This window comes from Lysobacter enzymogenes (assembly GCF_900106525.1).
Lineage (GTDB): Bacteria > Pseudomonadota > Gammaproteobacteria > Xanthomonadales > Xanthomonadaceae > Lysobacter > Lysobacter enzymogenes.
On sequence record NZ_FNOG01000007.1, the window covers coordinates 315,735 to 365,825 of the forward strand.

Below are 50,091 nucleotides of genomic sequence, written 5' to 3' on the forward strand. Positions count from 1 at the left end.
GGGATGCGCCACACAGGCCATCCATGGCCTGGGTGGCGCACGGCGCGCGTCCTGCGCGCCGCCCTCCGGGTCTCTATTTTCCTGTGGCGAGTTCGGGGCGGCGGGGGGAGCGAGGAGCAAGGGCAACAGCAACAGCGGTGCTAGAACGCTATGCGCCTGCCATGCGAGCTGTCGTTGTTGCGTTGTCGTCGCAGGGCGTGCAGGAAACGAACGCCCGAGCGCCTTACTTCAGAGGCGCCAGATCCAACGAAGCGTAGAGCTCGTTCTGCGCCTTCTTCGCCATCGAACGCGGCACCTTGACCAGGAAACCGGCGCCGGACAGGCCGACGTCACCCTGCACCACCACGCCGTTGACGCGCACGTAGCTCTTGAACGACCAGCGGCCGTCGGGGCGGTCGATCTCCAGGAACATCGGCGCGGTCAGGAAACCGTTGCCCTTCTGGTAGACGCGCAGGTCGCCTTCGCTGCGCTTGAGCGCGTAGCCGTTGCGGCCGGCCCAGGCCTGGGCGAGGGCGTAGACGTCCTGGTCGGATGCGAACTCGACGCGGTCGAACGGGTGTTTTCCGTTCTTGGCGATAAGGGCCATGACGGCGAGAACGCCGAGGCCGCACAGGCCGCCGAAAACGGCCATTACGATGATGGAAACCATGTCTGTCCTTAGAGCTGAGGCGAACGCCGGGCGACGGCGTCCATTGCCGTGATGCGCCGGAAACCGGCGTCGGGGGATCGGCGCGCAAGGGGCGGCCGGGCGCGCGATGCTAACAAGGCGTCGACTGCGTCGCAATCTCCGCGTTCGCGGCGACGCTGTCGCGTGCGGCGGAAACCACGCCGCCGATGCGCGCATGCGATCGCCATTGTTGCGCTCGCGATCGGCTTCGTCGCGCGCAACGAATGCGCGGCGAAAGCGCGCGCGACTCGCATCAATAAGTCTTCAACGCATCCGAACTCGCACCGCGGCCACAAGCCATTGTGGAAAAACCTGAAAAATCCGCCGATTCGGTTTTCTCACCTTCTCTCACCCACGCTTGCATCGGCGTAACGATGCGATCCTCAGTTCAGATGAGTTGCGCTTTGCAGTAAGCGAATTCCCTGTGTTTTCGCGGCCGCTTTGCCGTCCCGTGTCACGTTATCCAGGGTTAGGAAACGATACAAAGCGAGAAAATCGCGCGGCCGAGTTCTGCGATGATGACCTCGGCCTCGCGGCTGCGAAGCACGCAGCGAACATCGTCCAGCAGACCTCGTCGCGCAAACACCGTCCCGGAAAAACGTCCCGGAAACATCGTCCGTTAAGCAGGGGGAATCATGGCCGCGTCTTCGCGCCTTCCCGTGGCGCTGCTCGGCAGCGCCGTCTTGATCCTGGCTGTGCTGATCTGGAAACCGTGGAGTTCGCCGCGTCCTTCCGCGCCGGCGGACGCCGCGGGCGAAGCCGCGCTCGGTGCGGCGCCGCAGGCGCAGGGCGCGGAGGCGGCGCAGGTCGGCCAGGCGCCGCAGCTCACCGCGCAACAACAGCAGGCCGCGGTCGCCGAGACCGTGCGCAGCGCCGCGCCCGGCGCGCAGCCGCCGCAAAGCTATAAGGGCCCCGACGGAAAACAGCACGAGATCGTCTACAACCAGGGCCTGGCGCTGTCGCCGGGCGCGCGCGAGGAACTCAAACGCCAGCGCCTGCAGCAGATGCGCGACCAGCCCGAGGCGATATCCAAGATCTACGGCATCGGCAGGGACGAAATCGCCGCCGTCCTCGCCGGCAAACGACCTTTCCCCGACCGGCTGATCGACCAGTAACGCCGGCCGCCCCCGCAGCACCGCAACGCATCCGCGTTGTCCCGGTTCCGGACCCCAGCGAACGCGGGCCGGAGCGTACGCCCATGGGCGCTCGCCCATGGCCTTGATATGGACGAGAGAGGACTCTGCTATGAAAGCCCGTCGTATGTATTGCCTGTTGGCCGCGGCGTTGCTGAGCGGCAATGCGTTGGCGCAAACCGCCGACGGCTACGGCACCATTCTGCGCCTCCCGCTGGTGGTGAACAGCTCCAGCTATTCCTCGACGATCTTCGTGCGCAACGCCGGCACCGCGACCGCGAGCGTCAAGATGACCTACTACGGCGCGCCCGGCACGCCGTTCGCCGGCGAGCGGCCGTGCACCACGCTCAGCATCGCGCCCAACGCAGTGGTGTCGGGCAACCTCGTCGACTTCTGCGCGGTCCCGGTCAGCGCCACCAGCAACTACGGCCAGATCGCCCTGGTCGAACAGAGCGCGGCGAACATCCCGATCTCCGGTTACAGCCGCATCCAGGCCTTCAGCGGCGCCGGCTTCTCGGTGGAGGCGTTCAAGATCGGCTCGTTCGCCAGCGGCGCCAACGAGTCGGTGGTCACCGGCCTGCGCCGGCAGGCGGCAGCGCCGGGCTACCAGAGCAACTGCTTCGTCGCCTCGATCAACGAGCCGGTGCAGGTGACCTGGCAACTGCGCGACACCTCAGGCTCGCAGCTGGGCAACCAGCAGGTCACCAACCTCAGCGCTAACGAGACCGTGCGCATCCTCGATGTGTTCACCGCGGTCGGCGCGCCGGCCGGGGATTACAGCAATGTGCAGGCGACCTTCCGCGGCACCACGCCGACCGCCAACCCGGCGTTCGCGGCCTACTGCACCACGCAGGAGAACGTGACCCTCGGCGGCGACTTCCGCATCGCCAAGACCGCCGATCCGCAGGACGACCGTTCCAAGAAGATCGGCTCCTCCAGCTCGAGCGCGTTGGGCACCTTGCTCGGCCTGCTCAGCGGCCAGGACCGCTTCGGCCTGTACCTGCAGGCGCCCGACTACGTCAGCTGCCGCATCGACGGCACCGGCGCGCCGCAGTTGGAGATGCGCCTGGAAGACCCGCAGGGCAACGTCATCGCCGGCGGCAACAACATCAACTCGTTCCAGAAGGTCTACCTGGGCGAGCGCAGCACCCACAACAACGGGGTGAACGGCTTGTACGTGCTCAAGGTCGAGTCGCGCAACCTGTTGTCGCTGATGATCAACTACGGCGTGACCTGCGAGACCGGCAACGGCGCCAATCCGCCGCTGTTCATCGGCCACGCGATCGCCGAGGAGTTCTGATCGGCGCTGCGAGTCGTTGATTGCGATCCAACCGAAGCCGCGTCCGCATCAGCGGGCGCGGTTTCTTCGTTTCGCATCGCTATCGCCGCAGCGCGCCCAGGACAAAACTCAGCAGCGCGAACGTAGCCTCGCCGGCGGTGATCGCCAGCCGCCACGCCAGCGCCAGCATCGCCGCGTTGCCGGGGCCGACCAGCGGCGCCAGGCACCAGAACAAGCCGGCTTCGCGCACGCCCAGGCCGGCCGGCACCAGGATCGCCACCACCCCGGCCAGGCCGGCCAGGCACAGCGCCGACGCGGCCTGCGCCAACCCGATGCGCAGGCCGAAGCCGGCGAGCAGCGCGGCGAACGCGGCGACCATCGCCGCGTAGGCGAGCCATTGCAGCAGCCACACCCGCGCCAGCACTGCGCGCGACGGCAGGCCTTGGTTCCAGCCGGCCAGCGATGCGGGCAGGCGCGCGGCCAGCGCGGCCGGCAGGCGGCGCCAGATCGCGGCCACGCTGACTGCGACGGCTAGGGCGAGCAGGGCGAGTTGCAACACCGCTCCGAGTCGCGGCGGCAACGCTGCCGGCGCGGCCGCGGCGGCGATCGCCGCGCAGATGCCGAGCGACAGCAGTTGCTCGCGCACGAACAGGACGAAGGTCAGCGTCGGCCGGCGCTCGTCGGCGTACAGCGCGCTGCGCGCCACGCCTTGCCAGATCTTGCCGGGCAGGTACTTGGCCGGCAGGCTCTGGCCCCAGCGCAGCAGGTCGGGATAGAGCTGTTGCGGCGTCCAGCGGCCGCGCGCGAACAAATGCCAGGCCAGGCCGAAGGCGAGCTGCATCGCCAGGCAGGCGGCCAAGGTCAGGGCGAGATCGCCGGCGTCGAGCCGCTGCCACAGCGGCCACCACTGCGCGCGCCGCGTCCACGCCTGCTGCGCCACCAGCGCCAGCGCGGCCAGGCCGAGCAGCCAGCCGGCGGCGCGGCCGCCGCGGCGCAGCGCCTCAGCCCAGCGCATCGAGCCGCTCGGCGTAGCGTTGCGCCATGCCCGGCCAGGAGCAGCGTTCGGCGGCGTAGGCGTGCGCGCCGCGGCCGCGCTCGCGCAGTGCGGCGCGGTCGCTGAGTTCGGCGCCGATCGCCTCGCTCCAGGCGCGCGCATCGGCTTCGGGCAGCAACCGGCCCAGGGCCGGATCGGCGAGCGCGTCGCGCAGGCCTTCCAGGTCGGCGGCCAGGACGTAGCGCCCGCTCATCGCCGCTTCCAGCGCGACCAGGCCGAAGCCTTCGGGATCGCCGTCGACGCGCCGGTTGGGCATCAGCGCCAGATCGCAGGCGGCGAGCCGGCGCGCCTTTTCGGCGTCGTCGACCTCGCCCCACAGCCGCACCCGTGCCTGCAGGCCGGCATCGACGATCGCGCGTTCGAGCGCGGCGCGTTCGGGGCCGTCGCCGACGATGTCCAACATCACCGCGTCGGACAGCATCGGCATCACCGCTTCGACGAACCACAGCGCGCCCTTGCGCCGCACCAGCCGGCCCAGGATCAGCAGCCGCGGCGCATCCGCCAGCGATGGCTCGCAGCACGCCGCCGCGTCCACGCCGGGATGCGCCAGCACGCAGCGCGCCGGGTCGATGCCGCTGCGCACGAGTTCGTCGCGGACGAAGCGGCTGATGCAGAAGTACGTGTCGAAGCGGCCGTGGAAGCACCAGCGCAGATACGCCTGATAGCCGAAGCGGCGATAGCCGATGTCCAGCCCGTGCACGACCACCGCCACCGGCACCCCGGCCCAGCGCGCCGGCAGCGCCAGCACCGACAGCACCGGGTCGCCGAGCAGCAGCACGCGCACGCGGCCGCGCAGCAGGCCTACGCACAGGCGCAGCAGCGCCCAGGCCAGGAACAGCGGCAGGCCCCATTGGCCGCGGCGCCAGCGCACCAGGGTCAGCGGCCGCAGCGCGCCCAGCGCGCCGGCGATGCGCGCGCTGAGCAGCTGCATGCCGCCGCGCGAGGGCGGGAACTTGCGGGTGATGTACCAGATCGACTTCAAGAGCGTGGGCTTCGCACGGCGCGGGTTCGGGCGGTGTCGGTTTGCACGTGCCGGCTTTGCAGGCAGCGGCTTCGGGAGTACCGGCCCCGACGGTACGGCTTCAGGCCGGCGGCCGCCACTCCGCGCGGCGCCGGCTCTGCTGCTGCTCTTCCAGCAGGCGCCGGTTGACCACCAACTGGTTGGCCAGCAACCCCACCGCCGCGCCGACCGTGCCGACCACGATCAGCAGCGCCGACAGGATCAGCGATTGCACGTGGCCGTCGCCGGCGCCGTGGGCGAAGTGGTAGAGAAAGCGCGCGCCGATCAGTGCGCCGGCGGCCATGCACAGCGCCGACGGCACCAGGAAGAACTCCAGCGGCCGGTAGGTGAGGAAAGAGCGCACGATGGTCAGCACCGAGCGGGTCACGTACTGCGGCACGCTGCGGCACGCTGCGGATCAGGCGCGAGGGCCGGGTCGGCGGATTGACCTCCACCGGCAGCGCCTCCACGCGCAGGCCCGACTGGCCGGCCTGGATCAGCGTTTCCAGGGTGTAGGTGTAGTTCGAATACACGTTCAAGCGCATCGCCGCGTCGCGGCTGTAGGCGCGAAAACCGCTGGTAGCGTCGTCCACGCTGACGTGCGCGGCGGCGCGCACGACCGCGCTGCCGAGCCGCTGCAGGCGTTTTTTCCACCACGGAAAATGGGCGATGCGCTCGATCGGGCGGCAGCCGACCACGATGTCGGCGCGGCCGGCGAGCACCCGCGCGACCAGTTCGGGAATGGCGCTGGCGTCGTACTGGTTGTCGCCGTCGACGTTGACGATGACGTCGGCGCCGCGCCGGCAGGCGGCCTCCAGCCCGGCGCAGAACGCGCGCGCCAGGCCGCGGTTGTGCGGCAGGCGCAGTACCGCATGGGCGCCGTGGGCGAGGGCGACGCGCGCGGTGTCGTCGCTGGAACCGTCGTCGACCACCAGCCATTCCACCTCGTCCACGCCGGGCAGGCGCCGCGGCAGCGCGGCCAGGGTCGCCGGCAGCTGTTCGGCTTCGTCGCGGCACGGCAACTGGATCACCACCTTGACCGGCTTGCGCGCGTAGTGGGCGTCCTGCGCGGTCGCGGCGCCGGCGCGCGGCGGCCCGGCGAGGAACAAGGGGCCTTCGGCCCGGGGCGACCTGCGTGCGTTCATCGGGCGATCTCCTGTCGGTCGCGGCGGGGCAGCGCCGCGGGCTGTCGATCGTTCGTTGCGGTGCGGACGGCGTGGAGCGGGGCGGTCATGGCTGTGTTGCGGCGGGTCAGTGCGCGAGCCGGACTACGCGCCACTCGCCGGCATCGACGTAAGTGCCGTGAGCGAGCGGTTGGTAGGCGGTAGAGCGGCGCAGGCGGTGCAGCGGCAAAATCGTTTGCGCCGCGGTGCCGGGAATCGGATCGCCGTTGGGCAGCACGATCCAGCAATCGCCGCGGGCTGGGCAGAAACGTCCGGTATTGCCCCAGTCCGACGGCGGCGGCACCGCTGGCACGCCGAAGCCGCCGAGCAGCGCCGTGGCCAACGGCGTCGAGGCGACCACGTAAACGGGACGGTCGCGCGGCAGTTGCGCGGCGATGGCGCCGACCTGGGCGACGAGGCCCGCGTCTTCGCGCAGCCGCAGCGTGTCGCGTTGCTGCCACAGCAGGTTCGCGCCCAGCGCCAGCGCCACCACCGCGGCCTGCGCCGGCAGCTTGTCGCGCGACAAGCCGCGGCCCAGCCGCGCGGCGGCGTATGCGGCCAGGGCGATACAGGCTGGAAACACCACCGGCAGCCAGCGCCTTGAGGCCCAGATGTGATCGGGCGATACCATCGGCCGCCACAGGTAGGCCACGGTCGGGATCAGCAAGAACACCCAGATCCACGCCCGCGACGGCGACAGGCGACGAGCGAGCAAGGCCTGCGCGGCGAGCGCCGCGCCCACGCCGGCGGCCAGCACGATCGGCCACGACAGATACGCGGCGACGCTGACCAGGCTGGTTTCGCGGTAATCGCGCTGGCCGTTCAACTGCGGCACCAGCTTGGATTCGATCAATGCATACGGCTGCACCTGCGGGCGGATCCACAAGGCATAGACGAACAGCGCCGCCACCGCGACCGCCGCCGGCCACGCCAGCCGGCTCGCCGCCGCCGCACGCAGGCGCAGCGACGGTGCGGTCGCGGCCGCGTGGGCGAGGAACGCGCACGCCGCGGTCGCTACCGCCGCGGCTACCACGACATCGGTCAGGCCGAGCAGATAAGGCTGCACGCAGGCCAGGTAGTAACCCATCGCCAGTGCGGTCACTGCAAAACAGCCGATCGCGGTTTCGCCGAGCACCGCGGTGGCGCGCGCGTTGCGGCCGAGCGCGGCGGCGGCGAGCGCGGCGCCGGCCGCGCCCAGGGCGAACACGATGGCGTCGATGCGCACGAAACAACCCATGCCGATTAAGCCGCCGGCGATCAGGCCCAGCCGGCGCGAACGCCGCCCGACCGCGACGCTGGCGGCGAACAGGCCGACCGCGAGAAACCACGCGCACAAGGGTTCGCTGAGGGTATTGCGCGACACCCACACCTGCGCCGGCTGCAGCGCGAACACCGCCAGCGCCGGCACCGCCCAGGCCCGCGTGCGCGCCGGCAACAGCCGCCGCAGCAAGGCGTAGAAGGCGATGCAGTTGAGCGCGCCGAGCAAGGCGTTGAAGCGGAAGATGCCCTGCGGCCCGAGCGGCGCGGCGAGCATCGCCATCCACGCCGGGGTGGCGGCGGAAAACTGGAAGGTCCAGCGTTCGCCGGTGGGATAGATGCCGGGCAGTTCCGCCGCCTTGCCTGCCGCGATCGCGCGCAGCGACGGCTCTTCGGCGATGCCCAACGCGCGCAGGTCGATGCGCGAGTCGCCGCCGCGCAGCAGATGCAGCGCGTGCTGCGCATAGGTGCCTTCGTCGCGCTCGCCGAGCAGGCTTTCCTTGGGATACATCGCGTAGAAGAACGTGGCCACGGCAATGATCGCCGCCGTCGCGAACGCGGCGAAGCCTTGCCGGCGCAGCAATGCGCGCAGCGCGGCGAACGCATCGCGCCGCCGCGTCCACACCCGTTCGCGCCAGCACCACAGCGCCAGCAACAGCCACGCGGCCGCGCCGATCCAGACCGGCCGCAATGCGCCGATCCACGCCAGCGCCATCAGCAGCAAGGTCGCGACGGCACTGCCGACGCCGAGCGCGAGCAGCGGATGGAAACGAAGGCGATGCGCGGGTTCGCCGCCGCAAGCCAGCACGAAGGCGCCCAGGGGATAGATCGCAGGCCAGATGCCGAGCGCCGCCAGCGCCTTCAAATAATCCATCGACTACCCCTCGCTAGGGTTTCGAGTCTACTGAGTGCACTTTCTATGTACTGCGCAGTGGATCAGTTTTACACCCGATCCGTGTGCGACTGGCGCGTGATTTTCGGTGATTGTCCTGCGCGGAAAATTTTGTTTCGCGCGTTCGAACGCGTGGCGCAAAAACGCGGACGAACGCACACGGCGGCCACGATCCGCCGCGCGCGTGTTCGATCTTGCGACGCAGTTCGCGTCTTGAGCTGCGTCAGTCGCGCGCGAGCGGCAATTCGACCGAGGCCCGCAGGCCGCTGGCGTGCGCCGAGGATTCCAGGGTCAGCGCGCCGCCGTGCAGCGCCGCGATCTCGCGCGCGATCGCCAGCCCCAGGCCGCTGCCTTCGGAGTCGGCCTTGCTGCCGCGGCGGAAGCGTTCGACCACGCGCTCGCGCTCGGCCTCGGGGATGCCGGGGCCGTCGTCGCTGACCGCCAGCCGCAGCGCGTCGCCGCGTCGCTGCGCTTCGACCTCGATGCGGCCGCCGGGCGGGGTGTAGCGGATCGCGTTGTCGATCAGGTTGGCGAGCAATTCGTGCAGCAGTTGGCGGTCGGCGTGCAGGCGCGGCAGGTCGGCGGCGATGGCGACGCGCAGCTCGATGCGCTTGGCCAGCGCCGCCGGCACCAGCGCGGCGACGCAGTCTTCGACCAGTTCGGCCACGTCCAGGTCGGCCAGGCTCAGCGCTTCGGCGCGGCCGAGCTCGGCCCGGCTCAGGCTCAGCAACTGGGTGGCCAGGCGCGACAGGCGCAGGGTCGCCGCGTCCATCTGCGCCAGCAGCGCGCGCAGCGCTTCGCCGTCGTGGGCGCGCTGGGCCAGCTCGGCCTGGGTGCGCAGCACCGCGATCGGCGTGCGCAGTTGATGGGTGGCGTCGGCGACGAAGTTGCGCTGCATCGACAAGGTGTGGGCCAGCCGCGCCATCAATTCGTTGATGACGTGCACCTGCTGTTGCACCTCCGAGGGCAGGCCGCGCTCGTCGAGCGGGCTGAGATCCTCATGGGTGCGGCGGGCGATGGCGTCGCGCACGCGATTGAGCGGGGCGATGCCGCGGCCGACGCCGTACCAGACCAGGAACACGATGCCGGCCAGGAACAGCAGCTGCGAACCGAGCATGTACACCATCATCTCGCGCGCCAGGTTCTTGCGCTTGTGCAGGGTCTCGGCGACGCGCACATAGATCGCCACGCTGCCGTCGCCGCGCATGCGGTACTGGACCAGGCGCAACGGCGTGCCGTCGACGGTGTCGAGATAGAAGCGCACCCGCGGGCCGTCGTCGCCGCGCCCGGGCGGCGAGGGCAGCGATTGGTTGCCGGCGAGCTGGCGGCCTTGCGGGTCGGTGACGCTGAAATAGATCTGGTCGAACTCGTCGAACTCGAGCATGCGCAGCGCCGGCGCCGGCAGGTTGACCGTGGCCGTGCCGCGTTCGACCCGCACCTGCCCGGCCAGGGTGCGCGCAGTGTCTTCCAGCGCCCAGTCGTAGACCCGGCCGACGAAGTGCTGGGCCACGGCGTAGGTGCCGACGATCCAGGCCAGGGTCAGCGCCGCGGTCGAGGGCAGCAGCCACAGCAGCAGGCGCTGGCGCAGCGACAGGCGCTCAAGCATCGGCGTCGGGCTCGCTGCCGGCGGCGTCGGCCGGTTCGAGCAGATAGCCCAGGCCGTGGATGGTGCGGATGTGCACGCCGTGCGGCTGCAGCTTCTTGCGCAGCCGGTGCACGTAGACCTCGATCGCGTTGGGGCTGACTTCCTCGTCCCAGTCGCTGATGCGCTGGGCCAGGCGGTTCTTGATCGCGACCTGGCCGGCGCGCTGCATCAGCGCCTCCAGCAGAGCCAGCTCGCGCACCGACAGGTTCAGGCGCTGGCCGTGGGCGCGCGCGCTGCGGCCGCCCGGGTCCAGGGTCAGCGGGCCGACCGTCAGCTCGGTCAGGCCGCCGGCGGCGCGCCGCATCATCGCCGCGACCCGCGCTTCCAGCTCGCGCAGCGCGAAGGGTTTGACCAGATAGTCGTCGGCGCCGGCGGTGAGGCCGACCACGCGCTCGTCGATGCTGTCGCGCGCGGTCAGCACCAGCACCGGCGTGCGGTCCTGGCGCTGGCGCGCGCGGCGCAGCACGTCCAGGCCGTCCAGTTCGGGCAGGCCCAGGTCGAGCACGACCAGCTCGTAGTCGCCGGCGGCGAGCGCGGCGTCGGCGGCGGCGCCGTCGGCGACCGCGTCGACGCCGTAGCCGGCCTGGCGCAGCGCTTCGAGCAAGGTCGCGCGCAGCGCGTCGTCGTCTTCGACGAGCAGGATCCTCATCGGCGTATCCGTCAGTGGCGCGGTGGCCGCAGTGTACTGCGGCCGCTGGTGGAAACCGTTGCGAAGTGCGGCCGCAACGGCGCCGGCGCCGGCATCGCGGGCGGCGTAAGGACTTCGTAAGCCGCCCGTTCCTACCCTGCGCATCGCGAACTGCCTGCGTGGGCGTTGGAGTGTCGATGCGTTTGCTGAAGAAGCCGAAAGGGCGCGAAAGCGCGCGATGGAGCCTGTCCGCCGCATGCGCGGCGCTGGCGATGGGCGCGGCCTTGTCCGGCTGCGGCGGCGGCCAGGCGCATGCGGACGGCCGCGACAGCGCGGCGCCGGCGCTTGCGGGCAGCGAGTATCTGAAGGTCGAGACCGTCGGCGCCGGCTCCGCCGCCGCGGGCGCGCCGCTGCCCGGGCGGGTGGCGTTCCGGCCGCAGGCGATGACCGCGGTCGGCAGCCCGGTGACCGCGCGCGTGGTCTCGGTGGATGTGCGGCCGGGCGAGAAAGTGGCCGCCGGCGCGGCGCTGCTGACCTTGCAAAGCGCCGATGCCGGCTCGGCCAAGGCCTCGTTGGCGCAGGCGCGCGCGCAGACCGCGTTGGCCGAAGACGCGCTGCGCCGCCAGGACCAGATGGTGGCCAAGGGCGTGGGCCTGGAGGTGGAGCGCTTTCAAGCCCAGGTCGCAGTGCGCGAAGCCCGCGCCGAACTCGAGCGCGCCGAGCGCGCCGCCGATCTGCTCGGCCGCGGCGCCGGCGACCGCTTCGTGCTGCGCGCTCCCGCCGCCGGCGTGGTGCTGTCGCTGCACGCCAACCTCGGCGCGGTGGTCGCCGCCGACGGCGCGGCGCTGGTGGAAATCGGCGATCCCGCGCGCGTGTGGGTGGTGGCGGATGTTCCGGAAAGCGAAGCCGCAGCGATCCGCGCCGGCAGCGGCGCGCGCATCCACGTTCCCGGCGCCGGCGCCGACTACGCCGCCAAGGTCGACGGCCTGGGCCCCTTGGTCGACGGCGACCTGCGCCGCTTGCCGCTGTACCTGACCTTCGCCGACGCGCCCGCGCCCGCGCTGACGCCCGGCGCGATGGTCGAGGTGCGCCTGGACGCGGTCGCCGACGCCGCGCCCAGCGTTCCGGTCGCCGCGGTGCTGATCAAGGGCGGCAGCCAGCGCCTGGTCTACGTGCAGCGCGGCGACGGCCGCTTCGAAGCGCGCGCGGTGCGCACCGGCGCCTCGCGCGGCGGCCGGGTGACCCTGCTCGACGGCGTGCGCGCCGGCGAGAAGGTGGTGGTGGAAGGCGCCTTGCTGCTCGACAGCCAGGCCGAACAGTTGCTCTGAGGGCGCCATGCTCAATCGCATCATCGAAGCGTGCGTGCACCGGCGCGTCGCCATCCTGGTCATGACCGCGATCGTCGCCTTGTTCGGCGTGCGCGCGTACCTGCAAACCCCGATCGAGGCCTATCCCGACGTCACCAACGTCCAGGTCCAGGTCATCACTCAGATGCCGGGCTACGCCGCCGAGGAAATCGAGCGGCAGGTCACGGTGCCGCTGGAGCGCGCGCTCAACGGCACGCCGGGCATGACCCTGTTGCGCAGCGAAAGTCTGTTCGGGCTGTCGCTGGTGACCTTGATCTTCGACGACGACGTGGATGCGTTTTCGACCCGGATGCTGGTGGGGCAGCGCATGGCGCAGGCGGATCTGCCGCAGGGCGTCGTGCCGGACCTGGCGCCGGAAGCGACGCCGCTGGGCAAGATTTACCGCTTTCGCTTGACCAGCGACCGCGCCGATCTCTACCAGCTGCGTTCGGAAATGCAGTGGAACGTCACCCGCGTGCTGCGCCAGGTGCAGGGCGTGGCCGATGTGGTGCCGTTCGGCGGCTATCTGAAGGAGCTGCAGGTCGAGGCCGACCCGGCCAAGCTCTACGGCGCCGGCCTGAGCCTGGGCGACCTGGAAGAGGCGATCAAGAAGGCCAACCTCAACGTCGGCGGCGGCTTCCTGCGCCACGGCGATCAGGAACTGACCATCCGCGGCGTCGGCTTCATCGATTCGGTCGAGGACATCAAGGCCATTCCGCTGAAGAACCGCGCCGGCACCGCGCTTACGGTGGGCGATGTGGCCAGCATCAAGCTCGCCGCGACCCCGCGCCGCGGCTCGGTCGCCTACAACGACCAGGGCGAAGTGGTCGAAGGCCTGGTGCTGATGCGGCGCGGCGAGAATCCCTCGCGCGTGCTCGACGGCATCCACCAGAAGGTCGCCGAGCTCAACGGCAAGATCCTGCCGGCGGGCATGAAGATCGTCGCCTCGCACGACCGCAGCGTGCTGGTCGGCCACACCCTCTCGACCGTGCACGACAACCTGCTGCACGGCTTCATCCTGGTGGTGGCCATCGTCTGGCTGTTCATGCGCTCGATCACCGGCTCGGCCGTGGTTGCGGTGGTGATTCCGCTGTCGCTGCTGGTGGCTTTCATCGGCCTGCATTTCCTTGGCCTGCCGGCCAATCTGATCTCGATGGGCGCGATCGACTTCGGCATCCTGGTCGATGGCGCGGTGGTGTTGGTGGAGAACGTCATCCACGCGATACGCCACGAACGACCGCCCAACCGCAAGGCGCTGATCGCGCTGGTGATCCGCTCGGCCACCGCGGTCGGCCGCCCGACCTTCTTCGCGATGCTGATCATCATCGCCGCGCTGCTGCCGGTGTTCACCCTGCAATCGGTGGAAGGCCGGATCTTCCGCCCGCTGGCGCTCACCTATGCCTTCGCCCTGGTCGGCGCGCTGGTGTTCTCGCTGACCGTGGTGCCGGCGCTGTGCGCGCTGCTGTTCAAGCCCGAGCACGCCAAGCTGGTCGAGCCGGCGTGGATCGCCAAATTGCGCGATGGCTACAAGCGCCTGCTCGGCGCGCTGATGCAGCGCCGCGCGCTGGCGTTGGGGCTCGCGGCGGTGCTGCTGGTGGCCGGCGGCGTCGCCACCGCGCGGCTGGGCTCGGAGTTCCTGCCCGAGCTCGACGAGGGCGACATCTTCGTGTTCGCCGAAATGCCGGCCAGCGTGTCGATGGAGAAAGGCCAGCAACTGCTGATGGACGTGCACAAGCGGGTGCTGGCCTTCCCCGAAGTCTCCGCCGTGCACACCGAGCACGGCCGGCCCGAGGACGGCACCGACAACGAAGGCGTCAACATGCTCAAGACCTTCGTCAGCCTCAAGCCGGACAAACAATGGCGTGCGGGCTGGGACAAGCCGCGACTGATCCAGGCCATGCGCGAATCGCTGGAACATATCCCCGGCGTGCGCTTCAACTTCTCCCAGCCGATCAAGGACAGCGTCGAGGAAGCGGTCAGCGGCGTGCGCGGCAAGGTGGTGTTGAAGGTCTTCGGCCCGGACCTGGAGCGCATGCGCGAAACGCTCAAGCAGGCCAAGACCGTGCTGCAGGACGTGCCCGGCGTGACCGAGCTGGACTTGTACCGCGACGTGTCCAGCCCGCAGCTGCGCATCCGCCTGGAACGGGCCGCGCTGGCGCGCGCCGGCATCCCCATCGAGACCGCCGCAGCCACCATCGAAACCGCGCTGGCCGGCCGCGTGGTCACCGACTACTGGGAAGGCGAGCGGCCGGTGCCGGTGCGCCTGCTGCTGCCCAAGCCCAGCCGCGACGACGAGGACAAGATCGCCGACCTGACCGTGCCGGCGCCCGGCGGCGCGCAGATTCCGCTGCGCCAGCTGGCCAAGATCGAAGTCGGCAATGGCGTGGCCTCGATCGTGCGCGAGGGCAACATCCGTTTCCTGGCGCTGAAGTTCAACGTCGAGGGCCGCGACATGGGCTCCACGGTCAAGGACGCCATCGCCGCGGTCGAGGCCAAGGTCAAGGCGCCGGACGGGCACTACTTCGTCTGGGGCGGCGAGTTCGAGAATCAGGAGCGCGCGGCGCAGCGGCTCAAGCTGGTGGTGCCGGTGGCGATCGTGCTGGTGCTGGTGCTGTTGTACGCGGCGATGAACTCCGGCCGCAGCGCGCTGGCGATCATGGCGACGATGCCGTTCGCGCTGACCGGCGGCGCGTTCGCGTTGCTGCTGGCCGGCATTCCGCTGTCGGTGAGCGCGGCGATCGGCTTCATCGCGCTGCTCGGCCAGGTGTCGCTGATGGGCGTGCTGGTGCTGTCGGCGGCCGAAGACCGGCGCCGCGCCGGCGAAGAACTGCTGCCCGCGCTGCTGGAAGGCGCGGCGGAGCGCCTGCGGCCGGTGCTGATGGCCTCGCTGCTGGCCTTGTTCGGCCTGTTGCCGATGGCGCTGTCCAGCGGCATGGGCAGCGAAACCCAGCGCCCGTTCGCGCTGGTGGTGGTCGGCGGGATGATCACGACCTTGCTGGTGGCGCTGTTCGTGCTGCCGGCGCTGTACAGCCTGATCGCGGCCAAACGCCTGCAAACGCCGGAGGAGGCCGACGCATGAAGTGGGTAGTCGTTCTGAGTGGGATGCTGGCCGCGGCGACGCTGCCGGCGATGGCGGCCGAGCTGCCGCCCGCAGTGCCGCCCGAATCGGTGGACCTGGCGACGGTGCTGACCCTGGCGCGCGGCGCCAGCCCGCGGCTGGAGTTGGAGCGCAAGCAGATCGCGCTGGCGCAGGCCCAGCGCACCACCGCCGGCGCCTATCCCAATCCCAGCGTGAGCTTCGAGCGCGCGCGCCAGCCCGGCGAGCAGAGCAACTTCGGCAGCGCGCTGGCCAAGCAGTGGTCGGTGCAACAGCCGATTCTGTTGCCGGGCCAGCGCTCCTCGCGCGTGCGCGCCGCCGATCTCGGCGTCGACGCCGCACGCAGCCGGTTGAGCGCGACCGCCAACGATCTCACCGCCGATGCCGGCGCGGCCTATGTCGAACTGTTGCAAGCCCAGCACAAGCGCGTGGCGCTGGAGCAGGGCATGGCCGATCTGGACCGTCTGCGCGGCATCGTTGCCGGCCGCCAGTCCGCCGGCATGGCCAGCCGCTACGACCTGCTGCGCGTGGACATCGAACTGGCCGACTGGCGCACTCAGTTGGCCGAGGCCGAAGCCGATCTCACCGATTGCCAGGGCCAGCTCGCCGGGTTGCTGGGTTTCCCCGGCTGGCACCCGCGCGGCGCCGGCGAGTTGCGTGCGTTGCAGATCGCCGAGCCGCCGCCATCGGCCGGCGGCGACAGCCCGGCGGTGATCGCTTCGCGCAAGGAAGAAGCCGCGGCGTTGGCGCGGGTGACCGCCGCGCGCCGCGACCGCTTGCCGAATTTCTCGCTCAGCGGCGGCCAGTTCTGGACCGTGCAGCCTTACGGCAAGACCTATTCGCTCGGCTTCGAGATCGAGGTGCCGTTGTTCGACACCCGCCGCGGCGCGTACCAGCAGGCGCGCGCGGAAGCAGAATCGGCAAGCCTGCAGCGCACCCTGGCCGAAGCGCAGTCCAACGCCGATGTCGAACGCTACCGCGCCCAGGTCCAGCAACGCAGCGCCGCGCTGGCGCAGTTCGAACAACAACTGACCCCGCGCCTGCCGCAGCTGCAGCAGATGGCCGACGACGCCTACCGGCTCGGCCGCAGCACGGTGCTGGAACTGCTCGACGCGACCCGGGTGCGTTACCAGACCTCGCTGAGCCGGGCCGAACTGACCGCGAACCTGATGGAGGCGCAACTGCGCTTGCAGGCCGCGCTGGGCGAATTCGCGCCGGTGCGGCCGTGAGCGGGCGCCGCCGCGCGCGCTCGGCGCAGGCGCAGGCGCTGCGCGACCGCGTCTGCGACGCACTGGCGCTGATGCTGTTCGCGGCGGTGCTGGCCGGCTGCGTATCGGCGCCGCGCGACGGCGCGTTCTCGTCGTGGTGGCGCAAGCCGGTGCTGGCGGTGGCGGCGGCGAACGAACTCGACCCGGGCGTGGACCGGCGCTGCCTGTCCGGCCACGAGCCGGCCGCCGCCGTGGTCGCGTTCCGGGTCGGCCGCGTGCCGGCGTACAAGCAGGCGTTCGCGCTGCCGGCCGATGCGAATCTGCGACCCGGCGACGAGGTATGGGTGCGCCCGCGCAGTTGCGAGCTGGAGCCGGCGAAGGCGGATCGCGCGACACAATGAGTCTCGGCCCGGGCCGGGCTCACGTTCCTGACGCGAGACGCATCGCGCTCGCGAATACTCGGTGCGATCGCCGATGCGCCGAATGCGCCGCACGCAGATGACAGTCTTGCGCGGTCGCAGCGCGCGCCCGGACTCGCGGCTGCGCACTGTGACCGCGCGCATGCGCGCGCCGTCATCGACGCTGCGCGTCGGGCCGCGACCGACACAAATCTTTCGCATGCCGCGGCCCGCGGCGCACGCGTGCCTTGCCGCACAAGGCACGCATCGATGTCATCGCGACAACGCATAGCGGTCGCGCCGTTGGCATCTGCCGCGGTCAGGGTGAAACGGCCGGCGCCGCGCGCCGCGCATCGCATCGACGCACTGATTCGATCGGATCGACCCGCTCATCACAAGGAGACGTCCCGTGCCTCGCATTTCTCTCGCCCTGTGCCTTCTCGCTTTGGCCGCCGTCAGCGGCCGCGCCGTTGCCGTCGACCTGTACGGCGGCGGCGCCGACTCGCCGGCCGCGGCTTATGTCGGCGACCGCTATCTGGCCACGCAGCCGGTCGCGCGCTTGTCGCGCGACCGCAGCATCGTGGTGCCCTACGAGTTTTTCTCCATCGCCGAGTTGGGCAACGTGCAACCCGGCCGCACGCCGGTGTTCGCCGATTTCCGCAACCGCTATCCCGCCGATGCGGTGTCCTATTGCCGCACAGGCAGCGGATTCGGCAAGCACGTATTCAACGGCCAGGGCCCGTACGCCGCCGACGGCGATTGCGCGCCCAACGCGGCGACCGGTTTCAGCGCGTTGTCGGCGCGACCGGATTTCATCGGCAACGACGCGCCTTACTCGCTCGCCGACTACGATGCTTTCCTGCTCAACCTGCAGGCCGAACGCGGCGCCGTGGTGCAGATTCCGGTGCTGGCCCAGGCCGTCGCGATCGTCTACCGCGACGGCAACGGCCTGCCGCCCGGGCTGAACTTCACCACCGAGACCGTTTGCCAGGTGTTCGGCGGGAACATCCGCGACTGGAGCGATCCGCGCCTGGGCCTGAACCTGTCGCCGCCGCGGCCGATCACGGTGGTGTATCCCAGCGCCGGCAGCGGCGCCGGCTTCGCCTTGTCCGGGTTCCTGCAGAACAACTGCAACGGCCGCTTCGACCTGCCTGCTGCGCAATTCCGCCAGAGCGCCGACTTCGTCGTGGCCGTCGGCGATGCGCTGCAGCGCTACTCAGCGGCTTCGCCGCAGCCGGGCGAAGCCGCCGCGGTGGCGACGGTGCGCCAGACCGCGGGCGCATTGAGTTATGCCGGCATCGGCGAAGCCCTGAATCAGGGGGCGATGTACGCGCGAGTGAACTCCTTCGACCCGGCCACGCTGGCTACGCCGAACATCGCCCCGGCCAACGTGCTGGTGGGCAAGGTGCTGAACAACGGTACGATCGGCGACGCGCCCGGGACGCTCAGCAACGCGCAGCGCAACTGCATGCGCCTGATTGCGCCGACCGCGCCGATCAGTTCGGCGTATCCCATCGTCGGGGTGAGCTATCTCAACGCTTACTACGCCGGCAACGCGGACAAGGCGCCGGCGCTGCGCAATCTGCTGCGCCAGTTCCTGCGTCCCATCCAATCGAATCCGGTCGATCCGCGAGTGGCGCTGCCGTCGGGGTATGCCTACCTGGACGGCAATGCGTTGTATCGCGGGATGTTGAACGCGGCGATCAACAGCTGCATCAACTGAGCGCCGCCGGCAGTGGCCGGCCGCCCCGGCGCCGCAGCGCGGCGCCGGGGCGGATCGACGGCCGTCAGCCCTGCAACGCTGGCCGCAAGCCGCCGCCACCCGCGCGCGGCGCGCGCGGAAACGCCAGCGCGATCGCCGCCGCCGCCAATCCCGCCATCATCGAGCCGACATACAGCCAGGTGTAGCTGCCGTAGCGGTCGTACAGCCAGCCGCCGATCACCGGGCCCAGCGCCATGCCCAGGCTCGACAGCAGGCTGGCCGCGCCGAGCACGCCGCCGAGGATGCGCGGGTCGAACGCATCGCGCGCGAGCGAGGCGTACAGCGGCATGGTTCCGCCGTAGGCCATGCCGAACACGATCGCCACCGCGTAGAAACCGTCGAGCTGGTTGACCGCCAGATAGCTCACCGCCGCCAGCGCCTGCACGAACAAGCCGGCGACCAACACGGGTTTGGCGCCGAAGCGGTCGGCCAGCGTGCCGAACAACAGGCGTCCGCCGAGCCCGGCCGCGCCTTCCATGCTGTAGATGGTGACCGCCGCGGTCACCGGCAGGCCGCAGCCGATGGCATAGCTCACCGTGTGGAAGATCGGCCCGGAATGCGCGGCGCAGCAGGCGAAGAACGCTAACCCCAGCACGATGAACGCGCGCGAGCGCAGCGCCTGGGCCATCCTTGCCGGCGCCGTGTCGGCGACGGTTGCCGGTGCGGGCGTCGAAGCGGCCGCGGCTGGTGCGGCGCGCACGAACCACACCGCCGGCAGCGTCAGCGCCCAGGCCAGCGCGCCGACGATCAACAAGGTGGTGCGCCAGTCGTAATGGCTGATGAGCCAGGCCACCAACGGCGACAGCGTCATCGGCGCGACCCCGACCCCGGCGGAGACCAGCGAGATCGCCAGATTGCGGCGGCGTTCGAACGCCGCGGCCGTGGCCGCGATGATCGGCGCGAAGAACGCCGCCGCGGCCGCGCCGAGCAGCACCCCGTATGCGAGCTGGAACTGCAGCAGGCTGCCCGCGCGGCTGGCCAGCACGCAGGCCAGCCCGAGCAGCAGCGCGCCGGCCAGGGCCACCGCGCGCGGGCCGATCCGGTCGCTGAGCAGGCCCCAGCCGAAGCCGGCCACGCCCATGCTGAGGAAGGCCAGCGTCATCGCCGCCGACAGCCCCGCGCGCGACCAGCCGGTGGCCGCGCCCATCGGCCCCAGCAACACCGCCAGCGAGAACACCGCGCCGATGGCGACGCAGCCGAGCACGGCGCCGGCGGCGACCAGGGACCAGTTGCGGTCGAGAGCGGGGGCGGCCGCAGGGCTGTTCATGGGCGCGATTCGGTGGGGGCTTGCTTAGGCGACGAACCGGGAGCGGCGGAATCGACACAGCATCCGCACGGGCCGATAGGCGGCCGGGCGGTCGGATTCGCCCGATTTTGGCGTCGGAAAAACCCTGCGCAATCGGTACGGCACGTTTTCGGCGCGACCCGCCGTTTTTCGCCGCATGCGGAAAATCGCCGTGATCGTGCGCAATGGAACGGGCGTGCGTGAATGAGAGTTTCGCATTGCGCTGTCGGAGCGCGCGGCGCGGATGGAAATTTTCCGCATCGACAGGTGCGCGTCGATGGCGCGACACTGGCGTCCGGCTCGCATCGCTTCGATGGCGGGACATCCGGATGGTGCGATATGGAACTGCTGCGATGAAAACCAGAAACCTGCTTGGCGGCGTAATCGTCGCTGCGGCGATGGCGTTGGGTCTGATCGCGTGTTCCAACGCGGTGAAGGATCCGAAGTACGAGCGCAATCCGAACCCGCGGCAGAAGTATGTGGTGACGGCGAAGGTCGATGGCGCGCCGGGGCCGTTTCGGGTGGCGACGGCGAGCGTGCAGTACAAGATCGGTCCCACGCAGCAATGCATGCCGCCGGCAGAGCCGATTTCGGGGACGTTTCCCACGCCCGATCGCGCGAGCGTGTCGTTGCAGGTCAGGAAGTTGTCGGAGTCGGAGTTTCAGTTCGATTTCTATCTCGATGCGATGGCGGCCAAGGACTACTTCGGCAGGGGTGTCTGCAATTGGCGAGTCGAAGGAGTGAACTTGACGCTGAGGCCGACGGGGGTGCCGGAGGAGCGGAAGTTCAGCGCTTACATGAGCGGCACGGATTTTCCCTGGATCGATCCTCTCGTTCTGTATGCCCGCCGCGAAGCGTATGGGGCGCCCCGAGAGCGCGCTTACGACATCGCCGAGGACGCGCTGAAGAAAGAGTGGGCGGTGACGCGCTATGGAAGCGACGTCACGAAGTTTTTGACGATAACGATGGAAGCCAGGGAGTCGGGCAGTGGCCATTAGCAGCATGCACTACGCAGAGCTCAGCGAATTCGCGTACAACCCTCCATCCAAGAACGAAAATGGCGACTGGAACGCCGAAATCGGCGGCATCAAGTACAACGTCGTCGAAGTCGTGGACAACAAATCGTCCGGTTACCAGGGGGTGCTGTTTCAAAGCACGAAGACGGGCGAATTCGTCGTCGCCCATCGTGGAACCGAGTTCAAGGAAGAGTTCATCGACGACGTCCTGCGCGCCGACGGCGGCATGGTCGCCACGCGAACAAACCAACAGGCCAGGGACGCCCTGGCATTGACTGAGCGGGCGATGGAACTCGCCCGACCTAAAAATGCACCGGTCACGGTAACCGGACACTCCCTCGGCGGCTGCCTCGCCCAGATCGCCGCGGCCAAGTACGGATTGCACGGCGAGACCTTCAACGCCTACGGCGCGGCGAGCCTCGACCAACGCATCCCCGAAGGCGGCCGCGACGTCGTCAACCACGTCATGGCGGCCGATTTCGTCAGCTCCGCCAGCCATCACTACGGCGAGGTCAAGGTGTACGCCAGCCGGCACGACATCGCGACGCTGTCGGGCGCCGGCTACGCCAACAACGAACGCGCGATCGACCGCGGCAATCTGCCGGTCGCCATCGCGCGCGGCGCGACCTCGCACAGCCTGCACAACTTCCGCGACACCGACGGCGTCAATCCGGACCTATCGGTGCTGCGCGATCCCGAAACCAGCGTCAACGCCCACCGCTTCGGCTCGATGATCGAAAAGTTCCGCGACGATGTGTGGGCCATGCGCGAAGGCGCCTCCCTCGGCGGGGCGATCCTGCGCGGCCCGATGGGCATCGCCGAGGAGATCGGCCGCCGGCTCCCGGAAAAACCGCCGGAGAGCCCGTTCAAGGACGCCCACGGCGCGTTGCCGGCGGGCGAGCCGCGGCCGTTCGATCCGCGCCATTCCGATCACCCCGGCCATTCGATGCATGGCGCCGTGCAGGCGGGCGTCGAGCGGGTCTACGCGCAACAGGGGCGGCCCTTCGGCGAAGGCGGCGAACGCACCGCGGCGGCGTTGTTCGTCGATGCCCGGCTGAAAGGGATCGATCAGGTCGATCACGTCGTCGCCGGCCGCAGCGACGGCGCCGGCATCGACGTGTTCGCCGTGCAGGGCGCGCTGGCCGATCCGGCGCACAAGCGCGCCCAGGTCAACAGCGAGGCGGCGGAACGGGTTCCGGTCGAGGCTTCGTTCCGGCAGCTCGCGCAGGCCGAGCAGAAGGCGGCCGCGCTGGAGCTTCCGAGCCAGCAGCAGGTCCACTCCCAGGCCGCGCGCACCGCGTAGCGCCGCCGGCGTCGCCAGCGCTCACGCGATCCGGTTGAGATCCACCCTGCGTTCGAAGCCCGTCCAAAGTCATCCGCGGCGAGTCCGAAACCAGCTCGCAGCCCTTCGCAAACCCGTCCGCACGTACGTGCCACGGCGAACCGCGACGCCCGTCGCCGCAGCGCCTGCTCCACAACGCCGACGCGACATCGCCGCCGCCCGCCACATGAACGCGCTGTAAGTTCTGTGAGCGCGCCGTCGCGAGCGCGCGTGCCAGAATCGGCCTTCCTTTCGCTGCGGCGCACGTATCTCTTATGGAATGGCTTTCCGACCCGACCATCTGGATGGGTCTGGCGACCCTGGTGGTGCTGGAGATCGTCCTCGGCATCGACAACCTGGTCTTCATCGCCATCCTCGCCGACAAGCTGCCGCCGCATCAGCGCGATCGGGCGCGCCTGATCGGCCTGAGCCTGGCCCTGCTGATGCGCCTGGCGCTGCTGGCGACGCTGTCATGGATCATGCGCCTGACCGCGCCGCTGTTCTCGCTGTTCGGCCACGAATTCTCCGGCCGCGACCTGATCCTGCTCGGCGGCGGCCTGTTCCTGCTGTTCAAGGCGACGATGGAGCTGCACGAGCGCCTGGAGCCGCCGGCGGAGACCGGCAGCGGCAAAGTCCACGCCGCGTTCGGGCTGGTGGTGCTGCAGATCGTCGTGCTCGATGCGGTGTTCTCGCTCGACTCGGTGATCACCGCGGTCGGCATGGTCGACGAGCTGGGGGTGATGTTCGCCGCGGTCATCATCGCCATGGCGGTGATGCTGGTGGCGAGCAAGCCGCTGACCGGCTTCGTCGGCCGCCACCCGACCGTGGTGGTGCTGTGCCTGGGCTTCTTGCTGATGATCGGCTTCAGCCTGGTCGCCGAGGGCCTGGGCTTCAAGATTCCCAAGGGCTATCTGTACGCGGCGATCGCGTTCTCGATCCTGATCGAGAGCTTCAACCAATGGTCGCGGGCCAACCGCGAGCGGCACGCGCAGCGCCTGCCGCTGCGCCAGCGCACCGCCGAGGCGGTGACCCGGCTGCTCGGCGCGCGGCCGCTCGGCGAGGACGAGCGCGCCGGCGCCGGTGCGGCCGCGGCCGAGCCGGGGCTGGAAGCGGCCGAGCACGACATGATCCGCAGCGTGCTGACCCTGGCCGAGCGCTCGGTCGCCAGCGTGATGACGGTGCGCGCCGACATCCAATGGATCGACGCGCGGCGCGGGCCGCAGCACGCCGCGCAGCGGCTGATCGCCACGCCGCATACGCGCCTGCTGGTGGGCGACGGCGAACTCGACGACCTGCAGGGTGTGGTCGCCAGCCGCGATCTGCTCGCTGCGGTGTTGTCGGGCCAGCCGCTGGCGCTGGCCGAGCATCTGCGCGAACCGCTGGTCTTGCCCGAATCGAGCACCGCGCTGCACGCGCTGGAGCGCATCCGCGAGCACCCGATCGCGCTGGCGGTGGTGGTGAACGAATACGGCGGCGTGGAAGGCCTGGTCACCGCCAACGACCTGCTCGCGGCCATCGCCGGCGACCTGGTCGACACCCGCGACGCCGACTTCGGCATCGAGCGCGGCGAGGACGGCGCCTGGATCGTCGACGCCTCGATCTCGCTGGAAGACCTGTTCCGCGCCACCGGCATCGCGCTGGAGCGGCAGGCGTCCTACGTCAGCGTGGCCGGGCTGTTCCTGCACCTGCTCGAACGCCTGCCGGCGGCCGGCGACCGGGTGCGCAGCGGCGGCTGGCAGCTGGAGGCGCTGAGCCTGGAGCGGCGCCGGGTCGGACGGGCGCGGCTGACGCCGGTGTAAGCGCAGCGCGGCCGTAGACCAGCGCCCTCGATCGGCGTCCCGATCCGCGCGCTGCGACGCAAATCGCGCCGCGAATCGAAACCGGAACTGCGTCACGCCGGCGCGGCGAACCGCAGCAAACTCCGCTCCGGCCGTCCAGGCGCCCGTTTCGGCACAGGCGTTCGCGGCGGCGCGAATCCGCCGCCGAATCAATCCCTTATCGTCCGCGGCGCGGGCCGGGGCGGTGCCGCCCGTGGATTCATCCGGCACGCATATTGCGCTGCAGCGTGCAGTCGCCGAAATTGCCTGCTTAGTCTAACGGCCGTTTCAATTCCGCTATTCAATCCGCGAGTTGGAGCAAACCCTCGGGTCGCCAGGCGGAGCCGTGCAAGGACACCGGCCGTGAACAGTCCCCGCGCCAATTCGAGCGATACCCGCCGGCGCCTGCTCGAGGCAGCCGAGGCGCTGTTCATCCGCCACGGCTACGAGGGCATGCTGCTGCGCCAGATCACCAGCGAGGCCAAGGTCAACCTGGCCGCGGTGAACTACCACTTCGGCAGCAAGGAAGCGCTGGTGCAGGAGCTGCTGTCCTCGCGCCTGGACCGGCTCAACGAAGAGCGCCTGCAACTGCTGTCGCTGTGCGAGCAGCGCATCGGCGCCCAGCAGCTCGACGCGCCGACGGTGCTGAGCATCCTGTTCGTGCCGGCGGTGCGGCTCAGCCGCGACAGCGCCGGCGGCATCTCCTTCATGCGCCTGCTCGGCCGCGTCTACAGCGACCCGTCGCCGTTCGTGCGCGGCTTCCTGTACGAGCACTACCAGCCGATCTACGAGCGCTTCTTCGAAGCCTTCGCCCGCGCGCTGCCCCACCAGTCGCGCAACGAGCTGGGCACCCGCCTGCATTTCGCGCTCAAGGCGCTGTCGGGCGTGCTGGCCGGCGAAAACATGGACCAATTGATCGCGGCGATCTGCGTCGGCGAGGCGGTCAGCGACTCGCTGATGCTGGGCCGGCTGGTCGCCTTCGTCTCACCGCTGTTGACCACCCCGTTCGACAATCTGGCCCAGGTGCGCCACGTCGAGCAGGTGATGGGCCTGGCGCCGGCCGCGGCGCTGGGCGCCGACGCGGCCTTGCGCGGCGAGCTGGAGGCCGGGCGCAAGCCGCGCGGGATCCTGCCGCTGTGGGCGGAAAAGGTGGTGGGCGCATGAACGGCCGGGCGACGACGATGCGCGCGGCCGAGCAAGCAAGGGCAGGGGGCGTCCCGACGCCGCAGCCCTAGGGCGGCGGCCGCGAGGCGAAGCAAGTGCGCTACCGGAACCGCCGTGCGCGGCTGCGGCCCGGACCCCCGCCAGGGGCGTCCGCCGCGGCCGTCGGCGTCGGCGCCGCCGAAGCGGCCCCCGCGTGGGGCGGGGCCGCGGCATTGGGTGCATTCCATTGGTTAGGAAGGAAAGAGCAATGACCGATCCGGCGTCATGGCCGCATGAGTCCGCATCGCTCGCCGAGTACGGGGAGGACGGCGCCGCCCAGTGGAACAACGTGTCCCTGCGCTACCGCCTGCCCCTGCGCGGCTTCTTTTCCAAGCGGGTCAAGGACGCGGCAGAAGTCGAGGACCTGACCCAGGAGGTGTTCTTGCACCTGATCCGGCGCGCCCGCGGCGGGCCGATCGAGCACGTCGAGCAGTACGTGTTCCAGGTCGCCGCCAACACCCTGCGCGACTGGGGCCGGCGCCGCAAGGCGCGCAACCAGGACGCGCACGAATCTTTCGACGCCCAGGTGCACGATCCGGCTACGGATATTTCGCCCGAGCGCGTCTTACTGGGTAAGGAGCAGGTCGAACTGGTCGCCGCGGTCCTGCGCGGGCTGCCGGAACGCACCCGCGACGTGTTCGTGCTGCGGGTGATGGAGAAGAAGAAATATGCGGAAATCGCGGCGATGATGGCCATCTCCGTGCGTTCGGCCGAGAAGCACATGGCCAAGGCCCTGGCGCAGTTGGGAGGCATCGTCGATGGATTGGGAACGCAGGACTGAGCGGCGCGCCGGCCCCCTCGGGGCGGGCGCAGCCTGTGCGTTCGGACGCGGTCGGCCTGAGCGGGCCGTCACGGATCGGAACATCGGCCGCACGGCGCGTTCCACGCGCATCGGCCGGAGTTGCTGGAGAGGTCACACCCGATGAAATGCAAAATCGCGCTGGTGCGGGACGGGTCGGCGGAACCCGGATCGCGGAGCATCGACGAGGACGCGGCGCGCTGGAGCGAGATCCTGCGCGAGCGCGACGACGCGACGATGCGGGAGGCGTTCCAGGCCTGGCAGGCGCAATCGCCGCAGCACGCGCAGGCGTACGCGCGCGCCGACGCCGCGCGCCGGCTGGCCGAGCTGTTGGCCGGCGAGCCGCAGATGCAGGACCTGCGCCGCGAAACCCTGGGGCGGGTCGCGCGCGACGCCGCCCTGCGCCGCGGCCGCCAACGCAACTGGGCGGTCGCCGCCTCGGTGATGGTGTTCGGCCTGCTCGGCGCGATCGGGCTCAACCTCGGCAATTCCTGGAAGGTGGTCGGCGACGCCCGCGATGCGCTCGCCGGCAACGTCTACCAGACCGGCGTCGGCCAGCGCGAAAGCTTCGTCCTCGCCGACGGCTCCAGCATCACCCTCAACACCGACAGCCGGGTCAGCACCCATTACCGCGACGGTCTGCGCGCGGTCACGCTGGAACGCGGGCAGGCGCTGTTCAAGGTGGCCAAGGACCGCAGCCGGCCGTTCGTGGTCAGCGCCGGCGGCCGCCAGGTCACCGCGCTGGGCACCGAGTTCGATGTGTATCTGTCGTCGCGCGCGTTCGAAGTCACCTTGCTCGAAGGCCGGGTGACGGTGACCCGCGCCGTCAAGGCCGCGGCCGCCGCGGCCAGCGCCAAGCCCGCCGCGGGCGCGGCGGCGTCGCTGGCCGAGCTGCGCCCGGGCGAGCAGTTCGTCGCTCTGGCCAAGGCCGCGCCGCAGGTGCGCGCGGCCGATGTGCGCCGGGTGGTGAGCTGGCGCAACGGCCAGATCGTGTTCGAGAACGAACGCCTGGGCGACGCGGTGGCCGAGATCAACCGCTATTCGCAGCGCAAGATCGTGCTGGCCGACGCGCACCTGGCCTCGCTCAAGATCAGCGGCGCGTTCAACACCGGCGACACCGGCACCTTCGTCGAAGCCTTGACCGATTACTTCCCGATCGAGCGCGACACGCTGGACAACGACGACATCGTGCTCAAGCCGCGCGCGGCCGACACCGCCGACGCGCCGGCCGCACCGATCCGCGGCTGACCTGCGCGGCCGCCGCGCGCGCCGCGCGCAACACCGGCGGCTGCGCATCCGGCGCGGCCGCTTCCCTGCCGATCGTGCTGCGCGCGCCGCTGTGCGCGCGCGGCGCGTTCGCGCGCGCGACGAGCGCGCACGCCGCGACTGCTGCAGCGCAAAACAAAACTCGTCAGTACAACAAGTTGCGCGGCGAAATTAATCGCGATGCGAGGTTCGGGTTTCGTGCGCAGGCGCGTCTGTATCTAGGTAACCAGGCCGCGGGCACACGCGGCCGGCCATCCGAAAGAGGGGAGAACGAATGCAATTGCGAGTTCAGAAACAGTCGTTGCTGAGCGCATCGCGACGGGCCGTGTTGTTCCTCGCGCTGTTGCCGTGCATGGCCGCCTACGCCGGCGAGCGCTCGTCGGCGAACGCGCGCTTCGATATTCCGCAGCAGCGGCTCGACACCGCCCTGTCCGAGTACGCGCGCCAGAGCGGGACGCAATTGCTGTACGCGCCGGAACTGGCCGCCGGCAAGACCGCGCGCGCGGTGCGCGGCGAGAAGAGCAACCGCCAGGCGCTGGAAGAACTGCTCGACGGCACCGGCCTGAGCTACGCCACCAACGCCTCCGGCGCGATCTTGATCAGCAACACCGGCGCCGCCGCTGCGGCCGCCGGCTCCAGCGGCGCCGCGCCCGCCGCGCAGGAGAATCAGGGAAACGTACAAGAGGTCGCCGAGACGCAGCCGGCGGCGGCCTCCCCGCAAGCGCAAGACGACCAACAGGCGCCGGTAGCGACCGCAAACCCCGCTAAGAATCCCAACGCGACCACCCTCGACACCATCGTGGTGACCGCGCAGAAGAAGGTCGAGAACATCCAGAAGGTGCCGATCGCGATCAGCGCCTTCGGCGGCAAGGACCTGGGCGACCGCAAGATCGAAACCGGCGGCGACCTGGTCACCGCCACGCCCAACGTCACCTTCTCCAAGACCAACTTCGCCAGCTACAACTTCCAGATCCGCGGCATCGGCACCCAGGCGCTGTCGGTGACCACCGACCCGGCGGTGGCGGTGAGCTTCAACAGTTCGCCGCTGATCCGCAACCGCCTGTTCGAGCAGGAATACCTCGACGTGGAGCGGGTGGAAGTGCTGCGCGGCCCGCAGGGCACGCTGTACGGACGCAACGCGACCGCCGGCGTGGTCAACATGATTCCCAACCTGGCCAATCCGGACGGTTACGAGGCCAACGTCAAGGGCGAGATCGGCAATTACGATACTCGCCGCGTCACCGGCGTGGTCAACGTGCCGCTGACCGATACCTTCGCCTTTCGCCTGGCCAGCCAGTACACCAAGCGCGACGGTTTCGATCACAACGAAGTGACCGGCCGCGACGTCAACAACCGCGATCTGCTGTCCACACGTCTGTCGTTCGCGTTCAAGCCCAGCGAGCGCTTCAACGCCAACCTGGTGTGGGAGCATTTCCAGGAGGACGACCGCCGCGCGCGCACCGGCAAGCAGCTGTGCCACAACGATCCGGGCCCGTCGCTGCTCGGTTCGACCGCAGTGTCCTCGATCGACCGAAACTACATGAGCCAGGGCTGCAGCAATGGCTCGTTGTACGACAACGGCGCGTTCGGCGTTCCCAACGGCGCCAGCATCCCGTTCGTGCTCGGCGCGCAGAGCAGCCCGGCCGGCCTGATCGCCGACGCCGACGGCAACATCATCGACGTGGCGAGCATCATCAAGCGCGGGCTGGACCCCTATGCGGGGCTGTCGCAGTCGCACGACATGCGCAAGATCGCGACCACTTACGATCCGCGGTTCGAGGCCAAGAACGACGTCTTCCAGTTCAACCTGGAAGCCGACGTCGGCGACCACCTGCGCCTGGTCTCGCAGACCCTGTACACCACCGACAAGTACTACTCGACCCAGGACTACGGCCGCTTCCAGTCCAACCCGATCTTCACCGACACCAACAAGCTGTACCAGTTCGGGCCCAACGGCGTGGAGCCGGCCTATGCCGCGTTCCCCAACGGCGTCTATTGCGATCCCCAGTTGGGCTGCTCGGACCGCCTGCTGATCGTCGACGCGGTCGATTCCAAAAGCCGCCAGTGGTCTCAGGAATTCCGCCTGCAATCCAGCTTCGACGGTCCGTTCAACTTCAGCGTCGGCGCCAATTACCTGGAATATAAGGTCGACGAGAGCTACTACGTCTTCAGCAACGCCTTCACCGCGCTGGCCGACCTGTTCTTCAACGGCGTCGGCCCGGGCAACGCGCCGGGCAAGTGCCCCGCCGGCAGCGCCACCCGCGTGGATCCCAGCAGCGGGCAGGTCCTGCCGTGCGTCTATATCGATCCGAACCCGATCGGCTCGATCGACGGCCAGGGCCACAACTACTTCCGCAGCCGCAATCTGGCCGAGACCAAGTCGGCGGCGATCTTCGGCGAAGGTTACTGGAAGCTCAGCGACACGGTGCGCCTGACCGCGGGCGTGCGCTTCACCCACGACCGTAAGATCACCACGCCGTACCCGACCCAGACCCTGCTCGGCGACTCCACGGGAACCGCCGGCGTGCCGTACTTCTGGGGTGGCTACGTCGGCTATGGTTATCCGGCATTGCCCAAGATCAGCCAGACCTGGAAGGAGCCGACCGGACGCCTGGTGCTGGACTGGTCGCCGGACCTGTCGTGGACCGACAGCACCATGTTCTACGCCTCGGCTTCGCGCGGCTATAAGGCCGGCGGCACCAACTCGCCGGGAATCGGTGCCAATCCCGCCGCGCTGAGCTTCGAACAGCGCGATCCCGAGTTCAAGCCCGAGTACGTCAACGCGTTCGAAGTCGGTATGAAGAACGTCATGGCCGGCGGCAAGTTCATCCTCAACGGCACGCTGTTCTACAACGACTACAAGGACTACCAGGTCTCGCAGATCCAGGACCGCGCCACCCTCAACGAGAACTTCGACGCCAAGACCTGGGGCGCCGAACTCGAAGCGGTATGGCGGCCGACCGATGCGTTCCAGCTCAGCGGCAACGTCGGCCTGCTGCGCACCCGCATCGGCTCCAACCAGTATTCCATCGATGCGATGGACCGCACCGCCGGCAATCCGGACTGGGTAGTGATCAAGCCGTGGTTGCAGCTGGCGTCCAACTGCATCGCGCCGCGCGAATACGTCGAGGCGGTGCTCAAGCAGACCTACCAGTACGATCCCAGCGGCTCGGCCGGCAACATCCTCAACAGCTTCTGCTCGACCAACCTGCCGTTGAACCAGGGCGGCTTCGCCGCGGGCGGTCCCTACGCAGGCGTGTATGGCTTCACCTACGATCCGGCCAAGGACGGCCCCAACGGCGGCGCCGGTTTCGCCAAGAACATCGGCGGCAACGAACTGCCCAACGCGCCGCACATCACCGTCAGCCTCAGCCCGCAGTACACCTTCATGACCGGCCGCGGCGACTTCACCCTGCGCGCGGACCTGTACTACCAGGGTGCGAGCTGGGCGCGGGTCTATCAGGACAAGATCGACCGCCTGCACGATTGGGGCAACGTCAACGTCTCGCTGACCTGGCGCGACATCGAGAGCGATCTGGCGGTGCAGCTGTACGTCAAGAACGCTCTGGGCGGCAAGGCCATCACCGGCACCTTCCTCAACAGCGACGACACCGGCCTGACCAGCAATGTATTCCTGCAAGACCCGCGAATCATCGGCTTGACGGTGAGCAAGGGCTTTTTCTGATCCAAGGCCGCCGCCCTCGCGGGCGGCGGCACGCAGTCGCCTGAACGCTGCAACAGGCATTCGCAGCTCCCAGGCAGCGCAGCCACGGCGCCGCTTCATCCGTGACAGTCCGCGCGGGCCCGCACGCCCGCACACCTCGACGCCTCACAGGAGACAACGCAATGTCCAAGCTCAAGTACTCGCTTCTCGCCCTGGTTTCGGCCGCCGCGATCTGCGGCGCCAGTTCCGCCTCCGCACAGTCGTTCGAGCTGTACGACAGCGCGGCCGGCGTCTGGGTGAAGACTGGCTACGTCAGCTTCACCGGCCCGACCTCGGCCAGCTACCTCAGCATCGCGGTGCCGTGCACGGCCACCTTCGACCTGTACGTCAACAACGGCGCCGCGACGGTGATCAACGCCAAATTCACCGGTTCGGCCGCCTGCAACGGCATCGTCGCGCAGGCGCTGCCCTGGTCGATGACTCCGGGCGCCCCGGGCGGCTACACCGGTCCCAACCCGCCGTTCTCCGGTGCGCCGACCCTGCTCGCGCCGCTGACGAGCGTGGCCATCAGCGGCATCCGCATCTACATTCCGTCGCCGCTCAACGTGACCTGCCCGAGCACCACCACCACCGGCACCATCAACGGCGTGCTCGATTCGAACACCGCGAACAAGTTCGTGTTCAAGGGACCGCTGGGCCCGTGCTCGGTGCAGACGCAGAACACCTTCGCGCTGACCGCTACTTCGCCGGTGCGCGTGGTTCCCTGATCGAGACAATCGACACGTTCGCCTGCGGCGTCGGCCGCCGGCCCGCCGCGCTTCATGCGTGGCGCGTGCTGGCCGCGGCCTAATCGACAACGCCGCAGGCGGCGCTGGCCGAGATGGACTTCGGCGAAGGGGAGGAGGCTTTCCTCCCCTTTTTGTCCGCGGCTCTTGCGGCAAACCGCGGCGCCCCGCGAGGACCGCACCCCAAATTTCAGGAGGATTCCACAATGCGCAAGACCTCGCTCCGCACCGTCGCGCTGACGGCGGCGCTGACGCTCGCCAGCGCGTCGGCCGCCCATGCCGGCACGCCGTCGGGCCCGTATGCGATGTTCAAGTTCTGTCCGTATACCAACCCCTCGGTCGGCAGCTGCGTGGTCAACACCACCACGTCCGGCACGCTCAAGATCGGCAGCACCACGATGCCGATCGACAAGCCCATCGTCATGCAGGGCGGCATCGAGAACATCGGTCCGTCGCCGTTCTACGCCGCGGTCGGCGCGCCGACCCTGCAGGCGCCTCCGGCCAAGGTGCCCGGCGGGCTGCTGGGCATCGTCAATCCGGCGCCGAACTGGCCCGGCCCGCTGTGGACCGCGTTCTGGGCCATCGTCGGCGCGGTCAACGACGTCAGCGCGACGATCGAACCGGTACAGGCGGTGCAGACCAACTTCGGCAACGCGCTGTTCCCGCCCACCGACGGCAGCGACCCGACCGTGGCCCGTCTGGCGGTGCGCGTGCACCTGCAGAATCCGTTCCTGGGCGGCAGCTGCTACATCGGTTCGGCGCAGGATCCGATCGTGCTCAAGCTGCAGACCGGCACCACCGCACCGCCGCCGCCGAACCTGCCGATCTCCGGCAGCACGGGCACGGTGTACACGGTCTGGACCGACGAGCCGAACTTCATCGGCTACCTGCAAGTGGACGGCAACACCCTGGTCGACAACTCCTTCGCCGTGCCCAAGGCCGCCGGCTGCGGCAATATCGCGCTGGGGCTGCCGATCCTGACCCCGTTGCTCGACGCGCTGGTCTCCGGCGCGGTCAACCTCAAGGTCGGCCTGCCGGCGGCCGCCGGCACCAACACCGCGATCATGAGCGGCAAGTCCTCGATCGCGGCCGCGCAATACGTACTGGACAGCGAGCAGTAAGGACCATTGGCGACGACTCAGCGAACCGTGCGCGTTGCGGATGAGGGGCCGGACGCATGACCGGCGCCGAATCCGTCCCGCTCAAACGCGTCCGGACCGCGGCGGCCATTGCCCTCGCTTTGGCCGCGCTCGTCGCCGTGTACCTCATGGGCCGCCATCAGGGACGAACGGCAGCCCATGAGGATGCGCAGGGTCCGGTCGCCGCCGAAGGACAGGCGGCGGCCGCCACCCTTGCGCCGGCCGCGCTCGCCGCAGCCGGCGCCGCGCCGCCGGCGGGCACGCCGCTGCGGCGTGCGTTCCCGACCCTGCAGGCGCGCGCCGACGCCGGCGACCTCGCCGCCGCGACCCGGCTCTATCGCGACCTCAACCAATGCCGCGGCTTCGCCCGCCGCGAGCGCGATGTGCGCCGCTATTCCGACGAACTGCTGGCCGCGCGCGCCAACGCCACCGACCCGCGCCAGCGCGAAACCCTGCGCGCCGGGCTGGAAGCGGCCGAGGCCAACGAACGCACGCTCGATGCGCTGCGCGCGCAATGCCAAGGCGTCGATGACGCCATGCTCGGTTCGCTCGCCGCGAACCTGCAAAAAGCTGCGCTGCTGGGCGAACCGTATGCGCGCGCCTGCTATCTGGCGCGCGGCCCCGGCTTCGACGCGGCCGCGCTGCTCGACCATCCCGAACGCATCAGCGCTTACCGCGGCACCGCGCGCGCGCTGGTCGAACGCGGCATCGCCGACGGCGACTGGCGCGTGCTTGAGCAACTGCGCGGCGCGCTCGAACCCGGCGCCGACACGCTGCTGGCCGCCGCCGTTGGCAGGGATGCCGCGCAACGCTACCGTTACCTCAAGCTGTTCCGGCTCGGCGCGCCGCCGCAGCCGGGCGTTACCGACGAGGACCTGGCGATGGCCGCGGCCAAACTCAGCCCGACCCAGCTCGCCGACGCCGAGGCGTGGGCGACGCGGACCTTCAACCAGAACTTCCACGGCCGCGCCATCGACGCCGACGGCCCGCTGTGGGATCCGTGCGTGTTCCCGTACGAATGAACACATCCGAATGAACGCATCCGCTCCCGCGCGCGGCCCGCGCCGCCTGCTGCTGACGGCGGCCGCGGTTGCGGCGCTGGCGGCGATCGTCGGCGCCTACTTCGCCGGCCGCGCCGGCGCCGTGCGTCCGGATTCGCACGTGCGCGTCGCCGCCGAAGCCGCCGCGGCCGCCGAGCCCGCCGCCGAGACCTGGCCGACGCCGATCAAGGGCGGCATCCTGCCCGCGCCGAACGCGCCGCTGAAGGACCACTTCGCCCAGTTGCAGGCGCGAGCCAACGCCGGCGATGCCGCCGCCGCGACCCGGCTGGTGCGCGACCTGGACCGGTGCAACCGCCTGCGCGGCGCGCAATGGCGCAACGCCGGCGCCACCGAGGCGCTGACCAGCCGCTCCACCGAAGGCATGACCGCGGCGCAGCTGCGCACCTATCAAACCCTGCTGGAGGCGATGGAACTGCGCCAGCAGCGCGAGCGCGAAGAACGCGCCGCCTGCGCCGGCGTCGACGAGCGCATGCTCGCCAGCCTGACCGCCAACATCGCCCAGGCCGCCCGGCTCGGCGACGAACAGGCGCGCGCCTGCTACCTCGAACGCGGCCCGCTGTACGACCCGCGCAGCCTGATCCGCCAGCCCGAGGCGCTGCGCAGCTACCGCGCGAGCGCGGCGCGGCTGGTCGAGACCGGGCTCGCCGCCGGCGACTGGCGCGTGGTCGATCTGCTGCAGCGCGCCTACGAGCCGGGTTCGACCAGCCTGCTGGGCGGATTGCTCGGCGCCGACCCACTGCAGCACTACCGCTATCTCAAGCTTTACCGGCTCGGCGCCGAAGCGCACCGCGCCGCGGAGCTGGACCGGCAACTGGCCGCGGTCGCCGCCGGCCTGGCCCCGGCCCAGCGCGCGCAGGCCGACGCCTGGGCGCAGAACACCCTCGATGCCGGCTTCCGCGGCCGCTCCACCGACGGCACCGCGCCGGGCTGGGAGGCCTGCGACTTCTAGCGCGGCCGCTGCTGCGCGCCCTCGTTGCGGCCTTGCGCCCGGCGTCCCGCGCCGGCCGGCGCGGCCTTGCCTGATCGCATCCATGCCCCGTGCGGCCACCGCGCGCGGCGTCCGCGTGGCCATCCGTGGAAACCAGAACTGTAAAAACTGCAACAAACATCACACAAAAAAACGGATATAGTGTGACTAAGTTCAAATATTTGACCGGGTCCGCCGCCTAACGACGTTTAGGGCCGCCGGCCGGGCACAGGAGCGGAACTCGCATGCAGCGAACGACGATCGACATGTTGTTGGGGCGACTGGAGCCGGCCCCGCACGGCGAAGGCGCCGCGACGGCGCTGTTGGACGCGGAACTGCAGCGTTGCTGGCAACGGGTCCCCGGCCTGCGCGCCCTGTGCGTCTCCACCGCCGACGGCCGCGCCCTGGCCGAACGCATCGACGGCGGCATCGACGCCCGCCGGATCGCGGCGATGGCCAATTCCTTCCTAACCCTCGGCGAAACCCTGGCCGGCGAAATGGAACTCAGCCAGGCCGACTACGCCACCGTCTGCACTGCGCGCGGCAACCTGGTGCTGTTCCGCGTCCACGCCGGCAAACCGCTGACCCTGCTGGCGATGGCCGGCCCCGACACCTTGCTGGCCGCATTGCTGGTGGGCGCGCGCGAATGCGCCGCGCGCCTGGGCGCCGCGCTCGCCGCGCCGGCGCCGCCTGCGACCGTCCAACCCTGACCCGTCTTGCGCCCGCGCGCCGCCTGCGCGGCGACGGGCCGCGCGCGGCTGCGGCCTTGCCGCTTGCCCGCGCTGAGCCTTACCGCTGTCGCCTTACCGCAGATGCACCCACTCACGCAAAGGAGCTCGAGATGTCGAAGTTGCAACTGGACGAACTGAACAACCTGGCCGGCTTCGTCGGCGCCGCGCTGGTCGACAGCGACAGCGGCATGTCGCTGGCCACCATCGGCGGCGGCGGACTCGACCTGGAAACGGCCGCGGCCGGCAACTCCGAAGTGATCCGGGCCAAGCGCCGCGTCGCCCAGCAGCTCGGCCTCAACGACACCATCGAAGACATCCTGATCAGCCTGGGCAAGCAGTACCACCTGATCCGCCCGCTCGACAGCAACCCGACGCTGTTCCTGTACGTGGCCCTGGACCGTTCGCGCGCGAATCTGGCGATGGCCCGCCACGAGCTCAAGTCGTTCGAGAAGACCCTGGACTTCAAGTAAGGCAGCGCAGCGATGACCGCATCGCGCGCGCACCGCCGCCGCGGCGGTCGTCGATGAGCCGGCAATGCGCGGCCGCAAGGCCGCGCCCTGGCCAGGAGGCATGGGTGGCATCCAAGCAGCGCTACGTGGTCGCCAGCGTCGACCTCGACAAATCCCGCGACGCGCGGCTGCACGCCGCGCGCGAGCTGCTCGCCGGCGAACGCATCGACGTGGAACTGCGTCGCTGGGACGGGCGTCCGGCGCAGGTGCTGGTGGTCGGCACCGAGACCAGCGCCAGCCGCATGGCGGTGGACACCGCCTTGCGCAGCGGCATCCCGGTGGTGCGCATCGGCCGGCTGCCGTGGGATCCCGACAGCGTGCGCTCGCTCGACCTCTACGCCGAACCCGGCGAGTTGTCGGCCTGCCTGCGCGAACGCCTGGACGCGCACGAACCCGCGCCCGCCGCCGACCTGCTCGAACCCGCCGCGGCGCCGTTCCTGCGCCAACTGCTGGCGGCGTCCGAAAGCGGCGCCTGCCTGCTCGAACGCGGCCTGTTCCGGCTGGTGATCGACCTGAGCGATGCGCGCGTGCACATGCTGCGGCGCATGCCGTATCCGGCGCTGATCGGCGAGGCGTTGGCGCCGAACTGGTTCGTCACGCCGTTGTCGCCGCGCCGCTACGCCGAAGAATTCGCCCAGGACGTGACCGCGAGCTATCCGCTGGAATCGGTGCTGTGGGACATCGCGCTGGCGCACGAGGCGCCGATCGCCGACGTCGCGCCCGAACGCGCACTGCGCCTGCGCGCCTGGCCGCTGCTGTCGGCCAACCAGTTGCCGGTGCACTGGCTGCTGCCGCTGAGCTGCCTGCTCGAACGCGCCTGGGCGCTGCCGCAGCTGGCCCAGGCGACGGCGACGCCGTCGCTGGAACTCGAACGCATGTACGCCGCGGTGCTGGCCAGCGGCCTGGCCGACGGCGAAGCCGCGGCCGCGCCGTCGCCGCCGCGGCGCGCGCCCGACGCGCGCGCGCCCGGCCTGCTGAGCCGGCTGGCGCGCCGTTTCGGCCTGAACCTGGGACGCGGGCAATGAGCGAATTGATCAAGCTGGCCTTCGTCGGCGACATGGGCGCCGGCAAGACCACCGCCATCCGCGCGATTTCCGACCGCGAGCCGATCAGCACCGAAATGCCGATCAGCCACGCCACGCTGGGCGAGAAGACCCACACCACGGTGGCGATGGACTACAGCACCATCGAACTCGACGACGGCGAACTGCTGCACGTCTACGGCGTGCCCGGCCAGCGCTATCTGGACTTCATGTGGCCGCTGGTGTGCGAAGGCGCGGTCGGCATCGTGGTGCTGGTCGCCGCCGACGGCCCCGACATGGTCAACCAGGCCGACGCGATGCTGCGCGAGTTCGCCCGCATCGCCCCGGACGCAGCGTTCGCGGTCGGCGTCACCCGCGCCGACCTCAGCGACGATTTCGCCCTGCTGGAATTCCGCGACGCGCTCGGCCGCCGCGGCCACCGCCTGCCGATGGCGCGGCTGGACGCGCGCGACGCGGCCCAGGTGGAGACGCTGATCCGCATGCTGCTGTCGTATCGCTACGCGGAGGCGAAGGTCAACGCGGTGGCGTGAGGTCCGCGCGCCATCGCGTGCTACGCCGGCTCAGCGCGTAGCCGCGTCGTCGGCATAGAAGCCCGAGCGCTGCACGAACGCCTCCACCGCGGCCTGATCGGTGCAATCCAGTTCGACGATCTCGCGCAGCGCGCGTTTGTGGTCGCGGGCTCGGGCGTAGTAGTCGCGCACGATCGCATAGCCCATGTAATAGCCCAGGTCGCGCACGCCGTAGCGTGGGTCGGGTGCGTTGTAGAGCCATTTGGCGTAGGAGGTCTCGTGCATTTCGGCGCGGAAGTCGCGCTTGAGCCGGGCTTCGTTCTGCCGGCCGTAACGCACGTAGTCCAGCGGCGGCAGCTTGCCGGTGGCGCGTTCGGCGACGAAGTCGGCGGCGCCTTCGTAGATCGCCTGCGCCAGCAGGGTCGGGCCGGGGCCCTTCTGCTGGGTGTGCACGTACTCGTGCACCAGCAGCAGCGGCAGCCCGTCGGCGGGGCGGGTGGCGAAGTAGTTGCGCAGGTTGCGCTGGCGCGATTCCGGCATCTCCGACACGTCGGTGTCCGGGCCGCCGCCGGCCAGTTCCGCGCCGATCAGCACCTTGTCGCCCAGGGTTGTGCCGCTGGAGTTGAGGCAGCCGATGGCGAAATACACCGTCGCCGGCCGCAGCGGCGGATACAGCTTGCGCAAGGCGGCGATGCGCTGCGGCGCGTCGGCGGTCTTGTCCGCCAGCGCCAGGGTGCCGGCGCGCACCGAGGCCCAGAACTTGGGATAGCGTTCGATCGCGTCGAGATAGCACTCCGGCGTATAGCCCCTGGCCTGCATGAACGCCTGCAGGCCCGGGGTGCCGGGCTCGATGTATTCGCGCAGCAGCGCGCGGCGTTTTTCGGCCGGGTCGGCGCTGGCGCGGATCGCGTCGAAGGCGGTCCAAAAGCGCGTCACGTCCGCCGATTCGAGCGAGTGCGCCTGCGCGGCCGCGGGCAACGCCGCGACTGCCAGCGACGCCGCGCAACACCACGCCGCAACGGCGATCCTGAAGTTCATAAGCGGTCTCGCACAGCCGGAAGACCGAGATGATGACCGCGCTGCGCCGAACCGCGCAGGCCCGGAAGTCACGCGCCGCGCTCAGCGCGCGACGCTCAAAGCGCGATGTAGAACTCCATCGGCACGATCACCTGCGCCGGCTCGCCCAGCTCCGGCGGCGGCGCCGGCACCGGGCTGGCGCGCTCGGCCACGGCCAGCGCTTCGGCGTCGAGCAGCGGGTGGCCGCTGGAGGTTTCGATTCGCGCCGCGAGCACGCGGCCGTCGCCGGCGACGCTGAGCCGCACTTGCGCGACGCCTTCCTGATGCTGGCGCCGGGCCTGGCGCGGATAGCGCTTGAAGCGTTCCAGATGGCCGAGCAGCAATTGCTGCCATTGCCGCGGAATCTCGCGGCCGGCGCCGGCCGCATCGCGCGCGGCGGCGTAACGCGGCGCGGGTGCGGCGGCTACGTCGGGCGGTGCGGCGGCGCTGGCGGCGCTGCGGTCTTGCGCCGGCGCGGCCGGTTCGCGCGGCGCGCTGTCGCGCACGGGCGCCGGCGTGGGAGCGGAATGCGGCGCGGCTGCGGGCGCGCTGGCGATCTCGCCCTGCGGCCGCGGCGGCAGCGAAGTGGGCTGCGCGGCGGGGCGCGCGTCGCGCGCGCGGCTGGCCTCGCGTTCGGCCTGCGGCGGGCCCGGCGGCAGATCGCGCGCCGGCGTCGGCGGCGCCTTCGGCAACAGCGACAGTTCCAGCACCACCGCCGCGGCCGGCGGCGTCGGCGCTGCTGGCGGCGCCGGCGTGCGCAGGCCGAGCAACCACGCCAGCAGCGCCGCATGCACGGCCGCGGTGACGGCCATGCCGATCCAACCGGCCTCGCGCTCGCGCGTCGCGCGCATCGGCCGCGCCGGCTCGCGCGCGCTACGCAGGCGGCGCGAGCAGGCGCGCGCCGAACGCGGCGTCGCCTCCAGCGTGAGCGCGTTCGCGCTCAAAACGCGCGCTCCAGCTTGAGGCTGACGATGTCGCGATCGTAGGAATACAGCCAGTCGATCGAGCTGGCGATGCGGTTGTGCTTGAAGGTCAGGCTGGGCACGAAGCCGGCGACGGCCCAGCGCGGCGCGCGCACGATCGCGGTGGCGTTGAACTCGTCGTCGCGGCGGCGCGCCTGGAAGGTCTCGTTCCACTCGTCGTGGCCGCGCTTGCGCAACGACGCGAACAACAGCAGCGACACGCCGGCGTCGAACTGCTTGGACAGGCCCAGGCGCACGCCGCGCTGCAGATAGGCTTCGGTGGCGCGGCGGGTGTCGCGGCGGGCGAGGTCGATGCCGCCGAACAGCATCCATTGCTGCGGCAGCGCGCGCCACAGCGTGGCGTAGACCGCGCCGGTCGGGCCGTCGTAGCCGGCCAGGTCGGCGCGGCGGTAACGCATGCGCTTGTAGTCGCCTTCCAGCTTGAACAGCCAGCGCGGCGAGATCGTCCAGGTCCAGTCGGCGCGCGCGCCCCAGGCGCCATACAGGCTGCGGTTGCCGAACGCGGCGTACTCGAACTGCGGCGCCGCGGTGAAGGCGTGGCGCGCGGCGGCGTAGGAATAGCCGGCGCTGCCGGTCCAGGTGGTTTCGTTGTACTGGCGGTTGCCGCGATACGAATAGCCGTACAACAGCGAGCGCAGGTACAGGCCGTGGTGGCCGCGCAGCGGCTGGCGCTTGCTCAGGCTGGCGTCGTAGTCCAGCCCCGCGCCGGCGATCGCTGGGGGCAGGCTGCGCTCGATCGCGCACTGGCCGTCCGGCGCCGCCAGCAGGCAGGTACGGCTAGCCGAGGACTGGTTGATGTTGTCGTTCCAGCTCGGCCCCAGCGCGAAGCTGCCGTGCCAGCCGCGACGGTTGCGCAGCGCGCGCAGGAAAGTGTCGACGGTGCGGCGCACGCCGGCGGTCTTGGCGTCGCCGGCGTCGAGCGAATCGGCGATGGCCTGGAAACGCTGCTCGGCTTCGCGGTCGAGCTGGTTCTCGAACAGCACCCGCGCCAGCTCCAGCCGCGCGGGCAGGAAGTCGGCCTGCAATTCCAGCAGCGCGCGGTAGTCGCGCTCGGCGCCGGCGAGGTCGCCGTCGGCGCGGGCCAGCGCGCCTTGCGCATACAGTTCGAGCATGCGGTCGCGTTGCGGCAGCGCGCGATAGCCCTGCTGCAGGCGCCGCGCGCGCGGCCACTGGCGCGCGCCGACGGCCTGGTAGAGCGCCGCGGCCAGCGCATCGGGGTCGCGCGGATCGGCATCGGCGGAGCGCTCGGCGCCGTCGCCCGCAGCGCCTTCGGATTCCAGCAAGGTGCGCTCGCGCTCGCTCTGGCGCTGCTCCAAGCCGTGGTCCAGGCGCAGGCGGGTGTCGTCGCGGTCCTGTGCGGACGCGGCGAAGGAATACAGGCACAGCGCCAGCCCGGCAGCGAAGCCGGTGGCGCCGAAGAGAATTCGATAGCGCTTCATCGTTGCGCGCCGGAACCGGGCGCCGCCTCCCTGCGGCGCCGCGGCGGCTCGCGGCCAGGGCGGCCGCGAGCCTTCACCGGCGAATCCCTCAGGGATTCTTGGTGCCGCCGAAGGCGGTGTCGTACAGACGGTCGTCGAAGCGGGTCACGCCGGCCAGGGCCGCGGCGTTGGCGCCGAAGAACTGGCCGCTGACGCCGCCGGTGGCGACGGTGGCGCCGCCGACCGAGGCGCTGGCGCCGCTGCCGGAGAAGCCGGTGCCGCTGATCGCGGCGGTGCCGATGTTCACCGTCACCGAACCGTTGCTCAGGCTGCCGCTGAGCTGGCCGGCGCCGAAGTTCGCGCTCAGCGTACCGTTGAGCTTGTTGCTGCCGTTGTACTGGTTCAGGCCGGCCACGGTGTAGGTGGCGGTGCCCGACGCCGGCACGGTGGTGCCGGCGTTGTCGCCAGCGTAGTAGACGGTGTGGGTGCCGTCAGTCGGCGCGCTCTGCGACCACTCGCCGAAGTAGACGTTGTGGCCGGCGATCTTGGCGAAGTGGAACACGCCCATGCCGCTGTGGCTCGGCGGGGTGATCGGCGAGACCAGGCTGGACACGCCGTTGACGTCGGCCGGAGCGAAGGTCTGCAGGGCCTGGAAGTCGACCTTGCGGTCGGTGCCCATGGTGTACACGCCGATGCCCGGACGGCCGGCCACGTGCGGGCCCGCGTTGACGGTCGACACGCCGGCTTCGACGTAGGTGTTGTCGCTCTGGTCGCCGACCACGGCGGCCTGGGCGGCGCCGGCGAGCATCGCTACGGCCACGGCGGAGAGAGTGAGGCTCATGCGCTTCATATGGAACTCCTTGAATGGTTTGGAACGATGGGATGAACTTTGGCTAGAGCGCGATGCGCGCCCGGTCGCTCATCCATTGCTTCGTGCGCAACAGATTCGGTGTGCGCCGTCCGTGGCGCTGCGTCGCCGCGAGGGCGCCGCGTCAGAACTTCGCGGTCAGGCTCAACTTCAACGTGCGCCCGGGCGCGGCCATCGCCGAGCGCGTCAGCGGATCGACGTAGTACAGATCGCCCAGGTTGGTGCCCACCAGCTCCAGCGCCAGCGCGTCGCTGAGTCGGTAATTGACGTAGGCGTCGTAAGTGGTGATGCGGTCCCAGGCCAGCGGCACGTTGAAATAGGCGCCCAGGCGCTGCTCTTGATAGAGGTCGTAGTCGCCGTTCTCGTACTTGCTGTGGTGGACCACGCGCGCGCCGACTTCCAGCTTGCGCTCGAGGAAGCGCGCGCCGAGCGTCCAGTTGGCCGATAGCTTGGGCACGGCCTGGGTGATCAGATAACCGCCGACGAAACCGGCCTGCACGCAGTTCGGCACGCCGATGCGGCCGGTGGGGTCGTTGGTCGCCGCCACGCTTTCGTCGCAGACCTCGTTCTCCAGGTTGCGCGCCACGCTCAGGTCGGTGAAGAAGCGGCCGTTGTCGTAGCGGCCCTGGAACTCCAGGCCGCGCAGGGTCTGCTTGTCGATGTTGGAGAACTGCAGCTGGCCGCTGCGTTCGATCACATCGCGGGTGGTGTGGTGGTAATAGGTCAGCTTGATGTCGGCATAGTCGGTGCGCAGGCGGCGGCTGAAGTCGTGCACATAGGCCAGCTCGTAGCTGTAGGCGCGCTCGGGCTTGAGCGGCGCCACCGGCAGGCTGGCGGAGAAGCCCAGCGTGCTTTCGAACATGCTCGGATAGCGCCGCGCCTGGCTGTGGCGGAAGTACAGCCGCGCCTCGTCGCTGAGGTTGAAGGTCGCCGCCAAGGTCGGGGTCCAGCCGCTGCCTTCGTGGTGCTGCGCCTGCTGCTGCAGGAACAGCGGCTGCAGCGAGGCGCTGGCGCGGCCGTAGTCGACGCCGTCCAGGCTGCCGTTGAGGAACACGTTGTCGGCGCGGCGGAAGCGGCCGTCGGCGTCGGGGCGCCAGTCGGCGGCGAGGTTGCGCACGGTGTAGGTCGCCTGCTCGATCTGCGTGGCCAGCACCTGCGGGGTCCAGCCGAAGCGTTCGGCGTTGCGGCGGATGGTGGCGATGCGCGCGTCCAGCGCGGCCTGGCTCATGCGCGGGTCGCGGGTGTAATAGCTCATCGCGTAGCGCTGCGGGAACAGCACCTGGCCCAGGCGGGTATCGCCCTTGGCCAGCTGCGCGGCGAGGAAATCGTCGAACGCCCAGTACGCCTGGTAACGCACGCCGGCGCTCAGGCTCAGCCGCTCGCTCGCGCGCCAGTCCAGCTTGAGGCTGAAATCGCGCTGCTCGCGCCGGCCGGCACGCGGGAACATGCGCCAGCCGTCGGCGACGCCGTTGTATTCGTCGTCCGAGCGCAGCTTTTCGTGCTGGTAGTCGAAGCCGACGGTGAGGTCCAGGTCCGACCGCAGCGCGCTCTTGTTGCTGAAAGTCAGGCCGCTGCGGTCGTGGTGGGCGTTGGCCAGCGCGGTGTTGCGCAGGATCGGATCGTCGAACGTCGCCCAGTTCGGAAAGCCGCCGGCGCTGTAGGTGTCGCTGACGGTGCGCGTGGTCCACAGGTTGGCGTAAACGTCGAACCAGCGTCCGCCGGGTTTCCAGGTGTATTCCAGGTTGTAGGCCTTGGCCTCGACCTTGCTCAACGGCCACTGCGGCGCGCCGGTGTCTGCGGTGTCGCGCCACGACACGCGCGTGGGCAGGATTTCGCCGTAATCCGAGCGGGTGTCGCGCAGGCCGAACTTCAGCGTCTGGTGTTCGCTCGGGCGCAACGTGGCCTTGAGCAGCCACGATTCCATTTCGCTGGAGGTGTTCGGCACTTCGTCGCCGGGCCGGTAGAACCGCGCCAGGCTGGTGATGTAGTTCAGGCTCTTGGCCGGGTCGTAAGGCCGGCTGTAGAAACCGCCGCCTTCGTCGCCGGAGAAGTGATTGCCCTTCTTGCGGTACGCATAGGCGGCGAGCAGGTCGAAACGTTCTTCGCGCAGGCCCAGCGCCAGCCGCATCGCATGGTCGTCGCCGGCGATGAGGTCGTTGCCGCCGCTGGCGCGCACCGGCTTGTACAGGGTGGGGTCGTAATAGGTCGCGGTCGGATTGCTGGGAAAGCCGGGGATGCTGCGATAGTCCTGCCCGGTCGACAGCTTGGGCAGGCGCGGGTCGACCGCGTTGTCGCTGCTTTCGAGCTTGAACTCGCCGCCGAAGCGTTCGCCCGGCGTGAGGATGTCGGCCACGTCCAAGGTGTTGACCACCACCGCGCCGCCGATCGAACTGTTGACGTTGCGCGCCAGGTTCGGCCCCTTGATCACCTGGATGCCGCCGATCAGGTTCGGATCGATGTAGTTACGGTTGTTGGCGCCGTTGTAGCCGCGCCACACCGTCAGCGCCTGCTCGGTACCGTCGATGGTCAGCGGCACCCGGCCCGGGCCCTGGATGCCGCGGATGTTCGGGTCCAGCGCGCCGCTGTTGCGCGCATCGCCGCTGTAGACGTTGAGCATGCCCTTGAACACATCGGCCGGCGCCGCGCCCTTGTAGCGTTCGATCTGCTGCTTGCCGGCGTAGACCGTCGACAGATCGAGGTCGTAGACCTCGTCGTAGCCGCGCTCGTCGCGTTGCGCGGCGTCGTCGTAAGCCGCGGCGCCGACGGCGAGGGTGTCGGTGATCAGCGGTGTGCCATCGGCGGCGGCGCGCGGCGCGTTCTTGCGCAACACCACGGTGGCGGCGCCGCGGCGCTGCGCGCTCAGGCCGGTGCCGGCGAGCAGGCGCTGCAGCGCCTCGTCGTTGCGGTAATCGCCGTGCAGCGCGGCCGAGCGCAAGCCCGCGCCGTCGTCGCTGTCGAACACCACCTGCACGCCGCTGATCCGGCTGTAGGCGCGCAAGGCCGCGGCCAGTGGCTGCGCGTCGATGTCGTAGCGGCGCGCGGCGTGGCCTTCCTGCGTCGCTGCGGTTTGCGCGCCGGCGCTGGGAACGAGCAGGCCGGACAGGCCCAGATGGATGCAGGCCGCCAGCGCCACGCGCGCGAACGGCCGCCGGCGGCGGGCCGGAGCGAAAGACATGCAACGAACTCCTCAAGTCGGATCGGAGCCCACCGCCGCGCGTAGATATCGGTGTGGATATCGGCACGGATGTGAGCGGCGTTTGGCTTGAGAAGCGATGCGCGTCTCGCGGCTACGAACTACAGGACGACCGCCGCGAGCGTTTACCCAACCCCGCGCGGCGAAATTCTTCGCGCCGCCTTCAATCGGCCGGCGGCCGCACCAGCAGTGCGCCGCCCGGCAGGCGTTGCACGCGCAGGTGCGCGCGTTCGGCGACCGCGGCGATGGCTTCGTCGCTGCGGTCGGTGCGCAGGCTGGCGCTGATCTTCGGCGCGCCTGCGAACGAGCCCAGCGTCCACACCGGCGCGTCGCGATATCGCGCGATGCGGCGCAGCGCTTCGTCGGCCGGCACCGCGTCCAGCGACAATTCGCTGCGGCGCCAGCCGGCGATGTCGGCCGTAGCCACGGTTCGCGGCGCCGACACCGGCGCGTCTTCGCCGTAACTCACCCACTGGCCGGCGGCCACGCGCACCGGCGCGCGCGCGCCGGACGCGACCTCGATCAGGCCCTCGCTGACCGCGGCCTGCACGCTCGCCTCGAGCCGGCGCACTTCGAACGCGGTGCCGATGTCGCGCACCGCGCCGCCGAGCGCTTCGACCCGGAACGCACGCGCGTCGCCGTGCGCGACCTGGAACCAGGCGTTGCCGCGCAACAACGCGATGCGGCGTTGCTGGCGGTCGTAATGCACCGCGACGGCCGAATCGGCGTCGAGCGCAAGGATCGAGCCGTCGTCCAGCGCGTAGCGTTGCGGCGCCGCGCCGGTGCGGTAGTCCGAACGCAGGCTCAAGGCCAGCGTCGGCGCGGCGGCGATCGCGGCGGTGAGGCAGGCGGCGGTCGCAACGCTCCAGGCGGCGACGCGACGACGGCGCGCGCGTGGGGCGGCGGCGGCGAAGGTCCGCGCTGCGATCGCGGGCGATACCGCGGCAGGTATTGCGGTGGCCGTTGTTGCGGCGTCGGACGGCTCCGGCGCGAACTCGAACGCCTCGCGCATCGGCGCCAGCGCGCGCCACAACGCACGCTGGCGCGCGAACGCCTCGCGGTGCGCCGGCGCCTCGCGCCAGGCGGCGAACGCGCTGAGTTCGGATTCGTCGATTTCGCCCGAGGCCAACCGCGCCACCCAGGCGCGCGCCTGCCCGGCGAGGTCGTCGTCGGCGGGGTAGGGCGGTTCGCTGCAAGCGGGGGGAGCGGATCGGGTCATGCGGTGGCGGAGGCTGCCTGGACTTGGATAAGGACGAGCGCCGGGCGGCTTTACCCAACCCCTCGGCGCGGCGCGGGGCTCAGCCGCCGCTGCGGGCCTGGTCGAGCAGGCGTAGCACCCGCTGGATGTGCTTTTCCACGGTGGTGGTGGAGACGCCCAGCAACTGCGCGATCTCGCGCTGGGTCAGGCCCTCGAAGCGGTTGAGCAGGAAGATCCGCTTCGATGGCTCCGGCAGTTCGCGCGCCGCGCGCGCGACCCGCTCGAGTTCGTCGCGCGCCAGCGCCACGCGCGCGCTGTCGGGCGGTTCGTCTTCTTCCAGCCACATCGCCGCGGCTTCGCGCAGTTTGCGCCGGCGCGCCTCGCTGCGGCCCTGGTCGACGGCGTGGTGGTGGGCGAGGCGATAAAGATAGTTGCGCGCATCGGCGATGGGGGGCTCGCCGGCCACCGCGATGACTTTGAAGTACATCGACTGCAGCGCGTCCTCGGCGGTGGCACGGTCGAGGTAGCGGCTGAGGTAGCGCAACAGCCGCTCGCGCTCGGTGACCAGCAGCGAGGTGAGGACAGCGGCGTTGGAGGGCATCGTCTCGGCGCGCGGCCGACGGCGCGGCGCATGGGCGGGAAAGTCGGAGTCGCCGCGACTCTATCTCAAATGATAACGATTGTCATTTGCGGCTTTGGCCGCGACGAGCGCATGCGGGCCGGATCCGCGGTGCTTCAAGCCGCGTGTTTCAGGCCGCGCGCCGCGGCGTCGCCGTCCAATCCGCGCCCAGCTCGGCGCGCACCGTCTCGCCCTGGCCGCTGAGCCAGCGCGCGACCCAGCCTGCCGCCGCCGCATCGGTGCGGAACGGCCGGCTGACGTGATCCTTGATGCCCAGATGGCGGCGGATCGTGGCGATCGCGCCGAGCCCGTCGCGCGCCGGCGCGACCGTGGCCAGCCAGGCCTCGCAGTCGTCGTCGGGCACCGCGACCAGATGCGCGGGGAAGATCGAACCGGCGAAGGGCGCTTCCCAATGGAAACCGGGCGGCAGTTCGTGCAGCGGCGATTGAGTGTCCATGGCGCGGACGCTAGAACGGCGGCGTCTCGCGAACTAAGACGCTGCTGCGCGCGCCGACGGCCGGAATCCCGCCGTCGGACTCGTTCTGGCGACGTTGCGCCGCCGATTTCACGCCGCCAGCGGCTGGAACACCAAGGCCTGATGCGCCGACGCGCCCGCGGTGACGCCGTCGGCCGCGGCCCAGGTCGCGTTGTGCATGGCCCGGGCGATGTCGCCGGCGGCGTACACGCCGGGCACCGTGGTCTGGCGGCTGTCGTCGGTGCGGATGAACGGTCCCATCGGACCTTCGTCGATCGCGCAACCGAGCTGTTCGGCCAGCGCGCTGTTGAAGCGCACCCGGCTGGCGACGAACAGCGCGTCGACCGAGGCCTCGCGGCCGTCGGCCAGGCGCAGCGCCGACAGCGCTTGCTCCTCGCCCGACAGCGCAACGATCGGCGCCGGTTCGATCGCCACGCCGCGCCGCGCGAGTTGCGCGGCGGTGTCCGCGTCCGGCGCCGGTGCGCCGTTGAGGTACAGCGTGGTCGGTCCCCAGTCGGCGACCAGCAACGCTTGATGCGCGGAGAAACTCGCCGAATGCAGCACGCCCAGGCGGCGCCCGGCGAACTCGTAGCCGTGGCAGTACGGACAATGCAGCACGCTCTTGCCCCAACGCTCGCGCAGGCCCGGCAGCGGCGGCAGCGTGTCGTTCACGCCGAACGCCAGCACCAGCTTGCGCGCGGCCAGGACGCTGCCGTCCTGGGCGACGACTTCGAAACCGCCGTCGACGGCGCGCGCGCTGGCGGCTTCGGCGGCGATCAGCCGCGCCGACGGATAGCGCCGCAACTGCGCCTGCGCGGCCGCGACCAAGGTGCGCGGATCGCTGCCGTCGCGGCTGAAGAAGCCGTGCGCGGCGTCGGCGAACCGGTTGCGCGGGCGGCCGGCGTCGAGGATGCGCACTGAGCGGCGCGCGCGGGCCAACTGCAACGCCGCCGACAAGCCGGCGAAGCTGCCGCCGATCACCACGGCGTCGAGCAGAAGATCGTCATTCATGGGCATGCTCCAGATCGATGCTGTGTCCGGCCGCGACCATGCCGGCGTGGAAGTCGGCGCTCAGCGAGGCCAGGGTGACGCCGGCGAAGCGCTCCAGCAGCAGCGCCTGGGCCGCGTCGAAGGCGCCGTCGAGCGCGCGGTTGACCGCTTTCTCGACCAGGCAATGCGGTTGGTCGCTGCGATGGCCGAGCGCGAACAGGCCCGGCGCGCCGATGCCGCGGTAGATGTCGAGCAGGGTGATGGCCTCGAGCGGGCGCGCGATGCTCCAACCGCCGCCGTGGCCTTTTTCCGAACGCACCAGCCCGGCCTGGCGCAGGCCGGCCATGGTCCGCCGCACCACCACTGGGTTGGTGCGCATCGCCCGGGCCAGGACTTCGGAGGTGACCGGATGCGGCGACTCGGCCATGTGCAGCAGCACGTGGAGGACGCCGGAGAGGGAGCTGTTGGCTTTCATGAAACAAATAATGTTACGTGATGGCTGAAGTGTCAAACGGCCCCGCCGGAGGGCGCGATGGTGCCGTTTTTGCGTCGACCGGGCGCCTCTCTCCATCCGCAACAGGCGGACACCAAGGGCCGAGGACCTGTCTCCGGGGCGCGTCGAAAGGCCCCGGGCCCCTGTGCGAACCGCCGGGCCGACTACGGCCGTATCTCGTTGATTGCCAAGGCCGGCCTCCCGCTCAAGGCGCCGGTCCGGATTCGGCCGCTCTCGGTCTTGCGCTCGCTCCTCCGTCTTCTTGCTCGGGTTTTGTGATCGTTCTCTCTTTTTAGTGTCCGCTTCAGATATCGGGCAGCGATGGAACGGGGGTGAGCGAACCAGGGGATGCTTTCGTGGCGGGATTTCTCTTCAAGCGTGCGGGTGCGGTCGGCGGCTGTCTGCGCCGGATCGTTCTTTTGGTCTCGTTGCTGGCAGGTGCGGGCAACGCCCTGGCACAAAACGCCACCAACAACGCCAGCGTCGCGCCGCCTGGAGGCGTCGCCAACACCGGCACCGCGTGCACCGCGGCCGGCGGCACGTTCGACAACGCCACCGGCACCTGCACCGCGACGGACAGCGACCCGATCTTCCGCCTCAACCTGCGCAAATCGGCCGGGGCCTTCACCGGCCCGACCGCCGCCGGCGTGTACGCGGTGACCTACACCGTGGAGGTGATCAACAACACCGCCGCGGCCGGCACCTACGGCCCGATCAGCGACGCCCCGTCGTTCCCGGCCAACCTGCAGGTCACCGGCGCCGCCTGGACCTGCACCGGCGGCTGCACCGCAGGCACCGCCAGCGGCGCCGGCCCGTACCAGCTCGCGGCCGCCAACACCGCGATCGCCGCGAACACCACGCATACCTATGCGCTGACGATCAACTTCCAGTACACCAACGCCGTCCCGGCGGTCGCGTGCGCGGCCACGCCGACGCCGGGCCAGGGCTTGTACAACCGCGCCAACCTGCCGGACGGCGTCGAAGCCGATGTCACCGACAACGCCGCCTGCGTGAATCCCCCGCAGCCGCCGACTCCGTCGTTGGCGCTGACCAAGACGGCGGGCGCGATCACCGACACCGACACCCCCGCCAACGGCGCGGGCGACATCGGCGACACGATCACCTACACCTTCGCGGTCGAAAACACCGGCAAC

Annotated in this window: 41 protein-coding genes; 23 read left to right on the forward strand and 18 right to left on the reverse strand. The window is 70.3% G+C overall.

Features of this window, described 5'->3' with window-relative positions; genetic code table 11:
* Positions 1-223 precede the first annotated feature (223 nt).
* Complete coding sequence (locus BLU84_RS18680; RefSeq protein ID WP_139175113.1) at positions 224-586, reverse strand: hypothetical protein; 363 nt, start codon at positions 584-586, stop codon at positions 224-226.
* A 716-nt stretch (positions 587-1,302) separates the two neighbouring features.
* Between BLU84_RS18680 and BLU84_RS18685 the strand changes: the two genes are divergently transcribed.
* The gene (locus BLU84_RS18685) at positions 1,303-1,782 is read left to right on the forward strand and encodes a hypothetical protein (RefSeq protein WP_074870826.1); all 480 of its coding nucleotides are present in this window, start codon (positions 1,303-1,305) and stop codon (positions 1,780-1,782) included.
* Positions 1,783-1,912: 130 nt separating this feature from the next.
* Entirely contained in the window at positions 1,913-3,100 is a 1,188-nt protein-coding gene (locus BLU84_RS18690) for a hypothetical protein (RefSeq protein ID WP_139175114.1), read from the forward strand.
* Positions 3,101-3,179: 79 nt separating this feature from the next.
* Here the strand turns inward: BLU84_RS18690 and BLU84_RS18695 are convergent, their stop codons facing one another.
* From BLU84_RS18695 to BLU84_RS18720, 6 genes are all read right to left on the reverse strand, one after another.
* Positions 3,180-4,094, reverse strand: a complete 915-nt coding sequence (locus tag BLU84_RS18695) for a lysylphosphatidylglycerol synthase domain-containing protein (RefSeq protein ID WP_074870831.1) — start codon at positions 4,092-4,094, stop codon at positions 3,180-3,182.
* Positions 4,081-5,115, reverse strand: coding sequence for a glycosyltransferase family 4 protein (locus BLU84_RS18700; protein WP_074870832.1), 1,035 nt, complete (start codon positions 5,113-5,115; stop codon positions 4,081-4,083). The genes BLU84_RS18695 and BLU84_RS18700 overlap by 14 nt, the downstream gene beginning before the upstream one ends.
* Complete coding sequence (locus BLU84_RS18705) at positions 5,112-6,278, reverse strand: glycosyltransferase family 2 protein (RefSeq protein ID WP_211664571.1); 1,167 nt, start codon at positions 6,276-6,278, stop codon at positions 5,112-5,114. Before BLU84_RS18705 ends, BLU84_RS18700 begins: the two co-directional genes overlap by 4 nt.
* 106 nt (positions 6,279-6,384) lie before the next feature.
* Positions 6,385-8,427 carry a hypothetical protein gene (locus BLU84_RS27275; RefSeq protein WP_074870833.1) on the reverse strand — a complete coding sequence of 681 codons (2,043 nt, stop codon included), beginning with the start codon at positions 8,425-8,427 and terminating at the stop codon, positions 6,385-6,387.
* A 241-nt stretch (positions 8,428-8,668) separates the two neighbouring features.
* Positions 8,669-10,051, reverse strand: coding sequence for a sensor histidine kinase (locus BLU84_RS18715; protein ID WP_074870834.1), 1,383 nt, complete (start codon positions 10,049-10,051; stop codon positions 8,669-8,671).
* Entirely contained in the window at positions 10,044-10,739 is a 696-nt protein-coding gene (locus BLU84_RS18720) for a response regulator (protein WP_074870835.1), read from the reverse strand. The genes BLU84_RS18715 and BLU84_RS18720 overlap by 8 nt, the downstream gene beginning before the upstream one ends.
* 176 nt (positions 10,740-10,915) lie before the next feature.
* On the opposite strand from BLU84_RS18720, the gene BLU84_RS18725 reads away from it, so the two are divergent.
* From BLU84_RS18725 to BLU84_RS18745, 5 genes are all read left to right on the forward strand, one after another.
* Positions 10,916-12,046, forward strand: coding sequence for an efflux RND transporter periplasmic adaptor subunit (locus BLU84_RS18725; RefSeq protein ID WP_083382838.1), 1,131 nt, complete (start codon positions 10,916-10,918; stop codon positions 12,044-12,046).
* 7 nt (positions 12,047-12,053) lie between these two features.
* On the forward strand, positions 12,054-15,143 hold the full coding sequence (locus tag BLU84_RS18730) for an efflux RND transporter permease subunit (RefSeq protein WP_074870836.1): 3,090 nt from the start codon (positions 12,054-12,056) through the stop codon (positions 15,141-15,143).
* Positions 15,140-16,390, forward strand: a complete 1,251-nt coding sequence (locus BLU84_RS18735; protein WP_083382840.1) for a TolC family protein — start codon at positions 15,140-15,142, stop codon at positions 16,388-16,390. The genes BLU84_RS18730 and BLU84_RS18735 overlap by 4 nt, the downstream gene beginning before the upstream one ends.
* On the forward strand, positions 16,387-16,770 hold the full coding sequence (locus BLU84_RS18740; RefSeq protein WP_074870838.1) for a YajG family lipoprotein: 384 nt from the start codon (positions 16,387-16,389) through the stop codon (positions 16,768-16,770). Before BLU84_RS18735 ends, BLU84_RS18740 begins: the two co-directional genes overlap by 4 nt.
* Positions 16,771-17,176: 406 nt before the next feature.
* Positions 17,177-18,490, forward strand: a complete 1,314-nt coding sequence (locus tag BLU84_RS18745; protein ID WP_170849201.1) for a PstS family phosphate ABC transporter substrate-binding protein — start codon at positions 17,177-17,179, stop codon at positions 18,488-18,490.
* Between the two features lie 64 nt (positions 18,491-18,554).
* On the opposite strand, the gene BLU84_RS18750 is transcribed toward BLU84_RS18745, so the two are convergent.
* A complete protein-coding gene (locus tag BLU84_RS18750) occupies positions 18,555-19,796 on the reverse strand; it encodes an MFS transporter (protein ID WP_074870840.1) in 1,242 nt (413 codons plus the stop codon).
* A 371-nt stretch (positions 19,797-20,167) separates the two neighbouring features.
* Here BLU84_RS18750 and BLU84_RS18755 point away from each other — a divergent pair, with 371 nt between their 5' ends.
* The 15 genes from BLU84_RS18755 to BLU84_RS18825 all read left to right on the forward strand — a co-directional run bounded on the left by BLU84_RS18755 (position 20,168) and on the right by BLU84_RS18825 (position 37,665).
* The gene (locus tag BLU84_RS18755) at positions 20,168-20,812 is read left to right on the forward strand and encodes a hypothetical protein (RefSeq protein WP_074870841.1); all 645 of its coding nucleotides are present in this window, start codon (positions 20,168-20,170) and stop codon (positions 20,810-20,812) included.
* Complete coding sequence (locus BLU84_RS18760) at positions 20,802-22,133, forward strand: XVIPCD domain-containing protein (RefSeq protein WP_074870842.1); 1,332 nt, start codon at positions 20,802-20,804, stop codon at positions 22,131-22,133. Before BLU84_RS18755 ends, BLU84_RS18760 begins: the two co-directional genes overlap by 11 nt.
* Before the next feature lie 293 nt (positions 22,134-22,426).
* Positions 22,427-23,950, forward strand: a complete 1,524-nt coding sequence (locus BLU84_RS18765) for a TerC family protein (RefSeq protein WP_074870843.1) — start codon at positions 22,427-22,429, stop codon at positions 23,948-23,950.
* 381 nt (positions 23,951-24,331) lie between these two features.
* Positions 24,332-25,132 carry a TetR/AcrR family transcriptional regulator gene (locus BLU84_RS18770; protein WP_074870844.1) on the forward strand — a complete coding sequence of 267 codons (801 nt, stop codon included), beginning with the start codon at positions 24,332-24,334 and terminating at the stop codon, positions 25,130-25,132.
* Positions 25,133-25,379: 247 nt separating this feature from the next.
* Positions 25,380-25,952, forward strand: coding sequence for an RNA polymerase sigma factor (locus BLU84_RS18775; protein ID WP_083382846.1), 573 nt, complete (start codon positions 25,380-25,382; stop codon positions 25,950-25,952).
* A gap of 141 nt (positions 25,953-26,093) precedes the next feature.
* Positions 26,094-27,218, forward strand: a complete 1,125-nt coding sequence (locus tag BLU84_RS18780; protein WP_074870845.1) for a FecR family protein — start codon at positions 26,094-26,096, stop codon at positions 27,216-27,218.
* 343 nt (positions 27,219-27,561) lie between these two features.
* Entirely contained in the window at positions 27,562-30,921 is a 3,360-nt protein-coding gene (locus BLU84_RS18785) for a TonB-dependent receptor (RefSeq protein WP_211664572.1), read from the forward strand.
* Between the two features lie 161 nt (positions 30,922-31,082).
* On the forward strand, positions 31,083-31,667 hold the full coding sequence (locus tag BLU84_RS18790; protein WP_074870846.1) for a hypothetical protein: 585 nt from the start codon (positions 31,083-31,085) through the stop codon (positions 31,665-31,667).
* A 224-nt stretch (positions 31,668-31,891) separates the two neighbouring features.
* Positions 31,892-32,806 (forward strand): hypothetical protein, encoded by a 915-nt coding sequence (locus tag BLU84_RS18795; protein ID WP_211664573.1) that lies wholly within the window; start codon positions 31,892-31,894, stop codon positions 32,804-32,806.
* A 146-nt stretch (positions 32,807-32,952) separates the two neighbouring features.
* Positions 32,953-33,846, forward strand: coding sequence for a hypothetical protein (locus tag BLU84_RS18800; RefSeq protein WP_139175115.1), 894 nt, complete (start codon positions 32,953-32,955; stop codon positions 33,844-33,846).
* Between the two features lie 10 nt (positions 33,847-33,856).
* The gene (locus BLU84_RS18805; protein ID WP_074870848.1) at positions 33,857-34,834 is read left to right on the forward strand and encodes a hypothetical protein; all 978 of its coding nucleotides are present in this window, start codon (positions 33,857-33,859) and stop codon (positions 34,832-34,834) included.
* A 263-nt stretch (positions 34,835-35,097) separates the two neighbouring features.
* Positions 35,098-35,562 (forward strand): roadblock/LC7 domain-containing protein, encoded by a 465-nt coding sequence (locus BLU84_RS18810; RefSeq protein WP_096381024.1) that lies wholly within the window; start codon positions 35,098-35,100, stop codon positions 35,560-35,562.
* 131 nt (positions 35,563-35,693) lie between these two features.
* The gene (locus BLU84_RS18815) at positions 35,694-36,053 is read left to right on the forward strand and encodes a roadblock/LC7 domain-containing protein (protein ID WP_057946159.1); all 360 of its coding nucleotides are present in this window, start codon (positions 35,694-35,696) and stop codon (positions 36,051-36,053) included.
* Positions 36,054-36,157: 104 nt separating this feature from the next.
* The gene (locus tag BLU84_RS18820; RefSeq protein WP_139175116.1) at positions 36,158-37,117 is read left to right on the forward strand and encodes a hypothetical protein; all 960 of its coding nucleotides are present in this window, start codon (positions 36,158-36,160) and stop codon (positions 37,115-37,117) included.
* Positions 37,114-37,665: a GTP-binding protein gene (locus BLU84_RS18825; protein ID WP_074870851.1), complete on the forward strand. Its 552-nt coding sequence runs from the start codon at positions 37,114-37,116 to the stop codon at positions 37,663-37,665. The genes BLU84_RS18820 and BLU84_RS18825 overlap by 4 nt, the downstream gene beginning before the upstream one ends.
* 30 nt (positions 37,666-37,695) lie before the next feature.
* On the opposite strand, the gene BLU84_RS18830 is transcribed toward BLU84_RS18825, so the two are convergent.
* From BLU84_RS18830 to BLU84_RS18875, 10 genes are all read right to left on the reverse strand, one after another.
* The gene (locus BLU84_RS18830; RefSeq protein WP_074870852.1) at positions 37,696-38,682 is read right to left on the reverse strand and encodes a DUF2268 domain-containing putative Zn-dependent protease; all 987 of its coding nucleotides are present in this window, start codon (positions 38,680-38,682) and stop codon (positions 37,696-37,698) included.
* 95 nt (positions 38,683-38,777) lie between these two features.
* Entirely contained in the window at positions 38,778-39,644 is an 867-nt protein-coding gene (locus BLU84_RS18835) for an energy transducer TonB family protein (protein ID WP_083382849.1), read from the reverse strand.
* Positions 39,641-41,122, reverse strand: a complete 1,482-nt coding sequence (locus tag BLU84_RS18840; protein WP_083382851.1) for a surface lipoprotein assembly modifier — start codon at positions 41,120-41,122, stop codon at positions 39,641-39,643. Before BLU84_RS18840 ends, BLU84_RS18835 begins: the two co-directional genes overlap by 4 nt.
* Before the next feature lie 88 nt (positions 41,123-41,210).
* Entirely contained in the window at positions 41,211-41,951 is a 741-nt protein-coding gene (locus BLU84_RS18845; protein ID WP_074870853.1) for a Slam-dependent surface lipoprotein, read from the reverse strand.
* 142 nt (positions 41,952-42,093) lie between these two features.
* The gene (locus BLU84_RS18850) at positions 42,094-45,144 is read right to left on the reverse strand and encodes a TonB-dependent receptor (RefSeq protein ID WP_074870854.1); all 3,051 of its coding nucleotides are present in this window, start codon (positions 45,142-45,144) and stop codon (positions 42,094-42,096) included.
* 181 nt (positions 45,145-45,325) lie between these two features.
* Positions 45,326-46,381, reverse strand: a complete 1,056-nt coding sequence (locus BLU84_RS18855; protein WP_074870855.1) for a FecR family protein — start codon at positions 46,379-46,381, stop codon at positions 45,326-45,328.
* A 79-nt stretch (positions 46,382-46,460) separates the two neighbouring features.
* Complete coding sequence (locus tag BLU84_RS18860) at positions 46,461-46,961, reverse strand: RNA polymerase sigma factor (protein ID WP_074870856.1); 501 nt, start codon at positions 46,959-46,961, stop codon at positions 46,461-46,463.
* A 148-nt stretch (positions 46,962-47,109) separates the two neighbouring features.
* Entirely contained in the window at positions 47,110-47,436 is a 327-nt protein-coding gene (locus tag BLU84_RS18865; RefSeq protein WP_074870857.1) for a hypothetical protein, read from the reverse strand.
* Between the two features lie 108 nt (positions 47,437-47,544).
* Complete coding sequence (locus BLU84_RS18870) at positions 47,545-48,465, reverse strand: NAD(P)/FAD-dependent oxidoreductase (RefSeq protein WP_074870858.1); 921 nt, start codon at positions 48,463-48,465, stop codon at positions 47,545-47,547.
* On the reverse strand, positions 48,458-48,919 hold the full coding sequence (locus BLU84_RS18875; RefSeq protein WP_074870859.1) for an Rrf2 family transcriptional regulator: 462 nt from the start codon (positions 48,917-48,919) through the stop codon (positions 48,458-48,460). Before BLU84_RS18875 ends, BLU84_RS18870 begins: the two co-directional genes overlap by 8 nt.
* Positions 48,920-49,356: 437 nt before the next feature.
* On the opposite strand from BLU84_RS18875, the gene BLU84_RS27565 reads away from it, so the two are divergent.
* On the forward strand, positions 49,357-50,091 hold a 735-nt coding region (locus tag BLU84_RS27565; RefSeq protein ID WP_211664574.1), incomplete at its 3' end, for a hypothetical protein.

Excerpts from the sequence above, each read along its gene's own strand:
- BLU84_RS18680 (WP_139175113.1), bottom strand. The coding sequence starts at position 586 with ATGGCCCTTATCGCCAAGAACGGAAAACACCCGTTCGACCGCGTCGAG.
- BLU84_RS18685 (WP_074870826.1), top strand. The coding sequence starts at position 1,303 with ATGGCCGCGTCTTCGCGCCTTCCCGTGGCGCTGCTCGGCAGCGCCGTC.
- BLU84_RS18690 (WP_139175114.1), top strand. The coding sequence starts at position 1,913 with ATGAAAGCCCGTCGTATGTATTGCCTGTTGGCCGCGGCGTTGCTGAGC.
- BLU84_RS18695 (WP_074870831.1), bottom strand. The coding sequence starts at position 4,094 with ATGCGCTGGGCTGAGGCGCTGCGCCGCGGCGGCCGCGCCGCCGGCTGG.
- BLU84_RS18705 (WP_211664571.1), bottom strand. The coding sequence starts at position 6,278 with ATGAACGCACGCAGGTCGCCCCGGGCCGAAGGCCCCTTGTTCCTCGCC.
- BLU84_RS27275 (WP_074870833.1), bottom strand. The coding sequence starts at position 8,427 with ATGGATTATTTGAAGGCGCTGGCGGCGCTCGGCATCTGGCCTGCGATC.
- BLU84_RS18715 (WP_074870834.1), bottom strand. The coding sequence starts at position 10,051 with ATGCTTGAGCGCCTGTCGCTGCGCCAGCGCCTGCTGCTGTGGCTGCTG.
- BLU84_RS18720 (WP_074870835.1), bottom strand. The coding sequence starts at position 10,739 with ATGAGGATCCTGCTCGTCGAAGACGACGACGCGCTGCGCGCGACCTTG.
- BLU84_RS18725 (WP_083382838.1), top strand. The coding sequence starts at position 10,916 with ATGCGTTTGCTGAAGAAGCCGAAAGGGCGCGAAAGCGCGCGATGGAGC.
- BLU84_RS18730 (WP_074870836.1), top strand. The coding sequence starts at position 12,054 with ATGCTCAATCGCATCATCGAAGCGTGCGTGCACCGGCGCGTCGCCATC.
- BLU84_RS18735 (WP_083382840.1), top strand. The coding sequence starts at position 15,140 with ATGAAGTGGGTAGTCGTTCTGAGTGGGATGCTGGCCGCGGCGACGCTG.
- BLU84_RS18750 (WP_074870840.1), bottom strand. The coding sequence starts at position 19,796 with ATGAACAGCCCTGCGGCCGCCCCCGCTCTCGACCGCAACTGGTCCCTG.
- BLU84_RS18755 (WP_074870841.1), top strand. The coding sequence starts at position 20,168 with ATGAAAACCAGAAACCTGCTTGGCGGCGTAATCGTCGCTGCGGCGATG.
- BLU84_RS18765 (WP_074870843.1), top strand. The coding sequence starts at position 22,427 with ATGGAATGGCTTTCCGACCCGACCATCTGGATGGGTCTGGCGACCCTG.
- BLU84_RS18775 (WP_083382846.1), top strand. The coding sequence starts at position 25,380 with ATGACCGATCCGGCGTCATGGCCGCATGAGTCCGCATCGCTCGCCGAG.
- BLU84_RS18780 (WP_074870845.1), top strand. The coding sequence starts at position 26,094 with ATGAAATGCAAAATCGCGCTGGTGCGGGACGGGTCGGCGGAACCCGGA.
- BLU84_RS18790 (WP_074870846.1), top strand. The coding sequence starts at position 31,083 with ATGTCCAAGCTCAAGTACTCGCTTCTCGCCCTGGTTTCGGCCGCCGCG.
- BLU84_RS18795 (WP_211664573.1), top strand. The coding sequence starts at position 31,892 with ATGCGCAAGACCTCGCTCCGCACCGTCGCGCTGACGGCGGCGCTGACG.
- BLU84_RS18800 (WP_139175115.1), top strand. The coding sequence starts at position 32,953 with ATGGGCCGCCATCAGGGACGAACGGCAGCCCATGAGGATGCGCAGGGT.
- BLU84_RS18805 (WP_074870848.1), top strand. The coding sequence starts at position 33,857 with ATGAACGCATCCGCTCCCGCGCGCGGCCCGCGCCGCCTGCTGCTGACG.
- BLU84_RS18810 (WP_096381024.1), top strand. The coding sequence starts at position 35,098 with ATGCAGCGAACGACGATCGACATGTTGTTGGGGCGACTGGAGCCGGCC.
- BLU84_RS18815 (WP_057946159.1), top strand. The coding sequence starts at position 35,694 with ATGTCGAAGTTGCAACTGGACGAACTGAACAACCTGGCCGGCTTCGTC.
- BLU84_RS18825 (WP_074870851.1), top strand. The coding sequence starts at position 37,114 with ATGAGCGAATTGATCAAGCTGGCCTTCGTCGGCGACATGGGCGCCGGC.
- BLU84_RS18830 (WP_074870852.1), bottom strand. The coding sequence starts at position 38,682 with ATGAACTTCAGGATCGCCGTTGCGGCGTGGTGTTGCGCGGCGTCGCTG.
- BLU84_RS18840 (WP_083382851.1), bottom strand. The coding sequence starts at position 41,122 with ATGAAGCGCTATCGAATTCTCTTCGGCGCCACCGGCTTCGCTGCCGGG.
- BLU84_RS18845 (WP_074870853.1), bottom strand. The coding sequence starts at position 41,951 with ATGAAGCGCATGAGCCTCACTCTCTCCGCCGTGGCCGTAGCGATGCTC.
- BLU84_RS18850 (WP_074870854.1), bottom strand. The coding sequence starts at position 45,144 with ATGTCTTTCGCTCCGGCCCGCCGCCGGCGGCCGTTCGCGCGCGTGGCG.
- BLU84_RS18855 (WP_074870855.1), bottom strand. The coding sequence starts at position 46,381 with ATGACCCGATCCGCTCCCCCCGCTTGCAGCGAACCGCCCTACCCCGCC.
- BLU84_RS18860 (WP_074870856.1), bottom strand. The coding sequence starts at position 46,961 with ATGCCCTCCAACGCCGCTGTCCTCACCTCGCTGCTGGTCACCGAGCGC.
- BLU84_RS18865 (WP_074870857.1), bottom strand. The coding sequence starts at position 47,436 with ATGGACACTCAATCGCCGCTGCACGAACTGCCGCCCGGTTTCCATTGG.
- BLU84_RS18870 (WP_074870858.1), bottom strand. The coding sequence starts at position 48,465 with ATGAATGACGATCTTCTGCTCGACGCCGTGGTGATCGGCGGCAGCTTC.
- BLU84_RS18875 (WP_074870859.1), bottom strand. The coding sequence starts at position 48,919 with ATGAAAGCCAACAGCTCCCTCTCCGGCGTCCTCCACGTGCTGCTGCAC.